Source organism: Bacillus sp. ME78, from assembly GCF_903970865.1.
Lineage (GTDB): Bacteria > Bacillota > Bacilli > Bacillales > Bacillaceae_G > Bacillus_A > Bacillus_A cereus.
Map to the genome: position 1 here is coordinate 1 of NZ_CAJCKK010000020.1, position 57,181 is coordinate 57,181.

The following is a 57,181-nucleotide window of genomic DNA, read 5'->3' on the forward strand; positions in this document are numbered from 1 at the left end:
GTCGATCTCGCATAGCCACTCTATTTTTGTACGTTTTTTTACACTCTTTCCCTACACGACTCTCTTCCGATTGTTAAATTTTCTATGTTAGTCTTTAAAGAACCTTTATCTTTCTTTAAAGATACTAATTGTTTCTTTTGATCCGTAATCGTATCTTTCTTTTTATCAATTACTTCTTGTTGTTTCGTTAAAATATATTGAACGTACAGAGTAGCTGCCGCAATAAAAAGGACCATTAAAATAAGACGCCTTAACTTCTTTTTATTTATCTTACGCTTGTCACTAGGTTGTGATGATTGCTCTGGTATATTAGGAACATTTACTCGTTTGAGTTTCCTCATTCAAATCCCCCTAACCCATATTTTTCACTACCATCGGCACGTTTTCTTACTAAACTAAATTCTATTCTTATAAAATAAACTCCTTCACAAAAATATCCCATAAATTAACCAATTAAAGATAGCATTCGACGACATTTCCATATTTACATCGAAATTTTTTATGTATGCTGCTATAAAATAGTAGTTTCTGTAATTCTTTTTCTACTATTGTAGAAGAGTTTTTTTACACACAAAATTCCTTCCCCACATATCCATGTTATAACATGCTTACAAGGAGGGGAAATATGCATTACCGCACATTAGGTAAAACTGGAATAACTGTTTCTGAAATAGGTTTTGGGGCATGGGCAATCGGTGGTGATGAATGGGGACCTGTTAACGATAAACAATCTATAACTGCTATAAAAAAAGCAATTGAGTGTGGTGTGAATTTTATTGATACTGCGGATGTGTATGGTTTAGGACATAGTGAAAAGTTGGTAGCTACCGCGATTAAAGGACATCGTAATAATATTATCCTATCAACGAAAGGTGGTTTAATCGGACACCACTACGATCCTAATGGAGTTCCTGTATATGATACTCCCGAAAAAATCATCGCCGTATTCGAAACAAGTTTACAACGTCTTCAAACAGATTATATTGATCTTTATTTTTGTCATATTTGGTGGCATAATCGTAGAGAAACAGAAGCATTTCTACGTGCATTTGACATATTAAAACGTGATGGCAAAGTAAGAGCAGTCGGTGTTTCGACTCATGATTTACAATACATTCATCATTTCAATAAAAACAACGAAATTGATATCGTACAACTTGATTACAATATATTAAATCGAAAACCAGAAAAAGATATATTACCATTCTTACAAGAGAAAAATCTAGGAGCTATTATTCGTGGTCCATTAAAAATGGGCATTTTAACTGGAAAATTCACAAATAAAACAATTTTTCCAGATGGAGATTTACGCAAAGAATGGCCAAATGAAACTTGGTTTCAAGAAGACTTACAAACCGTAGAAAAACTTAGGTTGCTCTCAAATAAAAATCAGACCCTCGGGCAACTTGCACTTCGCTATGTACTCTCTCATCCGGCAGTAAGTGTTGTAATTCCTGGTGCGAAGTCAGGAACGCAAGCACAAGAAAATGCAAATGCATCTGTTCGCCCTATTTTGAGTGATGAAGAGCTTAACTATATTCATTCAATATAAAAAGCCCAATCCGGGCTTTTTAATTTGGCAAACTAATATCATACTCCATTCGCTTCGCTGCGTCCTCCGCAACATGCACACCTAACAAGTTTTTCACAATATGAAATTCCATATTAATTCCAGCTGAAATTCCGGCAGATGTTATAATATGTCCTTCATCTACAAACTTTACATTTTCTATAACTTCAACATTTTGAAACTCATTTTTAAACTTTTCAATACTAGCCCAATGTGTTGTTGCTTTTAAACCTGCCAATAAACCTGCTTTCGCCAGTAATAGCGCTCCTGTACAAACTGACGTCATCAGCTTTACTTCTTTCATTTGCTGGCCAATCCATTTTATTACTATTTCATTTTTTATTTCATATTCTCTAGCACCTAGCCCACCCGGAATTATTAAAATATCCACTGGTAATAAATTTTCAATACTATAATCTGGCTGTACCTTCAATCCGTTCCTTGCTGTAATCATTTCCCCATTCTCGCTAACGGTATAAACAGTAAATGGTTTTTCTTCATTCACCTCAGTTACAGAAAAAACTTCAAATGGCCCTGCAAAGTCTAACACTTCTACTTCATTAAATAAAAATATACCAACACTCCATTTATTCATCATAAGTTCACTTCCTGTTTCAAATGATGTAATAGATGATCATATCCTTTTTCTAATGCAATATCATACGCTGTTTTCCCATCATTTTTTTTTATCATCTTATTAGCTCCATTTTTAAGGAGTAACATAATTATTTCTTCATTTCCTAATAATGCCGCTTCGTGAAGTCCTGTCCAGCCACCACTTTGCATAATATTTACATCTGATCCTTTTTCAATTAAGAAAGCAACAAGTTCACTTTGCTTGTTCGCAATTGCTGCTTGCAAATGCGTATTTTCATTTTCGTTTTTCGCTCTACTATGTATATCTGCACCGCTTTCTAAAAGAAAACTCGCTATTTCTTTCTGTCCAAAATAAGCTGCTAAATGAAGTGGTGTCCATCCATCTTCACTACATTCGTTAACAATACTTAGACTCGCCTTTATAAACTCCACTACTTTTTCCTTATGACCACTTAAAACAGCTTGTGCTATTGATTGTAAATGCTCCATAATAATCTCCTATCCTTCAAAATATTTAAGCATCCCCTTCTACATGTTCTATTAATTATTACATTTTCCTTTTAAAAACTTAAGTTTACATAATAATATTATAAATCACTTTTGTACTAAATGTTGAATAGCAATAATGTTAAAAATAATACCTTTAAACAATAAAGACTATGATTTCATTAGAGTTACTGAAAAAAGCAATTAAAAAAACTATACACATAGTTTTCATCATATTCGTTCAGTTGCATGAACTAAAACAGGTAATGTTTATTCTGCTATTCATGCTTTCAACATATCAAATAATATTATTCCAATAAAAAAACAATCCATTTTAAAAATGGATTGTTTTTTTATTTCTGTTTTATGCGGTTTATTTTATTTTAGCATTTTCAATGACGAAATAATTACACTTACAAAAATGAAATACTACTATCTTAGCCCCTCTTATAGTAAGTTTTTCGTTTGAAAATCAAAAACACATTTTCGCCTTACGATTAAAAAACATATGTAAAAATCTCTAAAACAGCTGCCTTATCATACTAATCTATAGCAATTCTGTCTTCTTCCCTTACCTGTTTCCTTTAACACATACGATTTTAAAACAAGCGCCGTTAATGAATCTGTTAATGTTTTATATGATAAATTCGATAATGCCAATAGATCGTTCGTATATAACATTCTATGCTTCTCTAATAATAATAGTACTAATCGTTCAGACGGTTTTAATGCCTCATCACTTTCTAGTATAAAGTCTATATTTTTCATTTCTCTAATTACTACTCCTTATATAAAAAAATACTTTAGGTGCTAATTTAATATAAAAATAATACATAACAAAATTTGAAATATATTAAAATAACATTGTTTTAAAACACTATTATACTATAACATATAAAAAGCATTTCCCGAAATAGGAAATGCTTTTTATATTGGTTATATAATTCTTCAAAAACTACATTTAAAAACCGTTAGTCATTCTCTAAATATGAATGACTAACCGTCTTCCAGCTTCTTCTCAATTAACATGTTTTACCTTAAATATTTCTTGCAATATGTGGCTTACTGTAATGACTTGTTCCACCGCCACCTACTACTACTTTACCACCTTTTTCGAAAATTAATAATTTACTTGAACCATCTGCAAGAAGTACTATTACTTCAGCATTATTACTTGTTGCTACATAAATTACATAACCACTCTTTGATATACAAGTTTCCCAATTCGAATCAAATTCTGATCTTACTACACGATTTGAATACACTTGATTTTCAATTCTATCTTGTTCTACGTTTTCCAAATTGATTCCTCCCACTTCACTAAAATAGCATTTATAGGAAAATAACAGCCCTATATAAAATAGTAGCCGACTTTAACATAAATAGTATATGTAATTAGTAGGAGAATGCTTGGACAACGAAAACGAAATAGACTTCATAAATTTCACAATTGAAACTTCTCTTTAATCATTTCCGCTACTTCTTTTGCACTCAAATACGTGTTATTAATTTTTATATACTCTTCTTTTTCAATTTCACCATGAAGAGAGTTTAATCTATGCTTTTTCATCGTTTCTTTCAAATTATTTTCAGACCACTCAATATCTCTTTTTTTCGGTTTATGTTCTAATCTATTCGGGCTTTTATTTCGTTCTAATCTTTCATCTAATTCCGCTTCCAGCTCTACAAAATACACTGTCCCACCTTTTGATTCAAAAATACTTTCTACATGATGTATATAATCCCAATCCGCTTGGAGGTCAAATGCCCATATATACGTAAAAATCATTCCAGATAAATCACTTTTAGATACTTCTTCAAATATTTCATTACGAAATAAACTTACTAGTCTTTTTGCTTCTTTCGTACTGTAATCAAAAATTGGACTTACTAAATCAATTGTCATGTGGTTATGAAAAAGTTTTAAACCGGTTAATGTTGCTAATTCTTGCCCCACTGTCATTTTTCCAACTGCTTGTGGGCCAAATATTAATATAAGTTTCATTTATTTCCCTCCAATCTTTCTCTATAAACCATTACATAAAATAAAAAATAAGGCAGCCGATTTTAAATCGATCGCCTTATTTTTTATTCATAGTTTTAGTTCTATTCTTTTCGCACAGCTTCAAAAGTAATCATTTGATTTGCATTTGACGGTTCTTTTTCATAATCATATTCAGCAGAGCAAGTAATATTAGAGAAACCTATACTTTCTAAAAGAAGTTTAAACTCTTCTATTCCATACCAGCGCAGCGCAAAGCGTTGCAATTCTGTTTGTACTAACTGTCCTTTACTCCACTTTTCATATTTCAAATATGACACAGTAACTTGGTTCAGCCAATCTATTTCAATTGATTTATTTTCTAATGTGATTCCGTCTCCACTCGGCAAAGAAAAAGTCGATGTATGAATTTCCCCAGTCTTCCAGTCATGCGGAAGCATAATATCTACAATTAATCGTCCGCCTGGATTAAGATGTTCATAAAAACATTTCAATGCGTTTATAGAATCCACACGATTTTCAATTAAACAAAAAGATCCAGTAGGAATGATAATTGCCTCATATTTATGCGGAAGTGAAAATTGTTGCAAGCTTCCTTCATATAAATTAGGATGTAAGCCTCTCTCTTTACACCGCTTACGGCAAGAATCAAGCATTTCAGGTGAATAATCTATCCCATCCACTTTAAAACCAGCCTCTAGAAGCGGAATGATGACACGCCCTGAACCTACTGCAGCTTCGAGAATTCTACCTCTACAATCTTTTAAACGTTCTTTGTAATACTCAATATCACCATTTAAAGAATAACCGACTGGTTTTGTGTAATCATACAGTTCCGTACAAAGTGTACTATAAAAACTAAACATTTATTTTCTCCTCCGTTTTTACGTACGGAAGATTCCAATTCAACTAATCTTCTCGTACCTCTAATTTTAATGCGCTTTCGAAAGAGCTGACTGTCATAATATATCACTCACTTTCCATAGAATATAATGATATTGTATTACATAACCTTCCAATTTGAAATATAAAATTAAAAATTCAGACTATAAAACAAAAAGCTTACTTTAGTAAGCTCTTTGGAAAAAATATTTATTTCACAATCGGCAATGTCACTTCACTTAATTTCACTGTAAGTTTCGTGCCCGCTTTCGGTCTAATTGTATAATCATAGTCGCTAGCAATTAAAACGACCCCTATTTGATGTCCAGCTTTAAAGACATAATCATCTGGCTGCATGTCCCATGTGAATGTATAATCTTTGCCCGGTTGAATCGCTGTTGAATCTTCTATATTATTCAAGTTTTGTGGATCCATCCAGCCCCTCGTTACGATTTCCGGCTTCGTTCCTCCATAGTCAACAAGTAATGCTGTTAAATTTGATACAGATCGATCAATATTTCCTGTAATTGAAATCTTTGGTGTACCACTTATGCGTGTATCTTTTTGAAGTACAGGCATTGTATATACTAATCGATTGGCTACTTCTAATTCTGGGTTTGCTACTAATTGATTTGATTTCATTTGTGCATCATCTAAGAATGAGAAAACTTTATTAGCCGATCCCATACTTAGTGGAAAATTGACTGATTTATTACTTAAATACATACGGATTTTTGAAGGTACAGCCGCTGGATCTGGCCAATTTTTTATCTTTTGCCACGATTTATTTTCTCTTTGCACATCAACCATTGGTTCATCCATAATTCCATTTTCAATTCCGTACAACCAATAATCTAACCATTTATTTTGTGTTTGCTGCCAGTTATTACTTGATGTCCCACCATGACCACCTTGGTGTAGCCACATTTTACGAGGAACATTATTTTCTCCGAGTGCATCCCACCATTGTGCGAACTGCTTCGTCTTAACATTCCAATCATTTAAACCATGAACAACAAATACGCTTGCTTTTACATTTTTAGCATCTTTTACATAATTGCGTTTATCCCAAAAATCATTATAATTACCTGTTTTTCGGTCTTGTCCAGCCGTTAACTCTTTTATAACTTGTCCGCAAACTTCAGGATTTTCCCTTGTCAGTACTGCTTCTGCCATATTATCTGTATCTTCTCCTTGATATCCGCCTGGCGCAATTACTGCACCATTTGCACGATAATAATCATACCAACTACTAATTGCTGCGATTGGAATAATTGTTTTTAAACCTTCAACTCCAGTAGTCGCAACAGCATTTGGTAGTGTACCATTATAAGAAACTCCAGTCATACCTACATTTCCTGTAGACCAATTTGCCTGAACTTCCTCACCCTGTTCTGTAAATGCTTTCGCGCGACCGTTTACCCAATCAATAACAGACTTTGTACCGAGTATTTCTTGTTCATCTCCAGTTGTAGGGCATCCATCTGATTTTCCAGTACCGATACTTTCGCCTAGAATAACTGCATAACCTCTTGGCACGTAATAGTTCCCATACGAACCAAGATTAACCGCTCCATACGGTTTTCCTTCATACGCATACAATTCTTCATCTACATTATATACAGGAACATCTTTTAATCCAGATCGATATGGACTCATTTCATAAATAACAGGAACCTTCACATTCGAATCTGTCTTTGGACGCATAACTTTTATCGATACTCTGTCTTTCTTACCGTCGCGATCACTATCAACTTCTGTCTCTACATATAAATTTTCGATAATAGCTTCATCGAGAGAATAAATCGGCTTTGTCATCCCATTTTCTAATTCAATTTTCGTATTTTTAGTCTCTTCTTTCTTCTCTGCATGCACATCCATAGTAAAGCTAGGTATAATTGTTGCAGATAGCATTGCTGACAGTGTAATTGCCATTTTCTTTTTACTCAAAATGTTCCCTCCCCTTATTCGTTCTCTTTTACTATATAACAAAATAACTGAAAATTCGGTTTTATTTTTATATAATAGTTGAGAAACTCAAAGATTTCTTGTTAAGTAAAATTCAATACAGGTGTGAAAGTATTTTCCCACTCCCAGCTTCTATATAAAGTGAGCCCTCACCAATCGGGCGTTTACGGGCAGCGGGGTCCACACCTAACTTCTTTGCTTCCGCTGAATTTTGAGTTCTGGGGTCTTACTGCCCGGCAAATAGCCGGAAAAATAGAGAAAAAGACAACCGATATTTCTATCGATTGTCTTACATTCCATTTATTATTTTTCTAACTCTTTAAAGGTATCTTTCAAGTCTTTATCAGATACCTTTATATCTGCATTTTTAAGCAGATCTCTAGTAACTTGTTGATGGAATTGAGGATCTTGTATACGTTGCTGTTCTAATTCTTTACGAATATTCTCTTTCTCTTCCTCATATGGTTTAAGCTCTTTTTTATCCGTTAACTTAATAATATGATATCCGAAAGAAGATTTAACAGGTTCACTCAATTGACCAACTTCTAACTTATATGCAGCATCCTCAAATTCTTTCACCATCATACCTGGTCCAAATTCAGATAGTTCTCCACCTTTTTCTTTAGAACCTGGATCCTCTGAATATTGTTTAGCCAATGCCGCGAAATCTTCGCCACTATTTAATTTTTCTTTAATTTCTTTTGCTGTCTTTTCATCTTTCACTAAAATATGGCTAACTTGAAGCTTTGGCTTATAGTGATCTTTAATATCTTTTTCCGTTACGGTTGCTTTAATAGCTTTTTCAAAAGCGAAAGTAAGCTTTAATTTCTCTTTCAACTGATCTTCATTTTTCACACCATTAGATTCCATATATGTATTAAAATTATCGCCCATCTTGTCTTTTAATTCTTTCAGTTGTTTCGTTACCTCTTCATCCGTAACTTTATATTTATCATTTAATACTTTCTCTACTACCATTTCAGATAAATTCTGTTTACCATAGTTTTCTTTTAATTTTTTGTTAAAATCACTTTCTGAAATGCTTCCTGATTTTGTAGTTACAATATTATCTGATGAACCACATGCAGATAAAGATAACGTCATCCCCATTAAAATGCTACCAATTACTAATTTCTTTCTTTTCAAATCCGAATACCTCACTTCATTAAATTCAAATGTAACTATGTAAATATAACGTTTCCCTGTGAACTTCACGTGAATTTAATGAAAGTAGAACATTTGCTAATTCTCCATTTAATACATCAATTTTGAAAATTATGGTGATTCATCCTGTATCGCTAACCTCTAAAGCTGCAAAAAGGACTAAATTTTCGTTAGTCCTTTTTCACATTTATATAAAATTGAATTTCTCCATTTATAGAGGAAACTCCATATTCAAAACCATGTCTTTCTAAAATACTTTTCACTATCGCTAGTCCTAATCCTGTACCTGATTTTTCTTTACTACGAGAAGATTCTAGTACGTAAAAAGGCTCCCAAATTTTCTCGATATCTTTAATTTTATCCGTATGAATGCCATTTTTTATTTGAAAATATATACTTTTATTTCTATCTTCTAAAGTAATTATTATGCTTTGATTTGCTGTATATTTTATTGCATTAGAAATTAAATTTTGAAATACCATTCTCATTTTATTTAAATCTGCATAAACGATTGTATCACCCGTATTACAGTTTACTTGCAAGTCAATTGCTTTCGAATCCAGGTCAATCTGATGCTTATCTAATATACTCTGGACCAGTGGTTCAATGGGGAATTCTTCTTTTTGTAAAATATCTCTTTCTAGTTTAGAAAATCGTAATAGTTCTTCAATTAAGTTTGATATTTGATCTGTTTGTTTAATAATTGTATCTACATAAGTCCCATCATCTAATCCATCTTTAATCCCCATAGAGTATGCTTTTACTAATGCGATCGGTGTCTTTAATTCATGCGTTACATCACCCATAAATCGTTTTAAATGTTCATTACGATCAGTTAAGTCTTGATGTGCTTCATGTAGTTTTTCACTCATGATATTAATACTATTGGCCAACTCTCCTATTTCATCATTCGTTTTCACTTTCGTTCTTTTAAACTGCAAATGTGAAATATCCTGAGCCACATCACTTAGCTCCTTCAGTGGCGTCGTTATTATTTTTGAAAGTATCCACACAAGTAAAATAATAAGAAGGAGCGAGAAACATACGATGTATAAGTAAAATGTATTTAACGTATTTATAATTTCATTTGAATTCGCAATGGAAGTCCCAATTAAAATTATCGTATCATCTTTCGCAATATATTTAGCAAAAAAACTCGCTTTTACCTTTCCTTGATCGTACAGTTTATTCGATTGCCCTTCCGTCTTCACTTTCATAACTTCGTCTTTCGTAATCCAAAGCTTATTTAAAGTTACTTTCTTTTTCGTAAGTTGCATGCGTAACGCTTCGTTCATAGCATCTTCTGACTGATTAATTGGCGTATACGCAATTGTAACGTTATTTTCACTTTCAATTGTATGAATAACATCCTCTATATTTTCCACTGTTGTATTTTGTATTTGTGTTGTAAATTTATTTAAGTTTTCACGTGTTTTATAAATATTATAGTTCGGTAAGAGATTGTTAATGAATAATAATGAAATCATAAAGATGAGAATAACAGTTGCAGAAATACTTAAAAATAACTTTTTCCCAAGTTTATTCACTTTGTTCCTCCAAACTATAGCCCAGCCCGCGATGCGTCTTAATAATATTTTCTCCAATTTTTTTACGCAGCCTTCTTACATGTGTATCAACCGTTCTCTCTTCTCCAAAATAGTCAAATCCCCATACAATATCTAGCAATTTTTTACGAGTTAAAATCGTTCCTTTATGATTTAAAAAGCATTTTATTAATTCGAGCTCTGTTTTTGTAATTTCTAACTCTATATCATTTTTATATACTTTATTTTTGGCGAAATTTATCTTTACATCTTGTACTTGAATAATATCATCATGCTGAATAAGTTTTTTCGCTCGCGTAATTAGTACTCCTGGATGAAATGGTTTTTTCACGTACTCATCTGCCCCGCTTTGAAGTGCTGCTAATTCATCTTCACTTTCACTTTTCGCCGTAAGCATTAATACTTTTACGCTTGAATTCTTTTTTATTTCCTGACAGACAGTAATACCACTATGTTTTGGCATCATCCAATCCAAAATAGCTAAATCAATTTTTTCATCATAAAATATTTGAAGTGCTTCCTCTCCGTCTTTCGCTAATAAAACTTCGAAGCCTTCTTTTTCAAAATAAGCTTTTAAAATTCTTAACATATCTTGTTCGTCATCTGCAATTAAAACTTTCATATTTTTTCCTCCATTGCTTTTAAACAAAAACCAATTGTATCATACAACATCTTTGTTACATGAATGTGACAGAAAAATATTTAAAGCTTTTGAGGGGATAGTAATGGTGAGGTGTTGTATTATGATAAAAAAAATCGGGGTCATTTCTCTTCTTTTATTTCTATTATCAACAAATGCATTAGCAAATACAAATCAACAAATTGAAGTGTTTGATTGTCAAAAAGAAATGGTCATTCAAAAACAATCTTTAGATCCAATAGTCCAAAAAGAAGCAGTTCAATACGCTAAAGCAATTACTGGTCCATTTAAAAACTTAAATGTCGTTCCAAAAGATGGCTATATGATAAAAATCCCATTATCTAAGCCGGTTTCTATTACTAATCAATGGTTACACACTACAATAGACGAAGTACTTATACTGCTCCCACTAAATGAAAAGCCTTATATTATGCTTTATGATGATGAAAATAATCCGCATTTTTATTATGTAAAAGGTAAACCAGGATTATTATTGAAACAAATGAACGTTAAAACGTAATTGACTGAAAAGGAGTCACCTTATAAGCTAAATTTTAAAAGCTAAGGTGCTCTTTTTTATAATAACAATTTAGTAAATGAAATTATAAAAGTTGTTTTTAATATAAGGATCGCAACTTCATATATCAGCGATTTTTAAGATATATCGATTTACCAACTAAAATACCTGTTCGTAGCTATTATTTGGATAGCAATCTCTATAATAGTTTGTAGTGACTCGATCCCTTATATAATCCCCCTTTTACAAATCCATTCGCAGTATAAAACACATCCCCTTGCTTCGTGTCAGTATGTAAAACAATCACTTCAAAATACTTTTCCGCATGACATAATAGTTGGTTTAATAATAAGTTCCCTAACCCTAAACGCCGATAATCCCTTGAAATATAAAATCTCCTTAACCGCCCAATCTTATTGTCTTTTGTGTACGGATCCTCATTTAAACCTCCAACTCCAATTAACATATCACCTTGAAAAATACCATATAAACATTCTCCAGTTTTATTGAATGTATTTATTTCGTTTTTATATTCACTTATTAGCCTTATAAGGAAATTAAAACCTTCTTCTTCACTGTCTTGAACGAGATGACTGAATTCATATCCCATTAAATTTTCTATTTGTTGAATATGTATATCTTTCAAGTCCATTCCCCCTAAGTACGAAAATATATAAAATGCTCGAGAATCATTTATTCTGAGCATTTTTATGGTTGTTACTTTATGTAATTTATAGCGTGCGTATTCTTCACTTCATATCTAAACCGATAATACAGTTGATTAATTTTATTATGAAAATATAAGAGCCTTGCTACAATCTAGTGTGTGATAAGGCTCTTTAAAGTTGTTTAATTCTTATCGAATTAAAGCATGTGTTTGTTTAAGTGTATACATTCACCATTTATAAATTCTCTCAAATATACTATAAGTTTATATATTTCTCATTCTTCTCTAACAGGTTCAAAATAAATTGTAATTTGTTAATCGATATGTTTGTGTAACCACTGTTCAAATATCTTTAACTGTTCTTCAGTATGAAAGTAATGTTCACCCGTCTCCATAACTTCTAATTCACAACGATGTTTTTTTGTAAAATAGTTAATAGTTTCAAATTCGCACAGTTCATCCTTGGCTCCGTACATAATATATGTATCTATATTCCATATATTAATAGGATGTTCTTTTACATAGCATAAATAATCCCAATATAACTTTTGACCAATAGGTGTCTCTATAATCATTTCTTTTTGCAAAAGCTCTGGTGTTACATTAAACCATTTCATCATATTTTCGATAATTCGTTCCATATTAACTACTGGTGATAAAAATAATGCCTTTTCTACCACATCATTTTGATAAGCTAAAAGGCTAAAATACGCTCCCATACTACATGCAAACACGTTTATTTCTTTCCAATGTTCTTTTGCATAATTCATAATTATAGATAATTCACTAACACAAATCTGTACTTGGCAAGGAGTATTATCATCTTTTCTTTCTCCATGCTCAGGTAAATCAAAGCTTAATACTTGATAACCTTTTTGTTTGGCTTCTTCAGCTAATATTTGAATAATTGTATCTTCCTTATTTGACATATTTCCATGTACTGCAATAAAAATTTTATCACTCTTATCTCCCCATAAAACCGCAGGAATATTACTAATTTTAAAATTATTTTTAATCATATTCCCTCCATAAACTAAGACATATAGGACTTGGCAAAAAACGCACACACTTTATTTACCTCTGTACAGCAGGTAATATCCCCTTCAACTCCATTAAATCATCTATTACTACATCAGCCTGAGCAAGTTCATCTTCTTGCGCAAAATCAAAATTACACCCAATTGCAAGTAAACCGTTGTCTTTCGCTGCATTTATATCAGATAGCCGGTCACCAACTACCGCTGCCTCTTTTATATCATATTTGTTCATAATACTTTTAACTAAGTCACCTTTATTTAGCGATTGTATTTGTTCAATACTAAACGTTTCAATCACCCACTTGTCTAAAGCATAATAAGTTACGATTGCTCGTAAATATTCTTTCAAACCATTACTAGCAATGTAAATGGAACAATTATTTTCTTTTATATATGTAAATATTTCTTTTACATTTGGATATAAAGCGCCTTTTCCGCTTTTTATGTTTTCAATAAGTCTATCTAAAAAATATGCATCTGTTTGTTCTCTTATTTCAATAGAATGGTCTGGTAATAAAGCTTCCCAAACTTTCGGTAACGGCACACCCATAATTTCTCTATATTTATCAATTGGTGTTACTGTATCCCATAATTGTAATGATCTTAAGTGATCAAAAGTATCATCTAATGATAATTCTAAAATTTTATCTGTTTGAAATAACGTACCATCCATATCAAAAATTAATGCTTGTAACATTCCTATCTCTCCTTTTGGACTATGGTTTTACCAGATATATTTTTAAGCATCTCAATAATAATTTCTGAGCAATAATTCGCAGCAGTTTTCGCGAAGTCATCATAAGAAATTTGAGCTTCATCATCTGCGCTGTCAGAAATACATCTTATAATGAGAAACGGTATATCATTTATATAGGCAACATGTCCAATTGCTGCCCCTTCCATTTCTGTACAATGAGGTGCGTATTCGTCTATTAATTTCGCCTTTAACTTTGAATCTTCAACAAAACATTCACCGCTGACAATTCTTCCTTCATGAACTGCAATCTGTAAACTACTACTAATACAAGCTTTACGTGCTAACTCTACCAATTCCTTACTTGCAATAAATTCCTCTTGGAACGGAAATAAGTTTTTCATTTGAGTTTTACTTACATCATGATGAGTAACATTCGTTGAAATAACTATATCGCCGACTTTTACATCTGAATGTAATCCGCCAGCAACGCCCGTATTAATGATAGAGTCTACATCAAATTTATGAATTAATGTTTGCGCGCATGCAGCTGCATTTACTTTCCCTACACCAGAACGTGTAATAATTACTTCTATTCCCATGAATTCTCCAATATAAAAAGGCATTCCCGCTATTGTCTGTTCCTCTTGTATAACTAGTTTTTCTAAAAGTAAATCTATTTCAATTTGCATTGCTCCAATAATGCCGATTCTGTTCATGTATGTAGTCTCCTCTTTTTTTATAAGTCGGCCAATATATTATGTAATACACTATAATTTTCAGCTATCCAATTCATTTCATCTGCAAAGCGTTAAGGTGGTACACTATGCTGATCCATATTGGCATGGATCCACCAAGTACTCTCCATGTACCAAAGCATTTGAATTGCCCGAACAATATTCCCTACTGGAAAGTCTACTTCATTTCGGTACCCTTCTAAAAATGATGCAACAAGACTCTTATTTAATACTCCGTCACTTAATGCGCACGATATAACTACACGGCCAATATCTAACTCTACATAATCGTAATCCATGCGATCAAAATCAAGAATCGCTGATACTTTATCATTAAGAAACAAGAAATTATCTACCCATAAATCACGGTGCACCCATCCCCGTTGGCTATTATGAAATTGTTCTGTATTTACCAATTGTGTTGCTTCTTGCTGTAATTTTATATAAGAGAGAATGTGCTCTTTTCCTAGCTTCTCTACTTCTCTCATTTTTTCTTCCCAATGTTTCAATCTCGCCTCTTTAGTAGGTGGAACAAATTTAGGATTTTCTCCTTTTATTAAAGAGCCATCATTTAACAAGTTATGCATATAACCTATCGTCTGACCAAGAGAGTGAATTTCCTTTTGATTCACTTTTCCTGGTGAAACTAAGCTACCTTCCTTATGTTCTAATACTATAAATCTTTCATCACTTTTTGATATATGCATTACATTATTTTTATAAATTAATACCCTTGGACAACTTACACCATTATTATGTAATCTTTGCTGTTGTTGTAATGCTTGTATTAAAAGGTCTGAGTTATACATTTTGTACCGTTCTTGATTATATTGCTTTAATACAAAATCCCCTGCATCCGTTTCGAGTTTCCACTTCAAATTTAGCCAACCACGATGAATAGGTATTGCATTTCGAATTTTAAATTCAAATAAAGTTTCACATTCTACTTTCAGCTCTTGAAAAATCATTGTAGCTTTTTCATTAGATAACGGCTCTATCATCTTACTTGTCCTTTCTTAGCTTGGCATTCCTTTCACTCTCTCTAACATAACCGACAATAAAAATTTCGGAAGTACAAGTTGCCTCTTCAATCTTTTCGGCTGTGAGAGTAACCTATACAGCCATTCAGTTCCAGTATCCCTCATCATTTTCGGTGCTCTTTTTACAGTACCAGATATTATATCAATCATGCCTCCGATACCAATAGATAGCGGAACGTTTAATGTTTGTATGTTTTCATAGATGAACTCTTCTTGTTTTGGTGAACCTAGTCCTACGAGTAGTAAATGCGGCTTGAATTGCTTAATTTTTATTTTTATTTTTTCTATTTCTTCACCATTTACAAATCCATGCTGTCCTTTAAACTGTGCTCCTGGGAACTGCTCATTTAATTTTTCTAATGCCTTTTTATTACTTTCTGGAGCGGCTCCAAAAAGAAAGACACGATATTCATTGTCGTTACAATATTTTATTAAATCGTGAGTTAAATCCGCCCCAGTAACACGTTCTTTCAAAGTTCCTTTTAATATTTTCGAGCCAATTATGACACCAATCCCGTCCGCTGTTATTAAATCCGCAGATAGTAACATCTTTTTAAACTGCTTTGATTTTTCCGTATTTTCCTTTGCAGACATAACAATTTCAGGATTTGCAGTTACTACAAACCTTGGTTTCTCTTGTTGTTCATGTATCCAACCTTTTAATAAACTTATAGCTTTTGCATATTCTAAAGTTGAAAAAGGTATACCTTTTATAAACTGTTGATCCACTATACTCTCCCCTTACATAAGCTGCAAATATTCATCAATGTCTTTAGAAATTTGAATAAAAGCCTTATTCCAAAATTCATAATTTCTTATATCTATTTCAAAATATTTTTTCATAAGCTCCTCTACTGGAGCCTTTCCTGTTTCTCTTAAAAACTCTTTATATTTCGGATGAAAAGTACTTTTACTTTCTTGAGCTATTTCTAATAAACTAAAACTTACTAAATATCCAAATGTGTATGGATAATTGTAAAAAGGAACATCTGCTATATAAAATTGAATATATTTCATCCATACAAACGGCTGGTATTCACTTAAAGCATTTCCATATGCTTCTTTTTGTGCCATTATAGATAATTTCTCAATTTCATCAGCACTTAATGGACCCTCTTTACATTTTTCATAAAATGTTTTTTCAAACTGATACGATGCTCGTATTGCCATTACATAATTAAAACTATTTCTTATTTTCCAGCTAAGCAAAGCCTTTTTCATATCTTTACTATCCGTTGTTTCAATTAGATAATTTAAGAGTACCGTTTCAAAGAAAATAGATGCTGATTCAGCCGTACTCATCGGCAAATAATCATCTAAAAAAGATGTAGATTGTTCAAAACTCATATTATAAAAATGCCAAGCATGTCCTAATTCATGAGCGAGCACTCTTACACTATCTATACTCCCATCATAACGCATTGAAATTCGAGATTCTTTCTCACTGAAAAATGGAGCACAAAACCCACCTGGTGGTTTATTCTCTCCCGGTTCAGCATCTACCCATCCACTTTCTATCGCATTACGTGCAAATTCTGCTAATTCTTCGTCAATATTCTTACATGCATCATAAACGTTTTGTACTGCGACTGAAAAAGGAATAGTAACCTCATTACTTTCCTTTACTGTCATAAGTTCATGCCATGTAATCGAAGCTTTCCCTTTCTTATACACGTTTAAAGCACTTACTAATTTATCAAGGTTTTCTTCTGTCACATTCCACATTTGTAATAATACAGTTTCTGAAATGCCATTCGCATGAAAAGATTGTGTTAAAATCTCTCTATCTTCTATTTCATTACTCTTTATATTACGTAATCTCCCTATTTGATTTAATACAGTAGCAAAGATTTCTTTTTCTTTATTTAATGCATTTGTAAGTAACTCGAATAATTCTAATCTTTCCTTTTCATTATCACTATTCATTGCAATGTTATTTGCTTGTCCAAATGATAATTGTTTGTTATTGTGCGCTATTTCTATCCTATCCCGTAATTGTATGTACATATTTTCCCACGCATTAAGTTCATCTTTTATTAACTTAGTATTATCTGAAGTTTCCACTTCATTATGTTTTATTACTTGCTGTACTTCACTTTTTAGTTCCTTCACTTTCACAGTCAATTTAGTAAGGTCAGATGAAACACTTTCTTCAACCGATTGACAGTACAAATAGTATTCTGCTTTTTCAATAGCTTGTATAAGCTTTGAAAGAATCTCTACATCTTTTGTTACAAAATATTGCTCTTTCAACTCCAAAATCGGAAATAGAATATCCTCATTCAAATACAATCGATTTAAATCCCATCTAGCAATTTCTTGCATTTTTATAGCCGCCCCCTATTTTTACAAATAGTTACAGATATTTCCCTACACAATTATATATGAAATGATAAAATTTAGATATAATTAAATATTCAGATTCCTATAAATGCATTCTTATTTATACTTTTTTTCTACCATTAAGTATCATTCCACATATAAAAAATACTCCTTCTACAAGATTGCATTTGATATAGGAAAACTTCAAAGATTTTATCTTCATCAATACCATAACGACCGATTATCACAGATTAAAAAATAAAAAAGGATTGATCAAAAGATCAATCCTTTACTCTACTTCATTTAAGAAAAATAACGTTATAACGCCAGGACCTGTATGTGCTCCAATTGCTGCACCAATTGTATTTACGATAAATACTTCACAGCCAAATCTTTCCGTAATTAATGCTTTTAATGCTTCAGCTGTTTCTAAATCGTCACCGTGAGTCATACCGATTGTTTGACCTTTAAGGTCTTTACCACGCTCTTCCATAATATCAACAATACGGCTTAATACTTTCTTTTTCCCTCGTACCTTTTCAAGTGGTACAAGTTTTCCTTCTTCCACGTTTAAGATCGGCTTAATGTTTAGTAAACCACCGATAAAACCAGCTACTTTACTTAAACGTCCACCTCTAACAAGGTACTGTAAGTCAGCTACAGTGAAGATGTGCTCCATATGGTTCATTAGAAAATCGACACGGTTTAAAATATCTTCTTTTGATGCGCCGTCTTTTGCCATTTTAGCAGCTTCTAAAACGACAAGACCTTGACCAAGCGAAGCACATTTCGTATCAATAATTTCTAAATCTAAATCTACATATGTTTCTTTTACTTCCTCTTTAATGACAACTGATGATTGATATGTACCAGACAGTTCAGATGAAAAAGCTAAATATATACAAGGATTACCTTCTTTTGCATAAGAAACAAATTTTTCTTGGAAAGTTTCAAGTGAAGGCAATGACGTTCTATAAACAGCGCCTTCTCTCATTTTTTGCAATAATGTAACTGACTCTAATGTTACTCCATCTAAATACTCTGTTTCTGCTTCATCATATACACGGAGTGGAATTAAATCAATATCATATGCTTGCAGCAATTCTACTGGTAAATCCGCCGCACTATCCGTAATGATTTTAACACCCATTTTTAAACCTCTATTCTGTTATAAATATAAAATAATAAAATAAAAATAGTACTTTTAAATTATATACGTAAAACTTAAATGAAGAAAGGAAAACACTTTATATTGTATGCACTATTCTTCAAAACTTGAACTATTAATGAAAATGATTCTATTTTAAACACCTTTTTCTTATTATTTTTCTAAAACACGAATAATTTTATAAGTATTTTGTATCATTATATTTTAATTCTTTATCTTAATATAATCTTTTCAAATTCATACTGTTTAAAATTTAAAAGCCAAATCCAATAAAGGAAATGGCTTTTACATTCATACTTTGGTGATGTTGAATATTAGTCCAGTTATGATAAATATTTATAGCCTGTACTATAATTAAAACAGTGAATATTCACCTGTAAGAATCACTAGATAAAAACAAGTTAAACATTTTATAAAATATTTAATTTTACTAGTAAAGCTAATAAAATTTGGAGAAGAATTTGAACATTTACTGCTATGTCTGTATCCGTAGTCGTAACTGTAACATTTCTAGAATTTCTAATAACAGTTTCTTGTTTATTAATTTGTTTAATAGATGATTTTTGAAACAATTCTTGTGCTACACGGTCAGCTTTTTCACTATCTGCTATAGAAATACTTATTATAACCACGATAGCTGCTTGTAATGCTGCTTGAATAGATAAAGCAGCTTTTGTATCTGTAGTAGTAACTTCTACATCTGCTGAATCTACAATTGTAATAGATTCTTCAGAAATTTGATAAGTTTTACTTTCTTGCGCAGCTGCTTCTGAAACGCTAGCATTTTTAAAAGATGGATGAGGATTTGAGGAATCTAATGCACTCCACTTTTTATTTTCATCTGAATGACATGTTTTGTCCATGCGTTCACCCCCTTTCAATCTAAATAATTATTAACTTGTGATTGTATTTCAGAAACAATACTTTTAATTTGCTGCTTTTTTTCTGGCGATAAATTTTTTAGTTTTTCTTCATTTATCCCATGCCTATTAAAAATATCTGAGAGTAAAAGGTCTATAATTATATTCTTTTGATCCTTATCAAACTTAAAGGAAGAAAATTTGTTTAAATCATCCATTTACAATATTCACTCCAATCAATTTTCTATAAAAATTTTAAATATCTACGAGCATTATATGTAATGAAATAAAAATTGCTTGGACAAGTAACTTAATCTTCTATTTTCACTTCTTTTTGCTAATAAAATCAAAAGCTGACTCCTAATAAGAAGACAGCTTTCCTTCACTTCACATAAATATAAGTTTCATTACTGTTAAATCATGTATTTTATCTTTATTTGTAGTTTTCCACACTTGCTTTACCATTAATCTTGAATATTAATTCAGTCTTAATAAAAAGTCCAAGCTTGTACCACGTATTACAACAAAAAACATTTACTTAGAGTGAAAACTTATAGCTAAATATCAATAGGATAGACACTTTATAAAATGTTTAGTTTAACTAATAAAGCTAATAAAATTTGAAGGAGAATTTGAATATTCACTGCAATATCTGTATCAGTAGTTGTTACGGTTACGTTTCTAGAATTTTTAATAAATGTTTTTTGTCTATTAATTTGTTTAATAGCTGATTTTTGAAATAATTCTTGTGTTATTTTATCTGCCTTTTCACTATCTGCTATAGAAATACTTACTACAACTACGATAGCTGCTTGTAATGCCGCTTGGATAGATAGCGCAGCTTTTGTATCTGTAGTAGTAACTTGTACATCTGCTGAATCAACTATTTCAATATATTCCTCAGAAATTTGATCGATTTCATCTGTTTGTATAGCTTCCTCTAAAAAATTTGCATTTTTACTAAACGAATAATAATTTAATGATTCGCAATCCTCTTTTTTTGGCTCAGGAACTCGTTTTTTCGGCTCAAACTCCCGGTTTAATGGATCCCGATTTTTCTTTCGTCTACAAACTTCACATTCACACATAAAATCACCCCTTTTAGTCTTAAAAATTAGCAATATTAAAATATTGACTAACTAATAGCATTTTATGTATTTTTTTAAAATTTGTTTGGACAAGTAACTTAATCTTCTACTTCTTTTTCTAATAAAAAAAGCAGCCTTCTAATAAGAAGACAACTTTCTTTGTGACTACTCTAGAATAGATTTCATACAATATAATTGTTCCTTCCTTATAACCTGAGTTCTTCACTTTAGTTATAAAAATGTGGGTATATCCTATAACCTTTTTTAGGGACCATCCATAATTTATTTCATAAAAAGTGCTTTGTTTTACTGAAAGGTGGTTGCGGAAACAACCGCCTTTTTATTCAGAACAAAATAAAACTTTTATATAAAAGGCCCATAATTAAATACACTTAACTTCATATGATATATTGCATCCTTTCTTTTTAGAATGAGTAGTCGTTACTGAAGGGCACTTTTCGAAGTGCTCTTATCTTTAATCTCCCTCTTTTTTAGGAAGAGTTTTTTTACTAAATCCTAATATGATTTGTATCACTAAGGCTGGCGATTACCACATTTCCTTAATAGCTTCAATGAATACAGTAGCTACTAATTAAAATACACCTATAATTTTCTCTACACTTAAACAATCGTGCGTTATCGAACACATGAACTATTTTTTGTTTTGACTATGTAACACTAAATTCACAACATTATTATCCTATATTTGGTGAACCCTACATTTCAATGCCAGCAATCCCACACTTTTAACTAATAACTTAAACAAATGTGCTATCTCAAGGTTCTTTTGATATAGTATGTTATGTTCTATATAATGAAGAAAGCGCTAGTATTTCCAAGGAGGATGTATATGAGTATTCAATTGGCCACATCTAACGATTTAGAATGGGTTAATAATCAATATGACTCAATAGGATTTGTACGAAGTGATTTAAAAAGAGATAAAGTTGCAATTATTACATATAACAACGAGTATGCAGGTGTTGGCCGATTAGTCCAAATAGATGAAGATACTTTAGAAATGGGCGGGATTTTTATTCTGCCTCAATTTAGAGGGCTTCAATTAGCTGGTGAGCTTGTTTCATTTTTAGTAGAAACTGCGAGAAAATCACAAATACAAGATGTATATTGTCTTCCTTTTGAGGAATTAGAAAACTTTTATAAGAAATATGGCTATACTGAAGTCGATACTACGAAAGAAGCAGTCCATCCAATTATTCTAAAAAAATATAATTGGTGTTTAGAGAACTACGATAAACACGTTCTACTATTTAAACTGTAAATGTAATAAAGTGAAACTTTAATCAGTGGGAGTTTTAATCAAACCCCTCACCGATCGGGCTTTGGTTAAAACTCTATGTTCCGTCAATACTATAGGTAACATGATTGTATTTCTCCATTCTCCCTTGGAGAGGAGCAGTAAGCTTTTGCTAGCTGCTCTTTTATTTTTTCAAAAAGTCACATAAATATCTTTAATTCCAAACATTCAAAAGATAAAATGTGATAAGATTGTTATGAAGATATTTACCAACTAATAAATGCGCCCTAGACTTACGTACTAGGGCGCATTTATTTTTTAGTATGTAATTCCTTCACTCATCTATTATCCACAAAATAAGTATCATACGCTTTATCAAAAACATATCCTAACTTTTCTGCTAGGTTAGCAGATGTAGTATTCGCTGCGTCCCAGTTTGGATACTTTCCATTTTCTAAGCAATCCAATATAAGAGCTGCACTAACTACAGTTGCCAAACCTTTTCTTCTATGATTGTGATCAGTCGCAACTTCAATTTCAATTCCATCATTATAAATACTATACGAGGATGCACCGCATACAACTTCTCCGTTATATAAAATGCTATAACCTATACCACGGTTTATATAATCTTCTACCGACTGAAATTGACTTGTAAAATCTTCGGAGATTTTATGTAATGTAGGGCTATTTGCGATATGCTCATCTATTCTTTTTAACTCATATCCTTTTGGAAGTGTTGATATAAAAGATTGTAATTTTGAACGATTAAAAACTTCTGGATTTCGTTTGAATTTATAACGTAAAAACTTATCTATTTTTCTTTCATGGAATGTTTCTAGGCGTTGTTTCCACTCTTCACTATTTACGATAACTAAAATTCTTTCTGGAATATTACGTAATAACTCTTCTGTTTCTTGCACATTTGGGTCTCCAGCATAAAATGTGAAAATTCCTACCGTAACTTGTGCTACTGTTGGATTTTCAAGATCATTTACCCAAGCAGTACCCATATGTCCTTGTAAATAAGAAAGTAAAACAACGTTATTGAAATCATCAAACATAGAAACTAGTTTTTTTCTTGTACGTATATTCGCTTCATATATCATTTACATTCCCGCCTTCTTTAAAATCAATCGTATTATATATATTTAAGATTAAATATATATAATTTTTCAATAAACCACTTACCATATAAGCAAACACCTATTAAACTAAAATTTTATATAATTATAAACTATTCACAAATATAAAATTATTATAACATCTAATAAAAAAAGAGTATCTCACTTTTTAAACTTTAGAATATACATCGTGTATGTATAAACCCTCAACATAATGTATGAGGATTTATCAAAAAATGCGTTATAACTCCTTCTTAGAAATAAAAGATTCCGTCTCACCGTTCTTATATACCTTAGTCAATTTAACAACCGATTTGTACGTGTTATCGTCATCCTTTATCATTTTTTTCAGCTCTTCTATTTCGATATTACCAGTTCCACTCTCTACTTTTAAACAATTTGAAATGTTTAAGTATCCACTAGATGCGAAAAGAATAATGAATGTAATATCAGGAAAATTAATGAATAGTATTCCAAACTTCAAAGGGTTCGCAGCAGTATCCGATAAAACTAATCGAAAATCTAACAGTTCAGGTACTTGAACAAAATCCTTAGAAACAATTGCTTCACCTACGATTGCAACTTGCTTTACTATATTCCCAAGTTCATCTGTAAATTCAGTACATATAGGTGCATCAATTGTTTTCGCTTGTAAAGATAAATTTAATTCTGGATTATGAAAATCGAAAAAGATTGTGCTCCCCTCTGTTAAACATTGCGGGCACACATTTCCTAGCAAGCTAAAGTCCTCTTCAATATATTTAACTTTCGATTTGCAACTACAAACTTTTCCTATTCGGATTGCATCAATTTTTGAGCAATCTACAAATATAACCTCACTGTCTTCTTGTACAAATGATACAATCCCTTTCATCACATTAAACGAAAGAAAATAGGATACAACGATTTCGTTTCCTGCTATTACAATACTTTCAACTTTAGTATACGGTTCTAGACTTTGTAAAAATTCACATATACTATTTTGGCAACATCCACAATCACGTTTCGGCTCACAATCCACTTACACTCCATCCCTTCTTTATATAGAATAGCTAATACATATATATGAAAGGAAAACAAAAAAGCTTGGACAATATAACTTTAACGTAGGAATATCGTTACCTATTCATAATATTAGTAAGGGAATTACACCAATAATGAGTAATAACACATAATTTTTACTATAAATACATATAACAATTTCATCTTTCATGAAAAAAACGTTATAATGAAGTGTAGCCTCTACGATTACGTTATAAAGGAGATTAAAACAATGGCTAAAATTAAAGTATACCAAGTAAAAGAAGAAAATATGGAAGCAGTAAAAAACATCATTGATGTTGAGGAACAAAACCCAACTGCTGAAAACTTACAAAATCTATACGCATGTGTATTAGAAACTGAAGATATGGCATTGCCTGAATCATACATTGAAGAAGATATCTTAATTGATTCTATGGAAGTTATGGTTAACGCTTCTCAAAGCAAAGTAAGAGACTTAGGTGCATACGATGTAATCGAAGTTCAAAACAAAGGTAAGAAAAAACAAATTTTATTACTTGCAGACGAAGAATACGAAATTATCGAAGGCTAATCTAACACCATACATACGAAAAAGCTCCTTTCCAATTGGAAAGGAGCTTTTTCATTACGCTTTTGATGTTTCGCTCTTTTTATTCTTTTGTTGTTTCTTAATTACCATGCGCTCATTTCCCATAAAGAAAATGAATATGAATGCTAATCCAGCTGGTACCAATGCCCACATGAACGTTTGAACAATTGAACTAGAAAGAGCATCAATAATCTTATCTAATATTTGCGGAGGGATTTGAGATCTTGCCGATTCTGATAAAATGGCTCTTGAATCCCTTAATGTGTTTGTATTCATTCCCCCGCTCATACCTTTAAATGCTTCTTCTAATTGATCTTGGAAACCTGTTCTTTGAATCATTCCGAAGATTGTAATACCTAGTGTCATACCTAATGAACGAATGAAATTACTCGTCGAAGTCGCAGATCCGCGCTGTTCCATACCGAAGTTGTGAATAGCTGCCATACTTAGTACAGAGAATGAGAAACCGACTCCAAATCCGATAATGATCATATACACTGTTAATAATGCACGACTTGTTTCTGGCGTTAATGTGCTTAATAAAAATAGTCCAATTAGCATAATAACCGCAGAAATGATCATAATGTTTCGGTAGCTAAGCTTTGTCGCTAAAAAACCACCTAACTGCGCTGTTACGACTGAGCCTAACATCATTGGTAAAAGTAATAATCCTGAGTTTGTTGCAGTGCCACCGTATACACCTTGAATGAATAATGGAATGTATACAGTTGCTGACATAAATGCAGCTCCGTAACATAAAGCAATAATTGTACTCATTCCGAACAAACGTTGTTTAAACATCTCAAATGAAATGATCGGTTCTTCTACTTTACGTTCAATAAAAATGAATGCAATAATTAAAATAACGAATCCACCAAATAAACTTAAAATAAAGTTAGAATCCCAATCATACTTTTGTCCGCCAAGTTCAAGCGCAAACATTAAAGAAACTACTGCACCAACTAAAGTAATTGCGCCAAACCAATCAATTTTTTGCTTTCTATGAACTCGTGACTCTTTATAAAAGAATGTAATAAAAATAAGTGCTAAAACGCCAAGCGGTAAGTTAATATAAAATACCCAGTGCCAGCTTATGTAATCTGTAATATACGCACCAAGCAACGGACCAAAAATACTCGATAAACCAAATACTGCTCCGAATAAACCACCCATTTTCCCGCGCTTTTCAGGAGGGAAAATATCAAAAACGATAGTAAACGCGATCGGCACTAATGCCCCGCCGCCAATACCTTGAATGGCACGATAAATCCCTAACTGTGTAATATTTTCAGCAGTACCACAAAGCGCCGAACCAATCATAAAGACGATTAAACCGAAAATAAAGAACCTCTTTCTACCATACATATCTGATAGTTTTCCGAATATCGGCATACCTGCCATTTCTGCGACCATATAGGCAGAAACGACCCATACAAAGTTTTCAAGGCCTCCTAAATCACCAACGATTGTTCCCATCGCTGTTACGACAATGGTATTATCCATTGATGCCATTAAAATACCTAGCAATAAGCCCGCTACAACAAAGCCGAGCTTATTATTCTTTTCAACCATAACCTTGCTCTCCCTCGTACTACTTATATTTGTTTATGTTCCTTTACGACTGCATTACCTTTTTGATTAAAACTAGTATGATATTCTACAACACTAATTTCACATCCAGGACCAATTGTAACATTATTTCCTCTTACTACTTCAGCAATCGTATGCTCTAAATAAATCTCATCTCCTTCAATGATAGACGTTTGGAGGCTTCCAGCATGATTTGTAAATGGAATAAATCTCGCTTTTTTACGAACGGTAATCTTCTTACCGCCAATTTCTCTTACTTTGCTACCTTCATAACGAAGTGAAATTTCAATATTTTCAGCATTAAGTAATCCATCACTTTCAAGGCCACCAGTTAGTGACAGTTCTTCAACTTCAATATCTCCTTTTACATTTAAAGCGCCTTTCACATCTACGAAATCACCAGTTAATTTCCCCTTAACTTCTATCATACCTCTTACTTTTATTTTTTCAATATGAGCATCACTATGCATTTGTGTATTTCCGTATACTTTTACATATTCCGCATCTACATTTCCTTGTACTTCACTATCTCCATACACGACATAACTTTTCACTTTCATATTACCGCACACTTCACTCGTGCCGTACGTTTTAAATTCATTACAGCTCATGTCATTAGAAATCGTTCCTTCACCGCGAATCTTCACTTTATTATAATCTCCGCCTGCTGAACTACCAGAACCATTAACAGTAAGACTATGTTGATGTTCCATATCATTTTCTCCCTTCCATTAAATCTGCTTCATTTCTTTTACATTTGCGCTTTTATCAACAGTAAGAACACCCGTATATTCGATCAGTTCAATCTCACAGTTCGGTCCTACCGTAACATTATTTCCTCTTACCGTTCTTATGTGAGCATAATCAATATCGATATTGTCACCTTCTAATAGTTCAGCCTCTAATTGCATACCAAATACTGATTGAAACAGCCTACTAAAAGTACTTAGTCTTTGTTTTACTTTAATCGTTTGACCACCAATTTCTTTCGCTCGACATGTACCGTGAATATTAATATTTATTTCATCAGCGCTTAGTAATCCACCAATTGTAAATTGTCCTTCTGAAGAAAACGTATCCACTTCACAATTACCATCAATTGTCGCTTGACCATTGACTTTAAATTCTTCACCAGTAACATTTCCACCTACCGTACCTTTTCCTGCAATTTTCAAACTGTTTGCCTTCACATCTTGCGTAATTGTTGCTTTTCCATCAATTCGCATCGTTTCAGCATGAACTGTACCGTCGATTTTACCTGATCCACTAATTCTTGCATTGCTACTTTTCAAATTTCCAGTAACGGCACCGTAACCGTTACATTCAAATTGGTCACATTCAACATTTCCATTCACAGTACCTTTTCCGTTTAATTGCACTTTATGAAACTCGCCACCATTCGATGAACCGTAACCATTTATAATCAAATTATCTGTACGCATACTTTCTCCTCCACTACAACAATTTCGTTTTTAATGCTTCGGTATATTTCATAATCGCTTCGCGTAAAACGATTTTAGTGCCTTTTTCAAAAATTAAATCGTCCACGTTTGAAACTAATAAACATGTAGAAATCCCTAACTTTCGTACAATGATTAAATCACAAGTTTTATGTTTAATTGCTTCATAATTTTCACGTAAAACTTGCAAGACCATTTTTCCTTCTTCTAAACTAATATCTCCCGATTGTAATAATTCTTCTAACATGTACACATAAAGAATATCTACAAATTGAAACTCTGCTGTTTTATTCGTTTGTTCTATGAAAAATTGTAAAACTGGTTCTGATGCAATCCCCTTACGTAAAATGTCTTCCTTTGTTAAAAGAATTTCTCTCACACTCGGTGAAAACATATTCGCTAGTTCATCAAGTGATAAATCCTCTTTCATCGTTTGGATTTTATCAATACGCTCTAATATCTTTTCTTTCGGAAAAAATGTCTCTTGACCCGTGAATGTTGACTTTCGTACAAACCAATCTTCCGGTATTAAATTTTTTCTTTTCCACCTATATAACTGTCCGTATGAAATGCCAGTTAGTTCTAATAAATCTTTTTTTGAAATCAAATCTGTACTCAACTGTATAACACTCCTTCCTGATAACAATGTAACATAACACTGTTACGCTGTAAATAGACTTTTATCACAAGTAGCGTAACAATGTGTAAAACAAACCTATTCCTACATACAAAAAGGCTCTTACACATCTTATGAAAATGCGCAAAAGCCCTTATATATCAAGACTTAAACCAAATATTATAAAAATCAATCCAACCTTGTGAATTAATCATTATATTTTGAACTTTTTCGTGTGTACTTACCTCTTGTTTATTACGATATAAAGGAATAATATGAATTTGACGTAACAAAGTATCCTCGATATCGCGTAACAGTGTAACTCTTTTCTCTAATTCTTCTTGTTTAAAATAAATAGACAACTTTTCATAAAAGTCCATGTTGCTTTGTCCATGAATAAAACTATTTTTTGTAAGAAACATATATAATAGACTATCTTCTATTCGTTCGCTTATTGTGGCACTATCATGCATCATATCAGCCTTTTGTATCGTACTTACTTCCAATAGCTCTTCTATATCAAGAAAATTATTTTCTACACGAATCCCGTACTTCGCACACTCTTTTTGTATCCATTGTGCATCTTCAACATGATCTCGTCCTGTAAATGTGTAGAGCTGTAGCACTTCATTATGATAAGTACTCCTTTTAATTAAACTTTCTACATCTTCCTCAATCTCTACAATGCTTTCACCTGCTAATATTAGTTTCTTTGCCACTTCTCCACGTTCTCCGCCGAGTTCTTGAACGATTGTATAACCATGAATGATTTTATATAACGCTTTCCGAAATAACTCATCTTGCATTGGTCCTTCTTTCGTAAGATTACATGTTATATATGTCACGTTCGACTCAAGCCGAGACAATTCTTTATTATGTTTTTCTTTATCTTTATACTGCGCCTTTACTAAAACATCGTATGTACTTACACCTTGTTCTACATTCCACAACTCAACACGATCTAAAAAAGGTCTTTCACGAAAATATAAAGGATGACCTTCTAAAATGAACAGATTTTCATTACTTTTATATAATTGAAAAGACCCTGTTCCAATTAGCTCTCCTGCTTCATCTTCATTCACGATAGAACACTGTTCTGCACTTATCATATGTAAAAACATTTTATTTTCCGTTTGTAATTGAATTTCGACAACGTAGTCATCCACTGAACGGATACTTTCAACGTGTTGTAACATCCATGCGTGTGCATTATTTTCCAGCTTCATAAATCGATTCAATGAGTATATAACATCATGTGCAGAAAGTTGTTTTCCATTATGAAAGTGAACTCCTTTTCGTAAATAAAACGTCCATATTTTTTCAGCGTCATTATATTCCCAGTGAAATGCAAGTCTTGGCTCTATAATGTTTGTATTACCGTCTACATACACGAGTGTGTCGAATATATGTTTTACCATATGACATTCTGAACGCATTGTAGCGTATACAGGATCTAATGTGATATCTAAATTCATTTGTACTTGCAACCGGAGTACATCTCTTCTCCCTTCAGATGTCATTTCAATCTTATGACCAAATATTGAATCTACCCAGCAGTGATATTCTCCCTTTACTGACGGAAAATGTGAGCTATAGCGTTCCACAAATATGCTTCCGCTTTTCACATCCCCTTTTTTCGTTATTTCTTTTCCTCTATCTAAAATTAAAGACATCGGGTGCTTTTGAAATATTAACTTAGAACGATTTCCCCTGCCGCGACCTGGAAACCACTTGATCCAATTTAACTCATCTAATTTTTTTATAATTAATTTACTATTACGCTCTGTACAAAATAATGTTTCAGATATATTTTGCACTGTTACTTCCAATCGTTCTCCCTCTTTTTTCCCTTTTCCATAAGCAATCCATAGTTCAATATATTGATCTAAAATAAACATCATAATCCCCCTAAAAGGTGAAAAATACTCCCTATTGTTTCTACCCTTTTTCCAATTCTTCTTTCATCCTATCATTTCAATATAGAAAGGAGGAATTAATATTGAATTATCTCTTACTTCGTTACAATAAACCTATTTTTATTAGACTGTGTGGTGAATTATTAACCCGAACGACTGAATCTATGCTAGCTATCATTATGATTATTTACGTTAATAAAATGTTAAACGGCAATGTAATAATAACTATGCTGATTTTCGGATTACAGCCACTTTCAGACATTTTATTTACACTTATTGCTGGAGGAATTACTGATAAATATGGCCGGAAAAAGATTATGTTACTCGGCTTATTGCTACAAAGTGTTGCAATCGGTAGTTTCGTTTTCGCTCAATCCGTTTTTATATTTGCACTGTTATATGTCATTAATGGCATTGGCCGTTCCTTATATATTCCGGCTCAACGTGCACAAATTGCTGATTTAACAAAAAAAGAGCAGCAAGCAGAAATTTTTGCTCTTCTACAAACGATGGGAGCAATTGGATCCGTAATCGGCCCTTTAATCGGTGCAAGTTTTTATAATACTCACCCAGAATATTTATTTATCGTGCAAAGTGTAACCCTTACGATATATGCCGTTGTTGTTTGGACCCAGCTCCCAGAAACCGTTCCACCTATAAGTAAGTCAAAACAAACAGTTGAGGCAAGTTCACCAAAGCAATTTGTTTTTAAACATTACGCCATATTCGGTCTTATGCTTTCTACACTTCCTATTAGCTTTTTTTATGCACAAACTGAGACGAATTATCGTATTTTTGCAGAACATGTATTTCCTAATCTCGTATTCATACTCGCATTTATTTCAACATGCAAAGCCATTTTGGAAATCATTCTACAAATCTTCCTCGTAAAATGGTCTGAACGATTTTCTATGGCGAAAATCATCCTTATTTCTTATACCTGCTTTACAATAGCTGCAGTTGGCTTTAGTTATTCAACGACGATATTGTCGTTATTCTTCACCTTACTCTTTTTAGTCATTGGAGAAAGTATTGCTCTAAACCATTTATTACGATTCGTTTCAGGAATTGCACCTCATGATAAACGTGGTTTATATTTTTCAATTTACGGTATACACTGGGATATATCTCGAACGTGTGGACCAGTTATTGGTGCAGTTTTATTAAGTAAGTTAAATGGAAGTATGCTGTTTTATATTTGCGCTAGTTTCTTAGTAGTTGGAGGTATTGTACAAGCGTTATTTGTTCAAAATTTGGAACGAAAAAAAATCGTGAACCAGCCTACACATAATTTATAGGTTACTACTTTTTCAGTAGATCAACATTTCTTATTGGATGCATGCTAAAAAACAAAAGTGAAGTATTTCGCATATGAAAGGAAACGTTCCTTGTTTACAACTAAAAACACCTCACTTAAAGAAAGTGAGGTGTTTTTGAAATCACTTAATTTCTTATCCTGCCATTTTATTAATACTATCCTCTGGTGAAAACACGGAAATATGATCTACCTTACCAGTCGATTTTGGAATGACAAATTTTAACTCATACTGGTTATTTACTTTGTATACATATATTTTATCTTCACCATTCCCTTTAACTGAAGATGGTTTTCCTAACGCTTTTTCAATTTCTTGTAATGTAATCGATTTTAGTTCTGCATGATATGAGCGTACATCAAAAACTTGTGACCCTTTATTAAATCCGAAAACAACATTTTTATTTGTAAAAGTTGCGTACATTCCATTCCCTGCATATTCGGTTTTATTTGCTTTCCCCCACGCTTTTTCAATTTCTTCAATATCCCCTGTATGGGCTCCAAATGGTATATTAGGTACTTTTCCTTCTTTTGCTAGTTCAAACAAATCTTTAACGTGGTTAATTGATTTTTGATTAAGTGTTCTATCTTTCGAATCTTGCTCAGTTGATGGTTTTGTTGTTTTTTCATTACTTGGTTTTGCTTCAGGATTTTTCTGTTCTTCTGAAGAATTGCTTTGTTCATTTTTATTATTTTCCAAGGTTGGATTTGTTTCCTTTTTTTCGTCTGTCCCTTTACATGCTGCTAGCGCAAACATACATGCTAAAGCCAAAAACAACATGAATATTTTCAAATACCCTTTCATCATTTCCCCCCCTATTGCATCTTATTCATTTCGATAACCAACCCATTACACTACTTTTCAAATTATGTTTATTCCAAAAAGTCAGTGCTTCATTCTCTCCAAAGGCTTGTACAAAATATGTTACAAAAGCTGTTCCTAAAAAGTAACCAAGTCTGTTATATCCGAAGTAACTACCTCCTGATAAACGGAACCATTCTTTCTCTTTTTCATCTGTCCATCCTTCAACATAATCTTGTAAAAAACGTTTCTTTATTTTCTCTTCATTTTCTTTATAATATTGTAGCCATGGATCACCGTCACTATTATATGAGTAGTAAACAGACTCATTTAAATCTTTAACGATTTTTTTTGATAAATAAGTTGCAACACCTTCACGATACAAACTTACCGACGCATCGGTCCATTCAGCCCTAGTCCAATCCATTCTAGTATTTTGTAGCATAACATTATGATATATATGACCTATTTCGTGAGCAGCAATAACACGAAGATGATTCAAATCTGGAGATAATTTTTCTGCCGCAAAAAATATGTCTCCAATGATTTCCCTTTCTACAAATGCATTTGAACCAAATCCTCCAACGAATAAATGGAATTTCATATTTACATCAAAGTTATATTTATTACGATATTCATTTGTTACCTCTTGAATAATAATTGGTAATGATTCTGCAATAATACGAATATCTTCTATTTTTGCGGGATATTGTTTAATGGCATTAGAAAGACGTTCTTTCGTTTTAGGACAATGATACTTAAAGTATTCTTCAAATATCTCTGAATGCGAAGTAAAGTATCGATTAAGGAGTTCTAATTCTAAATCGTCACTTTCCCATAATTTTAAAAAACTTGGAATTATATTGTTAATCACTGTATTCATCTCCTTATTTAAACCTTCTCTTCTCAATGATAATATCCTCTATCTATAGCTGAAAATATGCCGTCACAACAGCTCCTTGAAACAGAAAAAAACCAGTAGGAAGTGATTACTCTTTTCCTACTGGTTGAAATGAAATCAAACGGTAAATCTTAGTTTCTTAAAAAATGTAGCGATAGTGCTTTTTACAGTTTCAAAATTATAAGCAAATGTATTATCTCCACTTAATGATGAAATACATGTTAAACCTGCAGCTTTAATAAAAGCTTTTACATCTACAAGCATAGAATTAGCCTCCATGAATTTAATTACAATCATTATAACAGGTGTTTTACGATACTAACATGAAAGTAATAAATAATCCTACTTAATAAATAAATTTCTATTATTAATTTATCCCGCTATTTGCCGGGCAGTAAGATCCCCACGTCGAAGCAAAGAAGTTAGATGGGGGTAAGGGCTGCCCGTAAAAGCCCGATTGGTAGGGCTAATAATCAGTGGGGATGAACCCCCCACTGATTAAAGCTTCACTTTATTTAGCTCAAAGTACACCATTTCAATGTCATATAAAAAAGCTGCCCCAAAAGGACAGCTTTAAATATGTATATTACACTTCAATTGACTTACCGTCTTCAACAATATGATAAAGTAAGTGAGCTAAATGATGAATTGGACCATATTCTTCCTCTTCCTCATCTGTTTCACCTTGGTATTCCAGATCATTTAAGTATAGTGCTAAAAATTGATAGTATAGTTTCAAATCAAATCCATAACACGCAGTTGGTTCTTCATGATCTCCTTCATATTGTAACATTAAGTATTGATCATTTCCTTCTGCATCTTCTGCATCAAAGAATACGAAGAAGCCAACGTTTGTGTCTAAATCAAATAAATGACGAGTACCTTTTTCAGTTGCTTTATTGAAGTCCTCTTCACTTAATTTATGTACTGTTGTCGCTTTTGCATTATCTTCTTGATGGAAATTTACTGTAAATGATTTCAATGCTGACACCTCCTGATTGTATAATACTAGCATAACATATAAAAAGGACTGCTTACAAATGTAAACAGTCCTGCTACATTCATTTCCGCATTGCTCGTAGTAAAAAACTCACAATGAAGATCAAAATAACCGCACCAATTAAAGCAGGAATGATTGCAAATCCGCCTATTACAGGACCGAAACTACCAAGTAATTTCGTACCAATCCAAGAACCGATAATACCAGCAATAATATTACCAATTACACCACCTGGTACATCCCTTCCAGTAATTAAGCTTGCAAACCATCCTAATAAACCACCAACGATTAAAGACCAAATCATATAATAACCTCCTTTATATTTAACCAATCAAAATATAATTAGAAACAATTGCTTACCATTAGTTATGTGACATTTTTCATAAGTTATTCATGCTGCTCAACTATAAGATTTTTGAGAATAATACACACCGATAAACTATTTTTCGAACTGACGATTTATCCGACTTGTTATTACACACATTAAGGACAATCTGGCTTCAATATTGTTCGCATAAACTCTTCTTTAAAAGCAGGATAGTTAAAACCAACAGCAATTCTCTGAATCGGCCGATCATCAAACCTTGTTGGTTCAGCTATTTTTCTAAAGTCAGCTACACTTTGGCCCCTAGTCACATCATTTGTCGTACTAATCCACACTGCCGATTTTTTATATTCGAAAATACTATCGTTTATAAACGAGATAAACGGTAGTAAATCGTGTATGGGACTTCCACCAATACCTGGATATTCTTTTTTATAAAAATTCTCATAATAAAAATCAATCATTGGTTTAATGAGTTTCGCCTGTCCAGTTCCTTGTTTATCTATTATATTGGCCATTTCAGGCGTAATAAGCGCACCCTGTGTTACATTTAACGGGTATATAGTAGCGTTTTTCGCATATTTCATAACAATATTTGCTGCAATTGGATCACCATAAAAATTCGCTTCAGATACTGGTGTAACATTACCTGGAAATAGGAAAGCGCCGCCCATTATATAATACGAACAAATACGATCCATTATATTTGGATACAATAAAAATAACGTAGCAAGCGTCGTTAGTCTTCCTGTCGCCACAATTATAATATCTTCTGGACAAGGTTCGATTAATTTGATTAATTCACAAAAATTTTCTCGTTTACAAATTCTCATTTCAGGTGGAATAATAGGACCTAAACCATGATCCCCATGGATTTCAGGGAAAAACAAAGGTTCTTCAGCTGTCATCGGCCTACTCGCACCTTCAATAATTTTCACTTGTGTAGCATAGTACCTTTCTAAAAAATAAACATTTTCCGTAACGATATCTCGTGATACATTCCCGTACTCTGCAACAATACCTAGAATATCTAATTTACATGTTTTATTTGCATAAATTAACGCTACGGCGTCATCAATACCAAAGTCTCCAAAAAAGATGATTTTCTTATTAACTATTCTCACCCCTCTTCAGCATAATCTACTATTATTATTATGTGAAAAAGACAAGGCGGTGAAACAGCGCAAACTAAAAAAGCCGCCTATTTATTGGCGACTTCAATCTTTTTATAAGACAAATATGCTAGTACATTTTTACTTGAATCGTATTTCGGGTTATTTCCTTTTCTTGGCTCTCTCATATGTGTCTTTTCAAATCCAGGAATGTCTGGCATTTTCCCCATAAATTCAAGCATTTCTTCCTCAGTACCTTCAATGCGTACACGAATCATAATAACTATTCCTCAATTCACAGTTTCTCTGTACTAAGTATATCGTACTTCAGAAAGACTGCAACACATTTATCTTTTTAATGTTGTACTTTTTTTACATATAAACATAGCCATTTCAGTATAGAACGAATCTACTTTATTATTTTTAAGTTGAATATTAAAATATTCCTTCATTTCGTTTGGTGCTTTCATCATACATTCTGTTAATTTTTCACGCTTTTGTACAGGGACATCCATCATATTACACCACCAGTCAAAATCAAACTTCTTATCAAAAGTAAGACATGACTGCATTTGCAAACCGTTTTTTTCTAATAAAGTAAGCCATTCTGTCTTTTTTAGAGCTCGTTCATGACTTGGGTCCCGCTTCTTTTCTATAAAATTATAAAATGTATCATATTCATTATTTTCTGGCGAAACATTATCTATTAAGATGAATAACCCATTATCCTCCAACGTACGATTTACTTCATAAATAAATTGAGCCGGATTCGTAAAATGATGGGCTGCAATCCGGCATGTAATTGTATCAAAAAAATGATCTGCAAATGGTAAATCCTCTGCGTTTCCTGCTACAAAAGACACATTTTCATGACCATTCTGCTTTATAAAACCTTTTGCTTTTTCTAACATCTGTTCTGTTAAATCAAGTGCAATTACTTCTTCAAACATAGGTGCTAGCATATTCGCAACATGTCCGCCGCCAGTAGCAACATCAAGAAGACGATTATTATGGCGAGATTCAACTTGTTGAACTACATGCTGTAAGTCCTGTCCTTTAGCATGTATTTTACTATTCACATACTTATCTGCATTACTGCCAAACTGTTTTTTCACAAGCTCCTCTTTACTCATTTTATCATCTTCTTTCTATTGTAATTTACATATACGATTCATATAATTATTACAATTCTCTTCATGTATTTTCAAATCCTCTTTTCATCTCACTTCTTATCGTGCTGTCCTATCATCAACATAATATAAATTTTACTTTTACTATTAAACAAAAAAGGCTACGGGAACTTCTCCCCTAACCTGATTAATTATTTATTACATTTTCATTTCTTCATATACGTCTATATAATATAAATCCTCTTTCAACTTCATAATAACATCTACTTCGTTATAAGTAGCCTCACGAGCATGTAATCCAAATTGATCCATACCAATCCATATCCATCCAGGTGTATGATATAAAACATCTATGTTAAAATAATCTAATTTAGTAAGCTCCGATGTAATAAATTTATCTTTATTAGCGATTTGTTTATCTAGTAAACCAAATTCTTTTCCATTTTCAAATAGCGATATAAATTTCCCTATAATCGGATGTTCACGAACAATAAAATGATATTCCTTTTCCTCTACATTTGCCACAATCAAACGAGAAACAGATAAATCAGCCCCCGAATTCGACATATTTGTTTATTCACCTCCTTATATAGGTCTCTTCAATATAATAACAAATGAATATTCAAATCAGATTAATATAATGTAAAAAATAAAAAAGCTGACTTCCCTTTAGAAATCAGCCTTTATAATTTGATCAACTTTATACTTTTACAAATTATTATAATGTTTCTTTTTCCTCATCATTTCCGGAAACTAAACTTCCTATAGCATCTGCTGTTACTTCCACTACAAATTCACAAATACCTGCTACAACTTCTCCAATTACTTCATCCATCTTTTTACCCCCTTATTTTATGTAACTTATTTGTAGTATAGAAGAAATTGGTGAATGTAAACTATCGAAAAAGGTGACATAAACCTTACAGAATTGTAAGCTCTTTCATCACTTTACGTACCCCCTTTGAAACCCCAAGTATTTTTAGCGGACATATAGGCCATCATAATATGAAGCAAGTAATAATCAAGTGTCAGGAGGCGTATTATATGTATTACGTAAAATTAATTAAAGGTCAATCTTTCTACGCTTTTGATCATCGTTTCTTAGTGTCTGAAGAAGAAAAGGTTTCAGAGAAAATCTATAATTACTTACGACGTAATGAATTTTTTGAAGTACGTAAAGAAGAATATTCCGCTTAATTACAAAAAGCATTAAGAAAAATATCATCTTATTGTGATATATTCTTAATGCTTTTATGTAAATTGCTTCTTTTCAACAATTGTTGTTGACTCTATTAAATAATCTAGTATTTGTCCAAGCTAATTCGTCACCTCCTCATATTCTAGTATATGAGGAGGTGACGAATATGACTCATATCATTGATTACCAAGCTACTCAACCTATAAGTAAAACTGGTGAAACAACTTTTGCAATCCCCTCTTCTCCAAATAAAGCAATTTTAGCAAATTTGAAATTGAGAGTTTCAAGTAGAGATTCACTTAATAATCGAGTAGAATTAATCGCTACAATTGGTGTAGAAGGTATAACTGGGACTTCACAAGTTTTATTCCGAATTTTCCGTGATAACATTGAGATTTTTAATGCACAAGTAGGTATTGAATCTACAGATTCTGAACAATTTTATGTACAAACATTTCAAGCTATAGATCAAAACGTTGGCAGTGGAACACACGAATATTCATTAACTGTAGAAAACCTTACTAGTGGTGCAAGTGCAGAAGTTGTTGGTCCTCTATCTTTTAGCGCTTTAGCTATTGGACAAGAACGTAAATGTTGCTAAGTGAAATTAATTTTAAATTTTGTACTTGAGAAAAGCAAGACGTAGTTATACGTTCTTGCTTTTTTATTTTCCCTATTTTTAACCATATGTCTTTTACATTTCAATTGCTTATTTCATCAATTAACTAATCAAATTTTCGGCAAATCAAAAAGATTGAAATCCAATTATGAAACACGTAATATAGACTCTGACTCTAAAAAAGTTCGTATGAAAATAATACATAAATAAGGAGGTTTTATATACGAGTTTTTCATTTTAAAAGACGGAGAGGTTTTATGTTATGTGGCGTAATAAAAACGTTTGGATTGTTTTAATTGGGGAGTTTATTGCAGGTCTAGGATTATGGCTTGGTATTCTTGGCAACCTTGAATTTATGCAAAAATATGTCCCTTCTGATTTCATGAAATCAGTTATATTATTTATCGGACTATTAGCCGGTGTTCTAGTTGGACCTATGGCTGGCCGTGTCATCGATCAGTATGAGAAGAAAAAAGTTCTTCTTTACGCTGGGTTTGGTCGAGTTTTAAGTGTTATTTTTATGTTTTTCGCTATTCAATTTGAAAGTATCGCATTTATGATTGCATTTATGGTTGCTCTTCAAATTTCAGCAGCATTTTATTTCCCTGCGTTACAATCTGTGATTCCACTCATCGTAAGTGAGCATGAGTTATTACAAATGAACGGTGTACATATGAATGTTGGTACAATCGCTCGTATTGCAGGTACTTCACTAGGTGGAATTCTTTTAGTTGTGATGAGTTTACAGTACATGTATGCCTTCTCAATGGCAGCATACGCCTTATTATTCCTCTCGACTTTCTTCCTGCAATTCGAAGATAAGAAATCAACAACACCAAGTAAACAAGCTGCAAAAGATAATAGCTTTATGGAAGTATTTCGTATTTTAAAAGGAATTCCTATTGCTTTTACAGCACTTATATTAAGTATTATCCCTCTTTTATTTATAGCTGGGTTTAATTTAATGGTTATTAACATTAGCGAAATGCAACATGATCCTACGATTAAAGGGTTCATATATACAATTGAAGGAGTCGTATTTATGTTAGGTGCCTTCGTAATTAAACGTCTATCTGATCATTTCAAACCTGAAAAATTACTATATTTCTTCGCAGTTTGTACTGCTTTTGCACACCTATCATTGTTCTTTAGCGATATAAAATGGATGGCTCTTACATCATTTGGTTTGTTTGGGTTTAGTGTTGGCTGCTTCTTCCCTATTATGTCGACGATTTTCCAAACGAAAGTTGAAAAAAGTTATCACGGTCGCCTCTTCTCATTCCGTAATATGTTTGAGAGGATTATGTTCCAAATCGTCTTACTTGGCACAGGGTTCTTCTTAGATACAATTGGGTTACAATATATGGTTCTCATCTTCGGGGTCGTTTCATTATTGATTATTTCTATTTCCCTTTCTAAGCAGAAACATTATGAAAAACAACATTCGCAATCTGCGAATTTATAAAATAAACAAAGAAGTATGGATATAATATTGAATCCATACTTCTTTGTTTTATAATACGCCTATTTATTACGTTTATTGAAATTATCTAAAGGAGTATCCCTCTTTTATTTCGAATAGATTATAAAGAGTACTCTTTATAAAAGGAGTGGTAAAATGTCTGATGGCATCCAAGTATTTATTGTCCTGCTCTTTGCAATTGCGCTGTTTAGCATCCTAAACTTTTTAGCCATTTCCTTATCTGGACATAGTTTTAAAAAAAGAATCGTGGCAGGTTTCATATTTTTACTACTGACTCCCATTATCTTTTTGACTATCGCAACATTTGCTTCTATATTCGATAAAGCAGGATTTGGCGCAGGTACGTTAGCCTTTATGATCGCAAGCGTATATATATTAAATGGAATAGTGCTTCTGCTTTCCTCTTTATTTATCCTCAAAAAAGACATAACATAGGCTATGGTACTAGCATGAATCTGACTTTACACTAGATTCATGCTTATTTAATTTCTCCTAAATTTTTATATGAAATTAAATAATTCTTTAAAAAAATTTAAACTTTATTTATTATAATATCCCTATCGTATTCGCACGTTTATTCAAATTTAAAAGAAAGGAGCACAAAATGAAAAAGGTTCTACTTACAATTCCTATGCTAATCATCCTACTTAGTGGATGCAGCAATAACGATATATACGGTTCTTGGGAAGTCGTTGACAATAAAAATGGTGAATGCCCTGTATATTATAAATTTGAAACAGTTGTCAAAAAAGAAAATAAAGAGGAAATTGTGCAAAATTTAGTAGAAATGCAAACCACAAAGAATAAAGACGATTTATATAAAGGCTCATTTGTCAAAAATTCTAATGTATATCACATTGATTATGGTAATTCATTTACATCAGAGCAAACTTTAAAAGTTGCCGACGGTACATTAAATGTATACTTTTTGACAGCTGAAAAATTATGCACGTATAAAAAGAAATGATTACATTTCAGAGGAAACGCAGAAAATATTTTCTGCGTTATTTCACTTTAGAAATCTTCCACAAATACTTAATAAAAACTATAAAATAACTTAAGTTATATAAAATGAATCCTATAATAGACATTTCAATTAACACGTCTACGCTATTTACATCGATACTTTTTCAAAATAGGCTAATCCTTCCTCTAAATTTATCAATCGTTTTAATTTTCATAAAAAAATGATAAAATATAAACATGTGTTTTCAGAATAATTAAAAACGCAGAATGAAAGCACTGTTTTAGGAGGGGTTTTGATGACTTACACGTTAGCAACTAGAATGAAAGCATTCCAATCTTCTATATTTAGTGAATTAGGAGCCTATAAAAAAGAAAAAATTGCAGCAGGTCATAACATGATTGATTTGAGCATCGGAAATCCTGATATGCCGCCCGCTGATTTTGTAAGAGAAACAATGGTACATACAGCGAGTGAGAAAGAGAGCTACGGGTATACATTATCAGGTATTCAAGAATTTCACGAAGCTGTAACTGAATATTACAACAACACTCATAACGTTTTATTAAATGCGGATAAAGAAGTTTTATTATTAATGGGTTCACAAGACGGGCTCGTTCATTTACCTATGGTTTATGCAAATCCAGGTGATATTATATTAGTTCCTGATCCAGGATATACAGCTTATGAAACAGGTATTCAAATGGCTGGTGCAACATCTTACTACATGCCTTTAAAGAAAGAGAGTGATTTCTTACCAGACTTAGGAGTCATCCCTGAAGAAATTGCCGATCAAGCGAAGATGATGATTTTAAACTTCCCAGGGAATCCCGTTCCAGCAATGGCTCATGAAGATTTCTTTAAAGAAGTAATCGCATTCGCGAAAAAGCATAATATTATCGTTGTCCATGATTTTGCTTATGCTGAATTTTATTTCGATGGTAATAAGCCAATTAGCTTCCTCTCTGTACATGGTGCTAAAGAAGTTGGTGTAGAAATCAATTCTTTGTCAAAAAGTTATAGTTTAGCAGGTAGCCGTATTGGATATATGATTGGAAACGAAGAAATTGTTCGTGCACTTACTCAATTTAAATCTAATACCGACTACGGTGTATTTTTACCAATTCAAAAAGCGGCATCTGCAGCACTAAGAAATGGCGCGGCATTTTGTGAGAAAAACCGCGATATTTATCAAGAACGGAGAGATACTTTAGTCGATGGATTCCGAACATTTGGTTGGAATGTCGATAAGCCAGCCGGTAGTATGTTTGTCTGGGCTGAAATTCCACAAGGATGGACTTCTCTAGACTTCGCTTATGCATTAATGGATCGTGCGAATGTCGTTGTTACACCTGGTCATGCATTTGGACCTCACGGAGAAGGCTTCGTACGTATTGCACTCGTTCAAGATAAAGAAGTGTTGCAACAAGTTGTTGAAAACATTAGAAATAGCGGCATTTTCACTCTTGAAAAATTAAATGAATTAGTTAAAAATTAGTTCCCACTCCCCTGCTTAACTTTAGCAGGGGTATTATTAATTGGAGGTACTTTCATATGCATATTAAAGACACACTTCCCCATCGTTATCCATTTTTAATGATTGATAAAGTAACAAATGTAAAACAAGATGAATTCGTTACAGGATATAAACTCATTACAAATAACGAATGGTTTATAAATGATAGCCACAAACATATGCCTCATATGTTAATTGTAGAAGCACTTGCTCAGCTTAGTGCATTTGTACATACAAGTGATTCTGAAGGACTAGGATTCCTCTCCTCTTTAGATGGAGTTGAATTCCATGGAAAAGCATATCCCGGTGATAAACTTGATTTACATTATGAGCTAACGCGCAATCGCCGAGGTTTTGTTCTTGGTAAAGGTATTGCAACTGTAAACGACCAGCCTATTGTAACTGTAGAAAAACTATTAATATATCAAGCAGATTAAAGTGTTCCTTATATCAGTTGGAAATATCTATTCTCAACCAATTAAGTAAATAGGAAAACATATTACGTAGTTAGGAGCAGGAAAATGGAACGTACTATCGGTATCGATGCTGGAGGTACATTAACGAAAATAGCTTATTTTAACGAAAAAAAGCTATTAACTTTTGAAAAATTTTATTCTCATGAACAACATAAAATAATAGATTGGATTAAAAACAACAATGGCATAAAACAAATATGTATTACGGGTGGTAAATCGAAATTATTACAGCAACTGCTTACAGGTTCATATAAAATAATAGAGCTAAACGAATTTGAATCTACTCTTGCAGGTGTCCAATACATATTAAAAGAAGAAAAACATACTATAAACAATTTTATTTTAACCAATATTGGTACAGGTACTTCTATCCATTATGTTTATAATGAACAATATATTCGCGCTGGTGGAACCGGAGTTGGCGGTGGGACTATTATGGGACTTTCAAAATTGTTAACAAATATAGATCATTTTGAAGATGTAATCCCTCTAACAAAAGTAGGATCTAGAAAAGAACTAGATATTACGGTTGGAGATATTTATGGTGGTATTCTTTCCCCCATCGATAATAACTTAACTGCTAGCAACTTCGGAAAAGCAGCCATTACAGAATCAAATAATAGTAGCTCCGATATACTAGCTACTGTACAAGGACTTGTCGGTGAAGTCGTTACTGCATTAAGCCTTCAATTCGCTGAAACAAAAAAAATTGAACATATTATTTATATTGGTTCGACTTTATGTAATAACGTACAACTTCAACATATTATTAGTAGCTACACTGAATATCAAAATAAAACACCAATCTTTTTACAAGATGGTGGTAATAGCGGTGCAATTGGTGCATTACTTCATGCTACGAAATAAAAAGCTGACTTTTGTCAGCTTTTTAGAAATGGCACTTCAAATTCAATAATTGATTCCCCGTTCTCTCCAATTCGCTCCGCGCTTATTCTATCAATCACACAATTTAACTTCCCATGAAAACTAGGAATCTCCTTCATTACTTCAGCAGCTAATTCGGCACTTTCTTTTCTTCCGACTGTTACATGCGGGATGTACGGAATGTCTTCTTTCAAAAATTGTAATAAAGGTCCTGTATATAGAATATTATGTAGTTCCTCTATTTGTTCTTTCCCCTTTTCAACTCGTAAAAACAAATATTCTCTTTCACTTGTAATTTGATTCTTAAATTCAATTTCTATATTCTGTATCGGTTTTGTTACATTTATAATATGTAATTTCAGCTCATCATTTGAAATCGAACTTTCAAATGGGAATACAATTGTAATATGCGGTGGAATTAATCCAAATAAAGGATCATGTTTTTGCCTAATGTCCTCGATTTCGCTAATGAACATGTTGTTTAGAAAAAGTAAAATTGTACGCATTTTTATCCCCTCAACTTTTCCTCATTATAATATGTATCATATTCTATGACAGCCTGCCCTTCAACAACTTGTTTTGCTTACCTGTAAAAATAAAAAAACTTCTCAAATGAGAAGTTTTCATATAGCATGATTCTTATTTTCCCGCCAAACTTTCCTAAACTTTATATAACAGGCGATTCTCCAAGGAATAATATACGAGACAGCAACAACGTAAAATAATAAACCAATCGTTTGCTGATCTAAGTCAACAATATATTTTCTTGAACCGTATCTCAAAACGACAAGTGCAATAAAAGTAATTAAAAAAGCTGCACTTTTTTTCGTATAAATATTCCCATCATCTCTTCGTTCATAATTTGTTAATACTATAAGCGGCACAGCAAAAAGTACACCAATGAATACCGCTATAATTACTTGTAATATAGCTGGATGTACGGGACCTAAAAACCATACAATACCTGGTGTTAAAAATAGTAATGGCCATAAAATACGTTTTCCCGATCCCTTTATTGGCTTATGCATGGAGCGATAACGACGCCAAAATATTAGTAGTGCAATGCATAAAAAGACGGTTATTAGTGAGGACGTGTCTCCCATATATTTTCCTTCTCCCTAAAAAAATAATCTATCACTATTTTAAACTGTTCGTTCAAATGATACTTTACGAATAAATATACTACTAGTTATGATATAAAGAATTGTTAATCCAATTGAAATAACAATAAAATAAGGGATATCTATTAAAGATACATCATTTGTAAATAACAATCCTTTTATCCCTACTTCTCCATACAGCACACTATTTGTTGAAAGGAAAAGCGACCCACCAATCATGAGACCAATCCATTGAAATCTTTGCTTAAAAATTACTACTACTTGAAAGAAACATGCTATCGTAACATAAAATAAAAATTGTAAAATAAACTGTTGTATTAATTGCTCTCCAAAGTTAACATTTACTAAGTTATATTTTATATCTTGTAAAAACAGTATTTGAAGGAATGAAAACAATGCGGATTGCAACACAATATAACAAATCGCTCCGATAAAATATTGTATTCTCGTTATACCAAATGAAACTGCTAAACGAAATAGCTCATCTTGTATGATGAAAACACTCCCTACTATAAACAACATAATTGCTATTGACGGGTTATTTATAATTTCGGGTAAATAACCAATGTTCGCTCCATTTAAATGAGCAGCATTTAAAGCCCCTTTTATTAATAAAGCTACAATCCAAAATATTAAAATTGCTTTATAATGAAAATTAATATGTAACTTTAACTGCTTCATTAATATCGTCATTTCACTTCACCACCAGTTATGTGAATAAATAGTTTTTGTAATGTTATTCCATCAATGACTAATCCTAATTTTTCAATAGAGTCATAATCTTCACTAGACAATTCTTCCCATATAACAGCAATACCTTTATTCCCATAAATTTCTTTATTTATAACTTTTTTATTAATCAAGAACTCCTCCACTTTACCTTTTTGCCCTGAAATAATATGACCTTGTTGCAATAAATCTTCCACTGTTGATTGAACAACAAGTGCACCTTCTTTTATGATAATTACTTCTTCAATAACATGGGTTACTTCTTCTACCAGATGTGTTGATAATATAATTGTTCTGGGATACTCCCCGTAATCTTCTAGTAGTAAACTATAAAATAACTCACGATGTGCTGCGTCTAATCCTGTAGTTGGTTCATCAAAAATAGTAATTGTCGCTCTGCTTGCTAACCCTTTAATAATTCCTACAACTGTTTGCATGCCATGAGATAGTTTATGGTATTTCTCTGTTATATTAAGCTGAAATTTACCCGCCAGTTCTTCAGCAAACTTCTGATCCCAATTTTTATAAAACATGTTACATATCTTAAAAATTTCTTTTACTCTATAACTTAAATGAGACTCTTCTTTTACTCTAACGAAACAAATATTTTGCATCGCTTTACTATTTTCAAAAACATCTTCACCAAATATTGATACACTTCCACTACTTGAAGTAATTTGTCCTGCTAGTAAATTTAATAAAGTCGTTTTCCCTGCTCCGTTCCTTCCAAGCAAACCATATATTTTATTCTCTTCCAATGAAATCGTTACTTCATTTACAGCTATTTTCTTTTTATATTTTTTCGTTACATCTTTCGTTTCAAGTGCAATCATCCCTCTTTCCCCTCCTTCGTAATCTTTTGAATCATATCCATCAATTCATTTTTTGATATTTCTAGTACTTTCGCTTCTTCCCACACTTTAGGTAAATATTCAGTCATAAAAGTATTTTGTCTTTTTTTTAGTACGACTTCTTTCGCTCCCTTTGCAACAAACATTCCGATCCCTCTCTTTTTATATAAAATCCCCTCATCCACTAATACATTCACCCCTTTAGCTGCGGTAGCCGGATTTATTTGTAACATCTTCGCAAATTGATTTGTCGATGGAACTTGTTCTTCTTCAAGCAATATGTCTTTTAAAATATCAGATTCAATCGTTTCTGCAATTTGTATGTATATTAATTTATTTTGTTCTAGAGTCGGCTTCACATTTTCACCACCTTAGGTTCATAGGTTCATTACTTATGTAATCAACCATATCACATAGAATTATTTTTTTCCATAAATTTCTTTTACAAAAAAAGAGAGTCATTCAATTAAGAATGTCTCTCTTTCTAAAAATTCGAAGTTTCAACTCTTGTTCTCAAATTCTTTTCATTTATACCATTTTGACAAAAATTAAACTGTTGTCCCTCAATACATTTTGTACGATCTACTACTTGCCCTAAATGATAGCTTGTATGCTCAACCAAATGTAATAGACTTTGAAGATCAATATGCCTTTTTTCTTCCCAGACCTGTATATATGCTTTGCCCCACTCATCAAATATTTCTTCAACAGTTTTTAACAAAGCTTCAGTGCTTATTTGTTTCACTGGAAAATATTCTTCAATTCCATTTTCAAAAACTATATTTGGATCCTTATAACGCCTTGTATTTCTCTGTAAATGTTCACAAATATGTAGTACGATTCCACCAATTGAATTAACAGAGGTCTCTTTTTTCCACAAATCTTCTTCACTAACGAGCCTAATTGCCTGTACTAATTTAGGTAAATAATGATCCTGCATTCTATGATAAGAAATTTTGTATACTAACTCCATCTTCTCCCCTCCATTATTTCAACTGGCTCACTGGATATTTAGCAAATAAAGATTTCCGAAAATTTTTATCTTCCACAAGCATTTTAATTTTTTCTTCATTGCCGTTAGAGAACTTTATAACTTTATTTTTATCCCATATATCTTTTTCTTTTGGAAAATCATCGAATTCCCTATGCAAAATTGATAACATTTCTTCCCTCGTTATCTTAAAGTTTTTATTTTCTATTTGAAACTCATAAGCTTTTGCGTTTGGTACTAAAATTACTAGATAGGTAGCATTAAAGAGAAAATTCTTCTTCATCGTATCTTTCTCATCAAACCAATACGTCTCAATCATTTCTTCTGTAAGAGCTCCACTCTCTTTTGCACCATAGTTCACTTTTATATTTTCATTTTCTAAACTTATACTTTGAACTGTTCCACCACCGGGTAAATGATTAATAATTGCAACCACATCTGAATTATTACCAACGTATGTCCCAGTATATTTCTTAAAATCATCTGACCTAACATCATATATATCTTTTATTCTTTCCCCGTTAGAACAAGCCGTAATGAATAAAAAAATTGTTAGCATAACGATTATGTTATGATGCATATATTTCATTTAGCATCCCCCATTTTTATCGATATTTCGTTAATTACAATATTTACTTTCAAATCCCTTTTTAAATATACGCATTTTAATCAAAATTAAAAATTTTCATTTTTTATGTTTACAATTATCCATTAATTGTATATACTTACTAACGTAAGAAAAAAATTCTAAAAGGAGGTCGAAGGAAATGATGAAATTACAATTACATGCATTAACTTTAGCGTTAACTGCACCTGTGTTTTCTGGACAATTAAATATGAATTCGACCACCCTAATGGAGAATTGAAAATCGTAATTTATTTCATTTAATTCATAAATTCGCCACAGGAGGTCGTATACTTTCCTGTGGCTTTTTCACGCCCAGCCATAGGAGAACTGTATCTTCCTGTGGTTTTTTTGCGCGATTTTTTAGTCTCTTACATTATTTTTCTAAGAAAGGAGCAACATTCAATGACTATTAGCGTATTGTTTTTAAGTATTACGATTCAAAGAAATACAATTTCCAAAGGGGAAATTCTTCATAATGAGCAAATTGAAAAAGCTATGAATGATGTTAAGGAGCGCCAAGCACTTTACTGTGATCACCTGTAATTCCTTTTCGAAAGGAGGAATTCATTTATGACTTTTCATATTTTCTTTTTTACGACTGTGCTTCAAAAAAATACTTTATCTGAAACTGAAATCAATCGTAAACAACAGTTAAAACAACTGACTGATAAAATAACTGACATTAAAAGTTCATACTACACTCAAATGTATTAAAAATATATTTTAAAGGGGTCATATATTCATGAAATTTAAAGCATTCTTTTTAACTATCACCATTCAAAAACGTAAGCTTTCACAGAAAGAGATTTTACGTGAGCAACACATCCAAAGCATTATGGACGAAGTAAAAGAGCGCCAATCTTCTTATTACACTCGTCTTTTCTAAATCACTTATAAAGGGGTCATAAATCTAATGAAATTTAAAGCATTCTTTTTAACTATCACTATTCAAAAACGTAAACTTTCACAGAAAGAGATTTTACGTGAGCAATACATTCAAAACATTATGGACGAAGTAAAAGAGCGCCAATCTTCTTATTACACTCGTCTTTTCTAAATCACTTATAAAGGGGTCATTATCCAATGAAATTTAAAGTATTCTTTTTAACCATTATCATTCAAAAAAATACATTTTCCGAGTCTGAAATGTTTCATGAGCGACAAATTAATCAGGCTATGGATCATGTAAAAGAAAGACAAAGTCATTACTGTAGTCATCTGTAATTTCTTATTACACTCGTTTTTTCTAAATCACTTATAAAGGGGCAATTATCTAATGAAATTTAAAGTATTCTTTTTAACCATTACCATTCAAAAAAATAAATTTTCTGAGTCTGAAATGTTTCATGAACGACAAATTAATCAGGCTATAGATCATGTAAAAGAAAGACAAAGTCATTACTGTAGTCATCTGTAATTCCAATTCGAAAGGAGGAATTCACATATGAAGTTTCACCTTTTCTTTTTAACGATTACGATTCAAAAAGAAACAATATCTCAAAATGAATTAAAACAAGAAAGACAATATAAACAAGTTATTGATGAAATTCGAGATCGTAGAAGCAAATACTACACTCACCTTTAATCGTTTAACTATATAGAATTGAAAGGAGTCGATTTTGATGTTGATAGCACGCTGTAAGGAAATGATTTGGATAGTTCAGAGGGATTCCACATAGTTTTATAGAGCTTATATCACACAAGTTTATCACTGAATTTGATGTATAAAAAATATATAATAAAATCAAATCAATCCACTTTTAATTATTTATTTATAAACAAAAGATACACCTCTTAAAAAGCGGTGTATCTTTCTCAGGTTTCACTATTTACGATTACTTCTCTTTGTCTTAAACAATCTCACTAAGTTCGAAACAACAGTTTTTGTTACTGCATAAACTGGTACTGCTAAAATCATTCCGATAATTCCCGCAAAGTTACCTACCCCTAAAATTAAAATAATAATTGTTAATGGGTGGATATTTAATTTCGAACTCATAATACGCGGTGAAATGATGTTACTTTCAAACTGTTGTACAATTGTTACGATAATAATTACGTATACGGCTTGCATCGGAGATACAAACAGTCCTACAATAACAGCTGGCGCTGCCCCAATAAATGGACCTAAGTTAGGAATGATGTTTGTAAATGCTGCAATAATTCCTAAAACGAAAGCGTACGGTAAATCGATAATTAAATAACCGATAAAAGTAAACGCACCTACAAATATACAAACGAGGGCTTGCCCTTGAATATATGCAGATAATGTTTCGTTCGTTTCCTTAATGATACGAAGCCCCTCTTCACGGTAAGGCTCTGGTAATAAACTTACCGCTTTTCCCGGAAAGGCATGTCCATCTTTAAACATGTAAAATAAAATGAACGGTACAGTAAATACAACTAATGCAACGTTCGTGATAATACCAAATAAAGCCGTTGCACTCGACGTAATTGTATTTGGTATATCTTTTAAGTATTCAATCGCATTTTTTTCAATTGTTTCAATGGAAACGTAGTTTTGTGTAGATAACCATTCAAACAACCTATGATGTGATAATTCTTGTATGTATACTTTCCCCTCTTTTATGTAGCTTGGCATATTTTTTACTAAGTCCATTAGCTGTTGTGAAATCGTAGGAACAACTACTCCAACGCCAACCGCAGTTAATGTTATGATAAAAAGATATAACAGTAATATCGCTAAATTTCTAGGTACTTTTTTATTCTCCAAAAAGATTAATACAGGATTAAATATGAAGTATAAAAAAAGCGCGATTAAGATTGGGAAAAATAATGTTGATATGAAGATACCAATCGGTTGAAATAAAAATGATATTTTTGTGCAAATAAATATGATTCCTACAACCATTAGCACTTCTAATGTCCAAAAGTGCACTTTTGATTTCAAAAAAATGGCCTCCTTTAAACTAGCACTTCTCTTCATTGTACCAAAATAAGTATGAATTTCACATAATATTTTCCTTTACAATATTCCAAAATGCCAATAAATACACTACAATGAGATTACATACAAATTTGCAGGTAAAGGTGATAAAAATGACACAATGCATCATTTGCAGAAAAGATACGAAAGAACTTAGTGAACAATATGTCATTCCAGAAATATTATGTGGATATTATTTCACAAACTCAATTTGTGATACTTGTCATGAACAAATGACAACAAATATTGATCGTCCTTTAATTAGGCATAAATTGAGTCAATTTAAGATTGAACAAATGAAAAGACAAATTGATTCCCCACTCTATACGAATGAGCACGGTGAGGAACTTGCGGCTGCTGAGACTGATGTTGTCGAAGTAAGCGACGAGATTCTTTATTCTAATGCATTAATTATGAAACTATGTAAAAAGCATGATATTTCCTTACATAATGAAATTTGGAAAGAGGAACGTGTAACGAAAGTAGCGAGTTCTATTCAACGTGAATTACTATTAGATAACCGTAAATATAAAATGAGTGTATTAAAAATGGCTTATACATTCGCTGTACAAACAGTTGATGGCTACTTTGAAGATCAAGATGCAATTGATATTTCTACCATTCTCTCAAATGCAGATTTCGTGGAACTAAAAGAAAAAAGCATTGTACGTGATTTAAGCAAAAGTTCTTTATGGAATACGCTAAATACAAGTAGTGAAAATCATTACTTTATTTTACTTAGCGATAAAGACGGCCTGTTTTGCTTCATTCGTTTGTTTGACATCTTTGATGTTGTCGTTCATTTATCAGAAAAAAGATTTGACCTTCCATCGCCGATTGTCGGTGTAAATAATGTGAATACGCAGAAATTTTATGTCCAAAGTTTAAAACAGTATATGGATGGGCTGTTTAAAGAAAAAGCACCTACTATATAACAGGAACCAGAACATACGGTCTCCTTTCTTGATGAAAAGACACTGTGTTATAATGAGTATGAAAAGAACAATACAATCACATAAACCAATTATAAATTGTATATAAATAAAAAAGACTAGTGTGCGGCTACACACTAGTCCACGTAACTTAGCAGATTGGATTGTTCATTTATCCTATTTGTTTCTTACAAACAAAACAACCCACATTCTATAAGCATAGGTGGGTTGTTATTTTTTGAGCTTGTCTATTAAAACGACGACGAACGTTAACAATGCAACGAGAAACAGTCCACCTTGCAGTAGCAACGCTATTTCACTCACGTATTATCACCCCCCTCCTACCCGGAGAAGTGATAATTGAACAACCAACCGCACCTTAAGTTACCCTTTAATTTTACCATATTTTCTAATAATTTACGATGAAAACCCGCAAGCGAATAACTTGCGGGTTTTTTATCCCGTATTAACAGGCAGTGAACAAAATAAAGCAATAAATATGTGAAACTTTATTTCTCACTATTTTTTTAATGCATATGCATCAGCAATCATTTCACCAACAATTTTATTTTCTTCTTTCTTCTCGTCTTTCAATAATGGGAATAACAATTCTGCGACCTCATACGCTTCTTCTAAATGCGGATATCCTGATAAAACAAACGTATCAATTCCTAACGATTCATATTCTTTTATCCTTTCTGCTACTGTATGTGGATTGCCTACAAGTGCAGTACCTGCCCCACCTCTTACAAGTCCGATTCCAGCCCATAAATTAGGGCTTATCTCTAACGACTCTCTCGTACCTTTATTTAAATGTGTCATCCTCTTTTGACCAACCGAATCATATCTTGCAAATGTCTTTTGAGCAAGCTCAATTGTTTCATTATCCACATATTGAATTAAACGTTCTGCCTCTTCCCACGCTTCTTCTTCTGTTTCTCTTACAATTACGTGTAATCTAATGCCAAATCGTACTGTACGCCCCTTCTCTTCTGCAAGTTTTCTTACTTCTTCTATTTTCTCTTTCACTTGCTCTGGTGGCTCTCCCCACGTTAAATATACATCACTATGTTCAGCTGCTACTTCTTTTCCAGCAGCTGATGATCCTCCGAAATATATAGGAGGATATGGTGTTTGAACTGGCGGGAATACAACTTTACTATCTGTAACTTGAATATGTTTTCCTTCTAAAGAGATCGTTTCACCTTGCAATGTCGATTTCCAAACTTTTAAAAATTCATCCGCTGCTTCATATCTTTCATCATGCTCCAGATATAATCCATCTCCTTGTAGTTCAACTGGATCTCCTCCAGCTACTACATTAATAAGTAGTCTCCCATCTGAAATTCTATCAAATGTAGATGCCATCCTCGCTGCAACTGTAGGTGACATTAGTCCTGGTCTCACTGCTACTAAAAATTTTAGTTTTTCTGTTTCAGCAGCAAGAGCTGAAGCTAACACCCAAGGGTCTTCACATCCTTGACCAGTTGGAAGTAAAACACCCGTATATCCTAAATAATCAGCTGCCGCAGCAACTTGCTTATAATAACCATATTCAGCTGCTCTTCCTCGTTTTGTCGTTCCTAAATATCGACCATCTCCATAAGCCGGAATAAACCATAATAATTCCATACCTTTACACACCCCTTATTTATTTTGAAACGTATACTAACAAATTCTATATAAATTACCCCTAAAAATTTATATGTTAATTCCCAGTCTCACCTTTAAAATTATCTCGCCATCTTAAAAACTTCACTTCTAGTAAACGTACTAGAGAGTCAGAAAACTTCCCAACAAATGCAAAGATAATTATGCCGACAAATACGATATCTGTATTTGAAAATTGCCTTGCATCCATAATCATATAACCAATACCTTCTGTAGATCCCATAAGTTCTGCTACTACTAAACTCACCCATGCAACACCTAACGATAACCTTGCTCCTAGTAAAAGGTTAGGCAATGCAGATGGTAAAATTAGTTTCGTAATTAGTTTTCTTTTGCTAAACTCTAATACTCTCGCAACATCAAATAACTTTGAATCCACACCTCTAATACCTAAAAATGCGTTCACGTATAAAGGAAAAAATGCACCATCTGCAATTAATAGCACTTTCGATGTTTCACCGAAACCGAACCATAATACGAAAAGCGGCGCAACAGCTAAATGAGGGACAGTTCTTAACATTTGCACAGATGGGTCTAAATATTGCTCAATTCTCGTTGAAAATCCAACAATCGTTCCTAAAATGATTCCTAAGCCCCCACCAATAATGAAACCAGCCGCAGCCCTGAATACACTAATACTTAAATGGCCGAATAACTCTCCTGTTTTAATAAGCTCTTGGAACGCTAGAAAAATATCTAATGGTGTTGGTAAAACTGTTTTAGAAACAAGACCGAATACGCCAGCCAACTGCCAAATTATTAATATAATAACCGGTATAGTAATCGCCCTTACTAAAACTTTTACATTTAACTTTCGTACCTTCTTTATGCCATTTTTCTTAATCGTTATACTCGCTGGTTTCATAACAGCTTTCGTATTTTCCACTTTACAAAACCTCTTTTCACTTCGCTTTCAATGCTTTTTCTACGAAAGAATTATCTACAACTTTTTCCGTCTTAATTTCTTTCTTTATAGAACCGAGCTTATATTGAAAATCCGCTGTCTTTTGTTGTTCTGCTATTATTTCCTTAGTTACCGGAACTAAAATTGGTTTGTCGTGATTAAACACTTCTTTTACAATCTCTGCATCTATCTTTTTTACAGAAGTGTACACTTTTATTGCTTCATCTAAGTTAGCATCTTGCCATACACGTGCTTTCTCATAAACTTTGAGGAATTTCTCAACTAATTCTGGATGTTCTTTCGCAAATTTTGTCCTCGTAATTAAAAATTCTGGTGAAGAGACATTTAATGTTTCACCGTCTGCAACCACCTTCGCACCTTTATTTAACGTATGTAATGATATGAAAGGGTCCCAAATCGCCCATGCATCTACTGATCCTGATTCGAATGCAGGCTGCGCTTCATCTGGTTGTAATTGAATGACATTTACATCTTTTACATCAATACCTTCTTTATCAAGCGCTCGATATAATAAATTAAAGGCACTACTTCCTTTTGCTACTGCAATTTTTTTACCTTTTAAATCTTTTACACTCGCAATCTTGCTATCTTTTTGAACGAGAATTCCAGTTCCTTTTCTCGCATAACTTGTATTGGCGATTTCCGTAAATCCAATACCTGCTGCTTGCGCTGAAATGACTGGAGAATTCCCTACTTCACCAAAGTCTAACCGGTTTGATGCGATTGCTTCAAAATAAGGAGGTCCACTTTGGAACTCTGTCCATTTCACTTTAACTCCTTCTTTTTTAAACTCCTCTTCAAACCATCCCTTTTTCTTTGCTAGTAATAGCGGGCTTAATCCTTGCTGTATACCAATTTGTATTGTTACATCTTCTTTCTTACTACTTGCTGTACTTTTTTCACATCCTAATAAAAACATTGATATAGCTAAAGCAAAAGAAAGAACTTTAAATTTTTTATACATATAAAATCACCCTTTTCCTATATACTTGTTTGAATCAATCCTCCATATTCAAACTGCTGTAATACTTTCGTTCGAAGTTGTTGGAACGATTGAGCAGTTTTATTTCGCGGATAAGGTAAATTATTTTCAATCACTTTATGTATTTTCCCTGGTTTTGCATTCATAATGATGATCCGGTTTGAAAGATATATCGCTTCGTCTATATCATGTGTAACGAATATCATTGTTGTTTTTTTCTGCTCCCAAATATTTAGCAATACTTCTTGCAAATGACTTCGAGTAAAAGCATCTAGCGCTCCAAAAGGTTCATCAAGTAATAATACATTCGGATCTCTTAATAACGCTCTCGCTATCGCAACACGTTGTGACATCCCGCCTGAAATTTCTTTCGGATACGATTTTTCAAAGCCATCTAACCGAACGATTTCAACCCATTCTCTCACCTTATCTTTCACATACTTATCTTTTAACGACAAATCTGCCGCTATATTTTCTTCAACCGTTAACCACGGAAAAAGCCTATGTTCTTGAAAAATAAAACCTTGTTTCTTACTCGGTTTTAAGATAGACTCCCCATCAATAACAACTTCCCCTTCAAAATCATTATCTAGACCTGCAACAATTTTTAGTAATGTACTTTTTCCACACCCACTCGGACCAATTACTGTAACAAAGTCCCCTTTCTCTAATTGAAAATTAATATTCTCTAATACTTGAACAGTACCAGTTTGTTTCAAAAAATATTTTGATACCCCATCAATTGAAACAGTCATTTCTTCCCCTCCTTAAAATGATTCATATAAATGAACAGATTCAGTATTTGTGCAATAAAAAAACCAACGGCATTTTATCAACAGATAAAATGCCTTTGGTTTCTCCAATCAGCAATACGTTATGGAATTAAGTACATATTATACAAATATTTCCGATAAGTCAACTGGGTTTTATCAAAACATACATATGATTCGTTTAAATATTTTTACTGTTGTTTATTTGAACGATATCATTTACTTACTATTTTTTCTGATTTTTAATCCACTGTAACCAATAAGAAAACTCACACGCTAAATGCATTTGATGGGATTTAATTAGACTATTAGGACAAAGGGCTGGGAA

Annotated in this window: 71 protein-coding genes and 1 pseudogene (1 of these 72 cut by a window edge); 21 read left to right on the plus strand and 51 right to left on the minus strand. The window is 32.5% G+C overall.

The window, feature by feature from the left end:
- Positions 1–625: 625 nt before the first annotated feature.
- A complete protein-coding gene (locus H6481_RS19560; RefSeq protein WP_016081254.1) occupies positions 626–1,552 on the plus strand; it encodes an aldo/keto reductase in 927 nt (308 codons plus the stop codon).
- Between the two features lie 19 nt (positions 1,553–1,571).
- Here H6481_RS19560 and H6481_RS19565 read toward each other — a convergent pair whose 3' ends face one another.
- From H6481_RS19565 to H6481_RS19610, 10 genes are all read right to left on the minus strand, one after another.
- Entirely contained in the window at positions 1,572–2,168 is a 597-nt protein-coding gene (locus tag H6481_RS19565; RefSeq protein WP_182812887.1) for a DJ-1/PfpI family protein, read from the minus strand.
- Positions 2,165–2,656: an ankyrin repeat domain-containing protein gene (locus tag H6481_RS19570; RefSeq protein ID WP_182812889.1), complete on the minus strand. Its 492-nt coding sequence runs from the start codon at positions 2,654–2,656 to the stop codon at positions 2,165–2,167. Before H6481_RS19570 ends, H6481_RS19565 begins: the two co-directional genes overlap by 4 nt.
- Before the next feature lie 534 nt (positions 2,657–3,190).
- On the minus strand, positions 3,191–3,421 hold the full coding sequence (locus H6481_RS19575) for a hypothetical protein (protein ID WP_000789031.1): 231 nt from the start codon (positions 3,419–3,421) through the stop codon (positions 3,191–3,193).
- A gap of 269 nt (positions 3,422–3,690) precedes the next feature.
- Positions 3,691–3,954 (minus strand): hypothetical protein, encoded by a 264-nt coding sequence (locus H6481_RS19580; protein ID WP_000432429.1) that lies wholly within the window; start codon positions 3,952–3,954, stop codon positions 3,691–3,693.
- A gap of 143 nt (positions 3,955–4,097) precedes the next feature.
- Positions 4,098–4,658, minus strand: a complete 561-nt coding sequence (locus tag H6481_RS19585) for an AAA family ATPase (protein WP_000767062.1) — start codon at positions 4,656–4,658, stop codon at positions 4,098–4,100.
- A gap of 101 nt (positions 4,659–4,759) precedes the next feature.
- The gene (locus H6481_RS19590; protein ID WP_182812891.1) at positions 4,760–5,521 is read right to left on the minus strand and encodes a class I SAM-dependent methyltransferase; all 762 of its coding nucleotides are present in this window, start codon (positions 5,519–5,521) and stop codon (positions 4,760–4,762) included.
- A 226-nt stretch (positions 5,522–5,747) separates the two neighbouring features.
- Entirely contained in the window at positions 5,748–7,487 is a 1,740-nt protein-coding gene (locus H6481_RS19595; protein ID WP_182812893.1) for a Xaa-Pro dipeptidyl-peptidase, read from the minus strand.
- Between the two features lie 321 nt (positions 7,488–7,808).
- The gene (locus H6481_RS19600; RefSeq protein ID WP_001987511.1) at positions 7,809–8,651 is read right to left on the minus strand and encodes a peptidylprolyl isomerase PrsA; all 843 of its coding nucleotides are present in this window, start codon (positions 8,649–8,651) and stop codon (positions 7,809–7,811) included.
- A 188-nt stretch (positions 8,652–8,839) separates the two neighbouring features.
- On the minus strand, positions 8,840–10,216 hold the full coding sequence (locus H6481_RS19605) for a HAMP domain-containing sensor histidine kinase (protein ID WP_001037238.1): 1,377 nt from the start codon (positions 10,214–10,216) through the stop codon (positions 8,840–8,842).
- On the minus strand, positions 10,209–10,856 hold the full coding sequence (locus tag H6481_RS19610; RefSeq protein ID WP_000865979.1) for a response regulator transcription factor: 648 nt from the start codon (positions 10,854–10,856) through the stop codon (positions 10,209–10,211). The genes H6481_RS19605 and H6481_RS19610 overlap by 8 nt, the downstream gene beginning before the upstream one ends.
- A gap of 121 nt (positions 10,857–10,977) precedes the next feature.
- On the opposite strand from H6481_RS19610, the gene H6481_RS19615 reads away from it, so the two are divergent.
- Entirely contained in the window at positions 10,978–11,394 is a 417-nt protein-coding gene (locus H6481_RS19615) for a hypothetical protein (protein ID WP_000591776.1), read from the plus strand.
- Positions 11,395–11,590: 196 nt separating this feature from the next.
- Here H6481_RS19615 and H6481_RS19620 read toward each other — a convergent pair whose 3' ends face one another.
- The 11 genes and pseudogenes from H6481_RS19620 to H6481_RS19670 all read right to left on the minus strand — a co-directional run bounded on the left by H6481_RS19620 (position 11,591) and on the right by H6481_RS19670 (position 21,004).
- Positions 11,591–12,043, minus strand: a complete 453-nt coding sequence (locus H6481_RS19620; protein WP_072938748.1) for a GNAT family N-acetyltransferase — start codon at positions 12,041–12,043, stop codon at positions 11,591–11,593.
- 329 nt (positions 12,044–12,372) lie between these two features.
- Complete coding sequence (locus tag H6481_RS19625) at positions 12,373–13,077, minus strand: alpha/beta hydrolase (RefSeq protein ID WP_023522219.1); 705 nt, start codon at positions 13,075–13,077, stop codon at positions 12,373–12,375.
- Positions 13,078–13,132: 55 nt separating this feature from the next.
- Positions 13,133–13,792 (minus strand): HAD hydrolase-like protein, encoded by a 660-nt coding sequence (locus H6481_RS19630; protein ID WP_000938413.1) that lies wholly within the window; start codon positions 13,790–13,792, stop codon positions 13,133–13,135.
- A gap of 2 nt (positions 13,793–13,794) precedes the next feature.
- On the minus strand, positions 13,795–14,508 hold the full coding sequence (locus H6481_RS19635; RefSeq protein WP_001079715.1) for a 5'-methylthioadenosine/adenosylhomocysteine nucleosidase: 714 nt from the start codon (positions 14,506–14,508) through the stop codon (positions 13,795–13,797).
- Positions 14,509–14,528: 20 nt separating this feature from the next.
- Positions 14,529–15,527, minus strand: a pseudogene (locus H6481_RS19640) (phosphotransferase).
- Positions 15,528–15,542: 15 nt separating this feature from the next.
- Positions 15,543–16,295, minus strand: a complete 753-nt coding sequence (locus H6481_RS19645) for a WecB/TagA/CpsF family glycosyltransferase (RefSeq protein WP_000372649.1) — start codon at positions 16,293–16,295, stop codon at positions 15,543–15,545.
- 12 nt (positions 16,296–16,307) lie between these two features.
- Positions 16,308–17,891, minus strand: a complete 1,584-nt coding sequence (locus tag H6481_RS19650; protein ID WP_182812894.1) for a M3 family metallopeptidase — start codon at positions 17,889–17,891, stop codon at positions 16,308–16,310.
- Positions 17,892–18,177: 286 nt separating this feature from the next.
- Positions 18,178–19,038 (minus strand): DegV family protein, encoded by an 861-nt coding sequence (locus tag H6481_RS19655; protein WP_000538281.1) that lies wholly within the window; start codon positions 19,036–19,038, stop codon positions 18,178–18,180.
- Positions 19,039–19,466: 428 nt separating this feature from the next.
- Positions 19,467–19,919 carry a spore coat protein gene (locus H6481_RS19660; RefSeq protein ID WP_000361676.1) on the minus strand — a complete coding sequence of 151 codons (453 nt, stop codon included), beginning with the start codon at positions 19,917–19,919 and terminating at the stop codon, positions 19,467–19,469.
- Positions 19,920–19,933: 14 nt separating this feature from the next.
- On the minus strand, positions 19,934–20,134 hold the full coding sequence (locus H6481_RS19665) for a spore coat protein W (RefSeq protein WP_000342253.1): 201 nt from the start codon (positions 20,132–20,134) through the stop codon (positions 19,934–19,936).
- A 363-nt stretch (positions 20,135–20,497) separates the two neighbouring features.
- On the minus strand, positions 20,498–21,004 hold the full coding sequence (locus H6481_RS19670) for a spore coat protein (RefSeq protein ID WP_063547581.1): 507 nt from the start codon (positions 21,002–21,004) through the stop codon (positions 20,498–20,500).
- A gap of 850 nt (positions 21,005–21,854) precedes the next feature.
- Between H6481_RS19670 and H6481_RS19675 the strand changes: the two genes are divergently transcribed.
- Positions 21,855–22,286, plus strand: coding sequence for a GNAT family N-acetyltransferase (locus H6481_RS19675; RefSeq protein ID WP_063547583.1), 432 nt, complete (start codon positions 21,855–21,857; stop codon positions 22,284–22,286).
- A 314-nt stretch (positions 22,287–22,600) separates the two neighbouring features.
- Here H6481_RS19675 and H6481_RS19680 read toward each other — a convergent pair whose 3' ends face one another.
- Positions 22,601–23,371, minus strand: coding sequence for a GNAT family N-acetyltransferase (locus tag H6481_RS19680; RefSeq protein WP_000638744.1), 771 nt, complete (start codon positions 23,369–23,371; stop codon positions 22,601–22,603).
- Between the two features lie 256 nt (positions 23,372–23,627).
- Entirely contained in the window at positions 23,628–24,407 is a 780-nt protein-coding gene (locus tag H6481_RS19685) for a BC_2878 family exosporium-associated protein (RefSeq protein WP_023522227.1), read from the minus strand.
- Between the two features lie 252 nt (positions 24,408–24,659).
- Between H6481_RS19685 and H6481_RS19690 the strand changes: the two genes are divergently transcribed.
- Positions 24,660–24,980, plus strand: a complete 321-nt coding sequence (locus tag H6481_RS19690) for a hypothetical protein (protein ID WP_182812896.1) — start codon at positions 24,660–24,662, stop codon at positions 24,978–24,980.
- Between the two features lie 54 nt (positions 24,981–25,034).
- Here H6481_RS19690 and H6481_RS19695 read toward each other — a convergent pair whose 3' ends face one another.
- The 5 genes from H6481_RS19695 to H6481_RS19715 all read right to left on the minus strand — a co-directional run bounded on the left by H6481_RS19695 (position 25,035) and on the right by H6481_RS19715 (position 30,562).
- Entirely contained in the window at positions 25,035–26,570 is a 1,536-nt protein-coding gene (locus H6481_RS19695; protein ID WP_182812898.1) for an MDR family MFS transporter, read from the minus strand.
- A gap of 23 nt (positions 26,571–26,593) precedes the next feature.
- On the minus strand, positions 26,594–27,301 hold the full coding sequence (locus tag H6481_RS19700) for a polymer-forming cytoskeletal protein (RefSeq protein WP_000401031.1): 708 nt from the start codon (positions 27,299–27,301) through the stop codon (positions 26,594–26,596).
- An 18-nt stretch (positions 27,302–27,319) separates the two neighbouring features.
- Positions 27,320–28,030: a polymer-forming cytoskeletal protein gene (locus H6481_RS19705; RefSeq protein ID WP_182812900.1), complete on the minus strand. Its 711-nt coding sequence runs from the start codon at positions 28,028–28,030 to the stop codon at positions 27,320–27,322.
- Between the two features lie 13 nt (positions 28,031–28,043).
- Positions 28,044–28,667 carry a YhbD family protein gene (locus H6481_RS19710; RefSeq protein ID WP_023522229.1) on the minus strand — a complete coding sequence of 208 codons (624 nt, stop codon included), beginning with the start codon at positions 28,665–28,667 and terminating at the stop codon, positions 28,044–28,046.
- 158 nt (positions 28,668–28,825) lie between these two features.
- Entirely contained in the window at positions 28,826–30,562 is a 1,737-nt protein-coding gene (locus H6481_RS19715) for an SgrR family transcriptional regulator (protein ID WP_182812902.1), read from the minus strand.
- A 101-nt stretch (positions 30,563–30,663) separates the two neighbouring features.
- Between H6481_RS19715 and H6481_RS19720 the strand changes: the two genes are divergently transcribed.
- Entirely contained in the window at positions 30,664–31,878 is a 1,215-nt protein-coding gene (locus H6481_RS19720; protein ID WP_097920602.1) for an MFS transporter, read from the plus strand.
- Between the two features lie 153 nt (positions 31,879–32,031).
- Here H6481_RS19720 and H6481_RS19725 read toward each other — a convergent pair whose 3' ends face one another.
- From H6481_RS19725 to H6481_RS19765, 9 genes are all read right to left on the minus strand, one after another.
- Complete coding sequence (locus H6481_RS19725) at positions 32,032–32,703, minus strand: YjgB family protein (RefSeq protein WP_182812904.1); 672 nt, start codon at positions 32,701–32,703, stop codon at positions 32,032–32,034.
- Between the two features lie 22 nt (positions 32,704–32,725).
- Positions 32,726–33,580: an aminopeptidase gene (locus H6481_RS19730; protein ID WP_182812942.1), complete on the minus strand. Its 855-nt coding sequence runs from the start codon at positions 33,578–33,580 to the stop codon at positions 32,726–32,728.
- Between the two features lie 135 nt (positions 33,581–33,715).
- Positions 33,716–33,862, minus strand: a complete 147-nt coding sequence (locus H6481_RS19735; RefSeq protein ID WP_000959551.1) for a hypothetical protein — start codon at positions 33,860–33,862, stop codon at positions 33,716–33,718.
- A gap of 322 nt (positions 33,863–34,184) precedes the next feature.
- On the minus strand, positions 34,185–34,580 hold the full coding sequence (locus H6481_RS19740; protein WP_000834885.1) for a hypothetical protein: 396 nt from the start codon (positions 34,578–34,580) through the stop codon (positions 34,185–34,187).
- A gap of 79 nt (positions 34,581–34,659) precedes the next feature.
- On the minus strand, positions 34,660–34,902 hold the full coding sequence (locus H6481_RS19745) for a GlsB/YeaQ/YmgE family stress response membrane protein (protein ID WP_000638310.1): 243 nt from the start codon (positions 34,900–34,902) through the stop codon (positions 34,660–34,662).
- A gap of 179 nt (positions 34,903–35,081) precedes the next feature.
- Positions 35,082–36,047, minus strand: a complete 966-nt coding sequence (locus tag H6481_RS19750; protein WP_182812906.1) for a nucleoside hydrolase — start codon at positions 36,045–36,047, stop codon at positions 35,082–35,084.
- 77 nt (positions 36,048–36,124) lie between these two features.
- Entirely contained in the window at positions 36,125–36,313 is a 189-nt protein-coding gene (locus tag H6481_RS19755; RefSeq protein WP_000621885.1) for a DUF3970 family protein, read from the minus strand.
- A gap of 69 nt (positions 36,314–36,382) precedes the next feature.
- Positions 36,383–37,168: a class I SAM-dependent methyltransferase gene (locus H6481_RS19760; protein WP_182812908.1), complete on the minus strand. Its 786-nt coding sequence runs from the start codon at positions 37,166–37,168 to the stop codon at positions 36,383–36,385.
- Positions 37,169–37,363: 195 nt separating this feature from the next.
- A complete protein-coding gene (locus H6481_RS19765; protein WP_182812910.1) occupies positions 37,364–37,732 on the minus strand; it encodes a hypothetical protein in 369 nt (122 codons plus the stop codon).
- 477 nt (positions 37,733–38,209) lie between these two features.
- Between H6481_RS19765 and H6481_RS19770 the strand changes: the two genes are divergently transcribed.
- From H6481_RS19770 to coaW, 8 genes are all read left to right on the plus strand, one after another.
- Positions 38,210–38,362: a YqbF domain-containing protein gene (locus H6481_RS19770; RefSeq protein ID WP_000291907.1), complete on the plus strand. Its 153-nt coding sequence runs from the start codon at positions 38,210–38,212 to the stop codon at positions 38,360–38,362.
- A 167-nt stretch (positions 38,363–38,529) separates the two neighbouring features.
- Positions 38,530–38,964: an exosporium protein ExsC gene (gene exsC / locus H6481_RS19775; RefSeq protein ID WP_182812911.1), complete on the plus strand. Its 435-nt coding sequence runs from the start codon at positions 38,530–38,532 to the stop codon at positions 38,962–38,964.
- 280 nt (positions 38,965–39,244) lie between these two features.
- A complete protein-coding gene (locus tag H6481_RS19780) occupies positions 39,245–40,447 on the plus strand; it encodes an MFS transporter (protein ID WP_182812913.1) in 1,203 nt (400 codons plus the stop codon).
- 153 nt (positions 40,448–40,600) lie between these two features.
- Entirely contained in the window at positions 40,601–40,900 is a 300-nt protein-coding gene (locus tag H6481_RS19785) for a hypothetical protein (RefSeq protein ID WP_063675460.1), read from the plus strand.
- Between the two features lie 169 nt (positions 40,901–41,069).
- Entirely contained in the window at positions 41,070–41,432 is a 363-nt protein-coding gene (locus H6481_RS19790) for a hypothetical protein (protein WP_182812915.1), read from the plus strand.
- Positions 41,433–41,727: 295 nt separating this feature from the next.
- On the plus strand, positions 41,728–42,927 hold the full coding sequence (locus H6481_RS19795; RefSeq protein WP_142327484.1) for an LL-diaminopimelate aminotransferase: 1,200 nt from the start codon (positions 41,728–41,730) through the stop codon (positions 42,925–42,927).
- A 56-nt stretch (positions 42,928–42,983) separates the two neighbouring features.
- Positions 42,984–43,382 (plus strand): 3-hydroxyacyl-ACP dehydratase FabZ family protein, encoded by a 399-nt coding sequence (locus H6481_RS19800; protein WP_088020686.1) that lies wholly within the window; start codon positions 42,984–42,986, stop codon positions 43,380–43,382.
- 84 nt (positions 43,383–43,466) lie between these two features.
- Positions 43,467–44,288: a type II pantothenate kinase gene (gene coaW / locus H6481_RS19805; RefSeq protein ID WP_088020685.1), complete on the plus strand. Its 822-nt coding sequence runs from the start codon at positions 43,467–43,469 to the stop codon at positions 44,286–44,288.
- A gap of 14 nt (positions 44,289–44,302) precedes the next feature.
- On the opposite strand, the gene H6481_RS19810 is transcribed toward coaW, so the two are convergent.
- The 7 genes from H6481_RS19810 to H6481_RS19840 all read right to left on the minus strand — a co-directional run bounded on the left by H6481_RS19810 (position 44,303) and on the right by H6481_RS19840 (position 48,587).
- Positions 44,303–44,812, minus strand: a complete 510-nt coding sequence (locus tag H6481_RS19810; protein WP_182812917.1) for a 2'-5' RNA ligase family protein — start codon at positions 44,810–44,812, stop codon at positions 44,303–44,305.
- A 117-nt stretch (positions 44,813–44,929) separates the two neighbouring features.
- Positions 44,930–45,409, minus strand: coding sequence for a cytochrome c biogenesis protein CcdC (locus tag H6481_RS19815; RefSeq protein ID WP_098852642.1), 480 nt, complete (start codon positions 45,407–45,409; stop codon positions 44,930–44,932).
- 39 nt (positions 45,410–45,448) lie between these two features.
- Positions 45,449–46,120 (minus strand): DUF4052 domain-containing protein, encoded by a 672-nt coding sequence (locus tag H6481_RS19820; protein WP_182812918.1) that lies wholly within the window; start codon positions 46,118–46,120, stop codon positions 45,449–45,451.
- Positions 46,117–46,989 carry an ABC transporter ATP-binding protein gene (locus H6481_RS19825; RefSeq protein ID WP_098852644.1) on the minus strand — a complete coding sequence of 291 codons (873 nt, stop codon included), beginning with the start codon at positions 46,987–46,989 and terminating at the stop codon, positions 46,117–46,119. Before H6481_RS19825 ends, H6481_RS19820 begins: the two co-directional genes overlap by 4 nt.
- Positions 46,986–47,366 carry a GntR family transcriptional regulator gene (locus H6481_RS19830; protein WP_053564185.1) on the minus strand — a complete coding sequence of 127 codons (381 nt, stop codon included), beginning with the start codon at positions 47,364–47,366 and terminating at the stop codon, positions 46,986–46,988. The genes H6481_RS19825 and H6481_RS19830 overlap by 4 nt, the downstream gene beginning before the upstream one ends.
- 125 nt (positions 47,367–47,491) lie before the next feature.
- Positions 47,492–47,980, minus strand: coding sequence for a hypothetical protein (locus H6481_RS19835; RefSeq protein WP_182812920.1), 489 nt, complete (start codon positions 47,978–47,980; stop codon positions 47,492–47,494).
- 13 nt (positions 47,981–47,993) lie between these two features.
- Positions 47,994–48,587: a DUF4825 domain-containing protein gene (locus H6481_RS19840; protein ID WP_182812922.1), complete on the minus strand. Its 594-nt coding sequence runs from the start codon at positions 48,585–48,587 to the stop codon at positions 47,994–47,996.
- Between the two features lie 441 nt (positions 48,588–49,028).
- Here H6481_RS19840 and H6481_RS19845 point away from each other — a divergent pair, with 441 nt between their 5' ends.
- The 7 genes from H6481_RS19845 to H6481_RS19875 are packed head-to-tail and all read left to right on the plus strand — an operon-like array spanning position 49,029 to position 50,211.
- Complete coding sequence (locus tag H6481_RS19845) at positions 49,029–49,169, plus strand: YrzI family small protein (RefSeq protein ID WP_000156197.1); 141 nt, start codon at positions 49,029–49,031, stop codon at positions 49,167–49,169.
- A 27-nt stretch (positions 49,170–49,196) separates the two neighbouring features.
- Complete coding sequence (locus tag H6481_RS19850) at positions 49,197–49,340, plus strand: YrzI family small protein (protein ID WP_000142729.1); 144 nt, start codon at positions 49,197–49,199, stop codon at positions 49,338–49,340.
- A gap of 28 nt (positions 49,341–49,368) precedes the next feature.
- Positions 49,369–49,512 carry a YrzI family small protein gene (locus tag H6481_RS19855; RefSeq protein WP_000668965.1) on the plus strand — a complete coding sequence of 48 codons (144 nt, stop codon included), beginning with the start codon at positions 49,369–49,371 and terminating at the stop codon, positions 49,510–49,512.
- A 27-nt stretch (positions 49,513–49,539) separates the two neighbouring features.
- The gene (locus H6481_RS19860; protein WP_000668968.1) at positions 49,540–49,683 is read left to right on the plus strand and encodes a YrzI family small protein; all 144 of its coding nucleotides are present in this window, start codon (positions 49,540–49,542) and stop codon (positions 49,681–49,683) included.
- A 26-nt stretch (positions 49,684–49,709) separates the two neighbouring features.
- Positions 49,710–49,850: a YrzI family small protein gene (locus H6481_RS19865; protein WP_000669797.1), complete on the plus strand. Its 141-nt coding sequence runs from the start codon at positions 49,710–49,712 to the stop codon at positions 49,848–49,850.
- A gap of 52 nt (positions 49,851–49,902) precedes the next feature.
- On the plus strand, positions 49,903–50,043 hold the full coding sequence (locus tag H6481_RS19870; RefSeq protein WP_000669802.1) for a YrzI family small protein: 141 nt from the start codon (positions 49,903–49,905) through the stop codon (positions 50,041–50,043).
- Between the two features lie 27 nt (positions 50,044–50,070).
- Entirely contained in the window at positions 50,071–50,211 is a 141-nt protein-coding gene (locus tag H6481_RS19875) for a YrzI family small protein (protein WP_000668497.1), read from the plus strand.
- 240 nt (positions 50,212–50,451) lie between these two features.
- Here the strand turns inward: H6481_RS19875 and H6481_RS19880 are convergent, their stop codons facing one another.
- Positions 50,452–51,537 carry an AI-2E family transporter gene (locus H6481_RS19880; protein WP_023522247.1) on the minus strand — a complete coding sequence of 362 codons (1,086 nt, stop codon included), beginning with the start codon at positions 51,535–51,537 and terminating at the stop codon, positions 50,452–50,454.
- A gap of 149 nt (positions 51,538–51,686) precedes the next feature.
- Between H6481_RS19880 and H6481_RS19885 the strand changes: the two genes are divergently transcribed.
- A complete protein-coding gene (locus tag H6481_RS19885) occupies positions 51,687–52,508 on the plus strand; it encodes an HNH endonuclease (protein ID WP_000189715.1) in 822 nt (273 codons plus the stop codon).
- A gap of 228 nt (positions 52,509–52,736) precedes the next feature.
- On the opposite strand, the gene H6481_RS28725 is transcribed toward H6481_RS19885, so the two are convergent.
- From H6481_RS28725 to H6481_RS19910, 6 genes are all read right to left on the minus strand, one after another.
- Positions 52,737–52,829 (minus strand): putative holin-like toxin, encoded by a 93-nt coding sequence (locus H6481_RS28725; RefSeq protein WP_001289320.1) that lies wholly within the window; start codon positions 52,827–52,829, stop codon positions 52,737–52,739.
- A gap of 195 nt (positions 52,830–53,024) precedes the next feature.
- Positions 53,025–54,137 carry an FMNH2-dependent alkanesulfonate monooxygenase gene (gene ssuD, locus H6481_RS19890; protein WP_043938042.1) on the minus strand — a complete coding sequence of 371 codons (1,113 nt, stop codon included), beginning with the start codon at positions 54,135–54,137 and terminating at the stop codon, positions 53,025–53,027.
- Positions 54,138–54,213: 76 nt separating this feature from the next.
- Complete coding sequence (locus H6481_RS19895) at positions 54,214–55,062, minus strand: ABC transporter permease (RefSeq protein WP_097960899.1); 849 nt, start codon at positions 55,060–55,062, stop codon at positions 54,214–54,216.
- Between the two features lie 16 nt (positions 55,063–55,078).
- A complete protein-coding gene (locus H6481_RS19900) occupies positions 55,079–56,065 on the minus strand; it encodes an aliphatic sulfonate ABC transporter substrate-binding protein (RefSeq protein WP_023522250.1) in 987 nt (328 codons plus the stop codon).
- A 17-nt stretch (positions 56,066–56,082) separates the two neighbouring features.
- Positions 56,083–56,838 (minus strand): ABC transporter ATP-binding protein, encoded by a 756-nt coding sequence (locus tag H6481_RS19905; protein WP_063547626.1) that lies wholly within the window; start codon positions 56,836–56,838, stop codon positions 56,083–56,085.
- Between the two features lie 241 nt (positions 56,839–57,079).
- A protein-coding gene (locus H6481_RS19910) for a hypothetical protein (protein ID WP_182812924.1) crosses the window boundary here: on the minus strand, positions 57,080–57,181 show its final stretch. It continues 627 nt past the right edge of the window; the window shows 102 of its 729 coding nt (coding positions 628–729); its start codon lies beyond the right edge, outside the window; its stop codon occupies positions 57,080–57,082.

What these genes read in the sequence shown, in the direction of transcription:
- H6481_RS19560 (WP_016081254.1), top strand. Translation starts at nt 626, where the DNA reads ATGCATTACCGCACATTAGGTAAAACTGGAATAACTGTTTCTGAAATA.
- H6481_RS19565 (WP_182812887.1), bottom strand. Translation starts at nt 2,168, where the DNA reads ATGATGAATAAATGGAGTGTTGGTATATTTTTATTTAATGAAGTAGAA.
- H6481_RS19570 (WP_182812889.1), bottom strand. Translation starts at nt 2,656, where the DNA reads ATGGAGCATTTACAATCAATAGCACAAGCTGTTTTAAGTGGTCATAAG.
- H6481_RS19575 (WP_000789031.1), bottom strand. Translation starts at nt 3,421, where the DNA reads ATGAAAAATATAGACTTTATACTAGAAAGTGATGAGGCATTAAAACCG.
- H6481_RS19585 (WP_000767062.1), bottom strand. Translation starts at nt 4,658, where the DNA reads ATGAAACTTATATTAATATTTGGCCCACAAGCAGTTGGAAAAATGACA.
- H6481_RS19590 (WP_182812891.1), bottom strand. Translation starts at nt 5,521, where the DNA reads ATGTTTAGTTTTTATAGTACACTTTGTACGGAACTGTATGATTACACA.
- H6481_RS19610 (WP_000865979.1), bottom strand. Translation starts at nt 10,856, where the DNA reads ATGAAAGTTTTAATTGCAGATGACGAACAAGATATGTTAAGAATTTTA.
- H6481_RS19615 (WP_000591776.1), top strand. Translation starts at nt 10,978, where the DNA reads ATGATAAAAAAAATCGGGGTCATTTCTCTTCTTTTATTTCTATTATCA.
- H6481_RS19620 (WP_072938748.1), bottom strand. Translation starts at nt 12,043, where the DNA reads ATGGACTTGAAAGATATACATATTCAACAAATAGAAAATTTAATGGGA.
- H6481_RS19625 (WP_023522219.1), bottom strand. Translation starts at nt 13,077, where the DNA reads ATGATTAAAAATAATTTTAAAATTAGTAATATTCCTGCGGTTTTATGG.
- H6481_RS19630 (WP_000938413.1), bottom strand. Translation starts at nt 13,792, where the DNA reads ATGTTACAAGCATTAATTTTTGATATGGATGGTACGTTATTTCAAACA.
- H6481_RS19635 (WP_001079715.1), bottom strand. Translation starts at nt 14,508, where the DNA reads ATGAACAGAATCGGCATTATTGGAGCAATGCAAATTGAAATAGATTTA.
- H6481_RS19650 (WP_182812894.1), bottom strand. Translation starts at nt 17,891, where the DNA reads ATGCAAGAAATTGCTAGATGGGATTTAAATCGATTGTATTTGAATGAG.
- H6481_RS19655 (WP_000538281.1), bottom strand. Translation starts at nt 19,038, where the DNA reads ATGGGTGTTAAAATCATTACGGATAGTGCGGCGGATTTACCAGTAGAA.
- H6481_RS19660 (WP_000361676.1), bottom strand. Translation starts at nt 19,919, where the DNA reads ATGGACAAAACATGTCATTCAGATGAAAATAAAAAGTGGAGTGCATTA.
- H6481_RS19665 (WP_000342253.1), bottom strand. Translation starts at nt 20,134, where the DNA reads ATGGATGATTTAAACAAATTTTCTTCCTTTAAGTTTGATAAGGATCAA.
- H6481_RS19670 (WP_063547581.1), bottom strand. Translation starts at nt 21,004, where the DNA reads ATGTGTGAATGTGAAGTTTGTAGACGAAAGAAAAATCGGGATCCATTA.
- H6481_RS19675 (WP_063547583.1), top strand. Translation starts at nt 21,855, where the DNA reads ATGAGTATTCAATTGGCCACATCTAACGATTTAGAATGGGTTAATAAT.
- H6481_RS19680 (WP_000638744.1), bottom strand. Translation starts at nt 23,371, where the DNA reads ATGATATATGAAGCGAATATACGTACAAGAAAAAAACTAGTTTCTATG.
- H6481_RS19690 (WP_182812896.1), top strand. Translation starts at nt 24,660, where the DNA reads ATGGCTAAAATTAAAGTATACCAAGTAAAAGAAGAAAATATGGAAGCA.
- H6481_RS19695 (WP_182812898.1), bottom strand. Translation starts at nt 26,570, where the DNA reads ATGGTTGAAAAGAATAATAAGCTCGGCTTTGTTGTAGCGGGCTTATTG.
- H6481_RS19700 (WP_000401031.1), bottom strand. Translation starts at nt 27,301, where the DNA reads ATGGAACATCAACATAGTCTTACTGTTAATGGTTCTGGTAGTTCAGCA.
- H6481_RS19705 (WP_182812900.1), bottom strand. Translation starts at nt 28,030, where the DNA reads ATGCGTACAGATAATTTGATTATAAATGGTTACGGTTCATCGAATGGT.
- H6481_RS19715 (WP_182812902.1), bottom strand. Translation starts at nt 30,562, where the DNA reads ATGTTTATTTTAGATCAATATATTGAACTATGGATTGCTTATGGAAAA.
- H6481_RS19725 (WP_182812904.1), bottom strand. Translation starts at nt 32,703, where the DNA reads ATGATGAAAGGGTATTTGAAAATATTCATGTTGTTTTTGGCTTTAGCA.
- H6481_RS19730 (WP_182812942.1), bottom strand. Translation starts at nt 33,580, where the DNA reads ATGAATACAGTGATTAACAATATAATTCCAAGTTTTTTAAAATTATGG.
- H6481_RS19735 (WP_000959551.1), bottom strand. Translation starts at nt 33,862, where the DNA reads ATGCTTGTAGATGTAAAAGCTTTTATTAAAGCTGCAGGTTTAACATGT.
- H6481_RS19745 (WP_000638310.1), bottom strand. Translation starts at nt 34,902, where the DNA reads ATGATTTGGTCTTTAATCGTTGGTGGTTTATTAGGATGGTTTGCAAGC.
- H6481_RS19755 (WP_000621885.1), bottom strand. Translation starts at nt 36,313, where the DNA reads ATGATTCGTGTACGCATTGAAGGTACTGAGGAAGAAATGCTTGAATTT.
- H6481_RS19760 (WP_182812908.1), bottom strand. Translation starts at nt 37,168, where the DNA reads ATGAGTAAAGAGGAGCTTGTGAAAAAACAGTTTGGCAGTAATGCAGAT.
- H6481_RS19765 (WP_182812910.1), bottom strand. Translation starts at nt 37,732, where the DNA reads ATGTCGAATTCGGGGGCTGATTTATCTGTTTCTCGTTTGATTGTGGCA.
- H6481_RS19770 (WP_000291907.1), top strand. Translation starts at nt 38,210, where the DNA reads ATGTATTACGTAAAATTAATTAAAGGTCAATCTTTCTACGCTTTTGAT.
- exsC (WP_182812911.1), top strand. Translation starts at nt 38,530, where the DNA reads ATGACTCATATCATTGATTACCAAGCTACTCAACCTATAAGTAAAACT.
- H6481_RS19780 (WP_182812913.1), top strand. Translation starts at nt 39,245, where the DNA reads ATGTGGCGTAATAAAAACGTTTGGATTGTTTTAATTGGGGAGTTTATT.
- H6481_RS19785 (WP_063675460.1), top strand. Translation starts at nt 40,601, where the DNA reads ATGTCTGATGGCATCCAAGTATTTATTGTCCTGCTCTTTGCAATTGCG.
- H6481_RS19790 (WP_182812915.1), top strand. Translation starts at nt 41,070, where the DNA reads ATGAAAAAGGTTCTACTTACAATTCCTATGCTAATCATCCTACTTAGT.
- H6481_RS19795 (WP_142327484.1), top strand. Translation starts at nt 41,728, where the DNA reads ATGACTTACACGTTAGCAACTAGAATGAAAGCATTCCAATCTTCTATA.
- H6481_RS19800 (WP_088020686.1), top strand. Translation starts at nt 42,984, where the DNA reads ATGCATATTAAAGACACACTTCCCCATCGTTATCCATTTTTAATGATT.
- coaW (WP_088020685.1), top strand. Translation starts at nt 43,467, where the DNA reads ATGGAACGTACTATCGGTATCGATGCTGGAGGTACATTAACGAAAATA.
- H6481_RS19810 (WP_182812917.1), bottom strand. Translation starts at nt 44,812, where the DNA reads ATGCGTACAATTTTACTTTTTCTAAACAACATGTTCATTAGCGAAATC.
- H6481_RS19815 (WP_098852642.1), bottom strand. Translation starts at nt 45,409, where the DNA reads ATGGGAGACACGTCCTCACTAATAACCGTCTTTTTATGCATTGCACTA.
- H6481_RS19820 (WP_182812918.1), bottom strand. Translation starts at nt 46,120, where the DNA reads ATGACGATATTAATGAAGCAGTTAAAGTTACATATTAATTTTCATTAT.
- H6481_RS19825 (WP_098852644.1), bottom strand. Translation starts at nt 46,989, where the DNA reads ATGATTGCACTTGAAACGAAAGATGTAACGAAAAAATATAAAAAGAAA.
- H6481_RS19835 (WP_182812920.1), bottom strand. Translation starts at nt 47,980, where the DNA reads ATGGAGTTAGTATACAAAATTTCTTATCATAGAATGCAGGATCATTAT.
- H6481_RS19840 (WP_182812922.1), bottom strand. Translation starts at nt 48,587, where the DNA reads ATGAAATATATGCATCATAACATAATCGTTATGCTAACAATTTTTTTA.
- H6481_RS19845 (WP_000156197.1), top strand. Translation starts at nt 49,029, where the DNA reads ATGACTATTAGCGTATTGTTTTTAAGTATTACGATTCAAAGAAATACA.
- H6481_RS19850 (WP_000142729.1), top strand. Translation starts at nt 49,197, where the DNA reads ATGACTTTTCATATTTTCTTTTTTACGACTGTGCTTCAAAAAAATACT.
- H6481_RS19855 (WP_000668965.1), top strand. Translation starts at nt 49,369, where the DNA reads ATGAAATTTAAAGCATTCTTTTTAACTATCACCATTCAAAAACGTAAG.
- H6481_RS19860 (WP_000668968.1), top strand. Translation starts at nt 49,540, where the DNA reads ATGAAATTTAAAGCATTCTTTTTAACTATCACTATTCAAAAACGTAAA.
- H6481_RS19865 (WP_000669797.1), top strand. Translation starts at nt 49,710, where the DNA reads ATGAAATTTAAAGTATTCTTTTTAACCATTATCATTCAAAAAAATACA.
- H6481_RS19870 (WP_000669802.1), top strand. Translation starts at nt 49,903, where the DNA reads ATGAAATTTAAAGTATTCTTTTTAACCATTACCATTCAAAAAAATAAA.
- H6481_RS19875 (WP_000668497.1), top strand. Translation starts at nt 50,071, where the DNA reads ATGAAGTTTCACCTTTTCTTTTTAACGATTACGATTCAAAAAGAAACA.
- H6481_RS19885 (WP_000189715.1), top strand. Translation starts at nt 51,687, where the DNA reads ATGACACAATGCATCATTTGCAGAAAAGATACGAAAGAACTTAGTGAA.
- ssuD (WP_043938042.1), bottom strand. Translation starts at nt 54,137, where the DNA reads ATGGAATTATTATGGTTTATTCCGGCTTATGGAGATGGTCGATATTTA.
- H6481_RS19900 (WP_023522250.1), bottom strand. Translation starts at nt 56,065, where the DNA reads ATGTATAAAAAATTTAAAGTTCTTTCTTTTGCTTTAGCTATATCAATG.
- H6481_RS19905 (WP_063547626.1), bottom strand. Translation starts at nt 56,838, where the DNA reads ATGACTGTTTCAATTGATGGGGTATCAAAATATTTTTTGAAACAAACT.